The following is a 57,671-nucleotide window of genomic DNA, read 5'->3' on the forward strand; positions in this document are numbered from 1 at the left end:
CTATCGGGCAGAGGTCGTCGCGGGCGTGCGCGAGGACGCCGCATCCGCTCTCCTGCGCAGCTTCTTCGACGCGCGCCGCTGATACGGGGATCCTCGGGGCATCTAGATCTTGCTGCGCGGGCGTGCTCGAGCCCTGGTGATCATCATGGCGCTCCAGCTTCAGTCGGGCGCGTCGTCGTCAGAACGGAGCCTCGGCGGTCAGCCGCTCGACGACATCCGGGCTCGCAGAGGGTCGCACCGTCAAGGTGGGCACCTTGCGTTCGGGTTTCACGACGTAGCGTCGCCCAGTGGGGGATGTCCAGGCCACGGCGCCGCCGGAGCCTTCAAGCTGGCGGACCTGCCAGTCGGTGTTGTCTTTGACGAGGTGGTGTCCTTTGCAGAACGGGAGGGTGTTGTCGAGGCAGGTCTCGCCGTCGTCGGCCCAGCGGATCTGGTGGTCGATCTCGCAGCGGGATGCGGGCATCGAACACCCGGGGCCCATACATCGGTCGGCGCGCCATCTGACGAGTCTCTTCAACGGGGCTGGAGGCGGATAACTGTCGCGGCCGACCGAGAGCACCATTCCGGTCTCGGGGTGGGTGAGCACCCGCATCCACCGGCTGTCGCCGCCGCAGAGTTCGCGGGCCTTCGACAGTGGGATCGGGCCGACGCCCTCCACCAGCGGCGGGTCGCCGGCGCTGGCGTACTCGTCGTCGAGCAGGGCGAGCACCGGGACGGTGACGACGACCTGCGCGCGGATGCCGGACGCCTCCGCAGGCAGGTGGTCGGTAGCGCCGTCGACGAGCAGGTCTGTCGCGACGTCGGCGCGCAGCTGATCGAGGGTGCGGTTCTCGCCGGCGACGCGTGCGATCGCTTTCGCCATCCGGGTGAGACGGCCGTGGATCGCGTGGATCTCGACCTCGGGCGCGAAGATCCACAGCCCGGCCATGCCATCCTGCCCGCGCTCGACGACGATGCGCCGCGCTCGGATCGCGTGCTGGTGCCGTTCCTCCAGGGTCGTCGCCTGGGCGGTCTCGATCAGGGTGCGCAGCGCCCGCCGGAAGGTGCCCACCGGCTCCGATTCGGCCAGCGGAACCGCGCGTTCGAGCAGCCTCTCCCGCAGCTCCGGCGGCGCCTCGTCGAGGAGGTCCGCGATGATCTCGGCGTGCTTCTCGGTGATACGGCCGGCACCGAGCGCATCGAGTGCGGACCAACAGCGCCGCACCAGCGCCTCGGCTTGTGCGATCAGCCGCCCGGCGGCGTACTCGGTGACGCGCATCGCCGCCGCGAGCTCGAGCCGGATCGACCGCTCCACGATGTCGCGCACTCCATCGCCCCGGCCGGTCGCCTCACGCAGCAGTTCACGCCGCATCGCGTCGATCCGGATCAGCCGCTCGGCGGCGAACACCGACATCATCGTCGCGGTCTCCACCACCAGATCCACCGCGTCCGGGATCGGCGGGATGCGGTCCTCCGCAGGCGTTTCGAATGCCCACGCGCCGGCCTCGCTCTCGGGTGGAGGAGGCATCTGCGACATAGACCCAGTATAGAACAAATGTTCGAAACTCGCAATCATCAGATTCGGAGACCGCACGGTGCGAAGGTCGCGTCTCTCAGAAGCCCGCGACCGCACCCGACTACTGCGCGAGGCCGCGGCCCGCCGGTGAAACGGGGGGTCAGCCCCTCATCATCCGGGGGACAGCACCCTGCTGGGCCGCTCGGCTGCGGGCCTAGCGTGACGGCCATGACTCGCCTCATCGAACCCGTCCGGACCGCGCCCGCCGTCGCACGGCCGGGCGGTATCCGCTCCCGCGTCGGCTGGACGTTCGTCCTGCTGACGGCGCTCGCGATCGTCGCATACTCCGCCGTGCCGTACTTCACCGCGTCGCTGGCCGACCTCGCCGGGCAGGACGTGGGGCTCGCCCCGACCTACGCGGCGGTGCACCCGTTCGTCCAGGGAGCCCTCTACGTCCACATCGTCGGCGGAGCGACGGCGCTCGTCACCGGACCGCTGCAGTTCTGGCGCGGCCTGCGCACCCGCGCTCCGCGCGTGCACCGCTGGATCGGTCGCGTCTACCTGGTCGCGGTCGGGATCGGCGCGGTCGGCGGCCTCATCATCGCGCCTTCGAGTCCCGCCGGCTATGTCGGCTTCTTCGGATTCGGCGCGCTCGCGGTGCTGTGGCTCCTCACCGGCTGGCGTGCATACCGTGCGATCCGCCGCCGCGACGTGCCCAGCCACCAGGCCTGGATGATCCGCAACTACGCATTGACGTACTCCGGCGTCATGCTGCGCATCTGGCTGCCGTTGCTGCTGATGGCGCCGCTCCTCCTCGGGCAGCCGTGGGAACTCGACTCCGCCTTCGCGAACGCCTACGCCGCGGTGCCGTTCCTCTGCTGGCTCCCGAATCTCGTCTTCGCCGAGTGGCTCATCCGTCGTCGCGGCCTGCCGTCCTACCGCCTGCCGGTTTAGCTCCGCTCGCCGAGCTGATCGCGCGCGCAGACGCCGACGTCGACGGGCACCCTCTGGCGCGCGCGTCGACCTGGGGCCACAATCAGCGGTTACGGGGCACAACTCACCGGGAAGTGCCGGACCCGACTCCGGGATCCTGCACCCCCACGAGGCAGGGGGCAATCCACGTGACCTATCGCATCAATGTCGGATACCGGCACCCCGCCGATCCGGCGGCCTTCGACGAGTATTACCGGAACACCCACATGCCCATCGCCGCTCGGATCCCCGGGCTGGTCCGACTCAGCGCGGGGCGCACCGACTCGCTCGACGGGACCGCTCCGGAGTTCTACGTGATGGGCGAACTCCTCTTCGAATCCCGGGACTCGGCGTTGGCGGCGCTCGGCTCGCCCGAAGGGCAGGCCGCAGCGGCTGACATCGCCCACTTCGCCGACGGGGGCTTCGTGATGCTCTTCAGCCCCGAGGAATGGGCCCTGCCCTGAGCGTCAGCGGGGGAGGTGGGGGAGCACCTCGCCGAGGTACTCGACGTGTGAGACGTCCTGCAGGTCCATGATCTGGAAGTAGACGCGCTGCGCGCCGATCGCCACCAGCCGCTCGACCTTCGCAACGATCTCGTCGCGGGTGCCGACGATGTTCACGTCGCCGCGCAGTTCGTCGACGGTGCGGCCGAGGTTCTCGGCACGCCGGTCGAGTTCGGACACGGATGCCCCGGCCAGCGTCGGCAGCGCCACCGAGAGTTTGAGCGAATCGGGGTCGCGTCCGATGCGCTCGCATGCGGCGCGCACACCGGCGAACTTCTCGGCCGACTCCGCCTCGGATCTGAAGCCGATGTTGAACTCGGTCGCGAACCGCGCCGCGAGCTCGGGGGTGCGCTTCGGCCCGCCGCCGCCCACGATGACGGGAACCCGGGACTGCACCGGCTTCGGCAGGGCGGGGGCATCCACCAGTCGGTAGTGCTCGCCCGCGAAGCTGTAGGTTTCGCTGACGGGGGTCGACCACAGTCCGGTCACGATCGCGAGCTGCTCCTCGAGGAGCCCGAACCGCTTGGCTGGGAACGGGATGCCGTAGGCCTCGTGCTCGCGACCGAACCACCCCGTGCCGAGGCCGAGCTCGACGCGGCCGCCCGACATCGCATCGACCTGAGCCACCTGGATCGCCAGCAGCCCCGGAACCCGGTACGTCACCGACGACACGAGCGTGCCCAGGCGGATGCGGGAGGTCTCGCGGGCGAGTCCTGCCAGCGTGGTCCACGCGTCGGTGGGACCGGGAAGCCCGTCGCCGTCGCCCATGTGCAGGTAGTGGTCGGAGCGGAAGAAGCCGTCGAAGCCGAGACGCTCGGCCGCCTGCGCGAAAGCGAGCTGGTCGTCGTAGCTCGCGCCCTGCTGGGGCTCGGTGAAGATGCAGTATTCCATGGCGGTCGCTGAGCCTGTCGAGCGGTCAGTCGGCCGACTTGATGACGAACTCCGACGTGGGCGGCGTCGCGTCGTCACCGGGCCGGTAGACGTCGGGCTCGAAGTAGATGATGCGCGCCGCCGGCACCGCCGCGCGCACGCGAGCCTCGACGCGGTCGATGTCGGACGCGACGTGGACGAGCGGCGCATCCGACGCGAAGCCGAGCTTCGCCGCGACGAGGAGCTCGTCGGGGCCGAGGTAGAGCGTCTTGATGTGGATGATCTTCTCGACCTCGGGCCCGTCGTTGATGGCGTCCACGATGCGGTCGTGATCGGCATCGGTCGCACCCTCGCCGACGAGGAGGCTCTTGGTCTCGATGCCGAGCGTGATGGCCACGAGGATCAGCAGCGTGCCGATCATGAGCGTGCCGATCGCGTCGAACACGGAGTTGTGCGTGATCACCGTCAGGCCGACGCCGAACAGTGCGAACACAAGGCCGGTGAGCGCCGCGATGTCTTCGAGCAGCACGACCGGGAGCTCGGGAGCCTTGGCGTGCCGCACGAACGAGACCCACGACTGGCCTTTCGCCCGGATGTGGTTGCTCTCCTTGACGGCCGTGCGCAGCGAGAACGACTCGAGCACGATCGCGACGACGAGCACCGTGATCGGGATCCACGCGTTCTCGAGCTCGTGCGGGTGCGTGAGCTTGTCGATGCCCTCGTAGATCGAGAAGAGGCCGCCGACCGAGAACAGGATGATCGAGACGACGAAGGCGTACACGTACCGCTCACGGCCGTAGCCGAAGGGGTGCTCGCGGTCGGCCTTCTTCTTCGCCTGGCGGCCGCCGAGCATGAGCAGCAGCTGGTTGCCCGAATCGGCGACCGAGTGGATGGCCTCGGCGAGCATCGACGCCGAGCCCGACAGGAACCACGCGATGAACTTCGCCAGGGCGATGCCCATGTTGGCCAGGAACGCCGCGAGGATCGCCTTGCCGCCGCCGGAAGCACTCATGCGGATGAGTCTACGGATGCTGCGACCCGCGCTCCGCACCCCTTGCGCGTCGGTGACCGCCCTGTCTCAGTCGGACGAGCGCAGGATGATCGCCTCGGTCGGCGGGGCGGGATCGTGCGGGTGCCCGACGTACCCGATGACCTCGAGCAGCGCGTGGCGGAACTCGGCCGGCCGCTCCAGGTGCGGCGAGTGCCCGGCGCCGTCGAGGGCGATCTCGGTGACCTCGCCGCCGGCGTCGGAGTAGCGGGCCAGGACGTCGCGCGTCTGCGACACCATCTCCTGCGGCGGCGCGACGTCGTCGCCGGGCCAGCCGGGGACGATGCCGAGCTTTCCGAGGTGGTTGAAGTCGTAGAAGGACGCGTCTGAGACGATCGCGTCGGCGGTGCCGTGGATCCACAGGATCGGCGGCTTCTCGGCGAGATCGACGATGCTCGACACGTCGAAGTGGCCGGGGGTCATGGTGTTGAGCACCCCGAGGTCGCCGGCGCCGAAGCCGGGCCAGTTCTCACTCGACACCATGTCACCGGGGTAGTTGCCGGTCGCCGTCGAGGTCGTGAGCATCGACTCGACCCAGAGGTCCTCGTTGTCGGTCTGATACCCGGGTGCGACGTAGCCGGAGCGGAAGACGTTGCGGGGCGAGGTCGGCGCCTCGTCCGTCTCGTCGTGGTCGATCAGGCGTTGGACGAAGTCCGGGTTCGCACCGCCACCGCCGCACCCCGCATCGTCATCGGTGAGGCGCGAGCCGTCGCGGCGGGTGCCGCCGAAACCGTACGGCGACACGGGCGCCTGGAGGGTGAGGCTGAGCGCGCCGTGGTCGAGCGCGTACTGCATCACGACGCCGCCCCCCATCGACCAGCCGACGAGGTGCGCGCTCGCGATTCCGAGAGCCTCAAGCGTCGCGCGCACGTCGTCGCTGAAGTCGCGAACCCCGCGCGTCGCGTCGATGGGTGCGTGTTCCGTTCCACCGAAACCCCGCAGGTCGATCGCGAGAACCCGCAGGTCGTGGGGCAGGTCCTGCATCATCTCCTGCCAGAACAGCGACGACGACACGTTGCCGTGGATGAACACCACCGTGCGCTCCGGCGGAGTCGCAGGGTCGTCGCCGGTGCGTTCCAGCACGTTCACCGTCAGGCCGGGCGTTTCGACGCTGCGTGCGGCGATGCCGTCGAAGAGGGTCATTCCGGGTGCCTCCCACATCCTGCGGGAGCCTCTGCGCCCCCGCCCACTCATGAGAATAGACCGGCCGTCAGTTCTTGTGAATCGGGTTTCATGTTCCGGATGCCGCGGCCCCGGGCCATCCGGTCACTCCTGTGTGGACGGCGGGGTCTGGCCGGTGTAGAAGGCGTACGTGTGGTCGGCGGCACGCGCGGCGGCGGCGGGGTCGGCGCCATCGGCGGCGTGCGCGGCACCCCACGCGTCGGCGGCGCCGCGATAGAACGCGCGACCCTCGTCCGTGAACGCCCACGCCTCGGCGTCCTCGGGCTTCGGCCCGCCGCCACCGGTGAGGTGCAGGCCGAGTCCGAGCAGGCCGCCGTCCCAGCCGACACCGGTGGCGCCGGGGCCGTAGAGGTCCCAGAACTCGGCGGGGACGTCGTCGGTGCGGGCGATGTGCTCCAGCTCGAAGCGGGTCGCCTCGTCCCCCTCGGCGGTGAGCCGCACCGTGAGCCACGTCACGCCCCCGCCGTACTCCCACGTCGCCTTGTAGTGCGCGGCGCCGCCTGCGGGAGGCGCGCACTCCTGGACCTCGCCGCCGGCATTGCCCTCGATCTGGTAGCGGCCGCCGAGCATGAGGTCTCCGGAGATCGGCTGGAACCATCGGGCGATCCGGTCCGCACTGGTGACGGCATCCCACACGTCGTCGATGGGGGACGGATAGGTCTGCGCGAGCGTCTGCACGCGCGACGGGAAGCCGTCGACCTCTTCGCTGGCGATCTCGCGGCTCACCGCGGCGAGCTGGCTCTGTACGTCGACCATGTCATTCCTCCTGGGGTTCGATCGTGTCGGTGTCGTCGGTGTCTGAGTCTTCGGTGTCGCCGGCGGTGTCCTGTTCGGCGAGACGCCGAGCGCGGCGACCGCGGGCGAGCTCGGTGCCGAGGGCGTCGAGATGCGGCTGCCAGAACCGCCGGAACGGGTCGAACCAGGCCGCGGCGTTCTCGAGCGGCTCCGGCGCGATCGCGTAGAGGCGGCGGGCGCCCTCCGGCCGCACGGTCGCGAAGCCCGACTCGCGCAGCACCCGCAGGTGCTGCGACACCGCGGGCTGCGAGATGCCGAATTCGCGCTGCACCGTCTCGCCGATCTCGCCGGCGCTGCGCTCGCCCTCCGCCAGGAGTTCGAGGATGCGCCGGCGCACCGGGTCTCCGAGGATGTCGAGCGCGTGCACAGACTCATGATTGCGCGGAAACTTATATAAGTCAATACCGATAGATAGCGAGGGCGGAGTTACCGGGCGGCTCGTAGGATCGGACCCATGGCTGCAGACACCCCCGCCCTCCCGCCCATCGCGATCCTCGGCGCCGGCTCGATGGGGGGCGCGATCGCCCGGGGCCTGTCGCGCTCCGGGCTCGCGGCCGGGGGAGTGACGACGACGAACCGCTCCCTCGCCAAGGCTGCCGAGCTCGACGGTCTCGCGGGCGTGACGAGCGTGGCGCTCGAGGCGCATCCGGCGGGGAACACGGATGCCGCGGCCGCCGCGGGCGTCGTGCTCCTGGGCGTCAAGCCGGTCATGGTGCCGGACCTGCTGCGCGAGATCGCGCCGGCGCTGCAGCCGGGCACCATCGTGGTGAGCCTCGCAGCGGGTGTCACGATCGCGACGTTCGAGGAGATCCTGGGTGCTGGCGTCGCCGTGCTGCGCTCGATGCCGAACACCCCCGCCCTCGTCGGTCGCGGCGTCACGGGGCTCGCGGCGGGCTCGCACGCCGACGACACCGCGGTCGCCACAGTCCGCCGGCTGTTCGAGACCGTCGGCACCGTCGTCGAAGTGCCCGAGTCGCAGATCGACGCGCTGTCCACGATCTCGGGCTCGGGTCCGGCATACTTCTTCCTGCTGGTGGAGGAGTTCACGAAGGCCGCGGTCGGCAAGGGCTTCGCCCAGCCCGAGGCGCGGCTCATGGCGGAGCAGACCTTCATCGGCGCCGCGGCGCTGCTCGAGGCATCCGGTGACGATCCCGCGGAGCTGCGCCGGCGCGTGACCAGCCCGAAGGGTACGACCGAGCGGGCCATCGCGGTCCTCCAGGACGCTCGCCTCGACGACGTGTTCGCCGAGGCGACGGACGCGGCCCTCGCCCGCGCCAAGGAGCTCGCCGCCGGAGGCTGAACGCTCACGCGAACGGAGGAGCCCCCCGGCTACGGCCGAGGGGCTCCTCCGTTCGGTGAGTCAGCCGCAGGACTGCACGGCGTACGCGGGATGCACCACGGTGGATGCCTCCTCGCCGGCGACCCTCGCGGTCACCGTCACGCTGCCGACCTCGGCCGAGACGAGCCGCGTCGCGAAGCTCTGCGCCGTGGTCTTGCCCGGCTGCAGGTTCGCCACGGTCTTCGACCCGTACTCCGACACGATCTCCACCGTGATCGGCACGTCGTCGAGGTTGGTCGTCTGCACCGCGAGGTAGACCTTCCCCGCGACGCAGCGCGTACTCGCGACGCCCGACACCTCCGGTCCCTGCGAGGGGACCGTCTGCGCCGGCACGCTCTCGAGGGTCGGCGTGACCGGCTTGATGAGGCCGTCCGCACCGAACTCGAGCTTGTCGATCGTCGTCTCACGGTGTGTGCCGTCGCCACCGGGCATTCCGAACCGGTGGTACGCGATGTACCAGTCGTCGGTGCCCGGGACGTTGATGATCGAGCTGTGACCGGTGCCCTTGATGCCGAGCGCCAGGTTCTTCTGCAGGATCACGCCGCGGTACGTCCACGGACCGTTCATGCTGGTCGCGGTGGCGTAGCCGACGCGGTAGTTCTCCGACCCGGTGTCGTCGATCGCGTAGGTGAGGTGGTACAGCCCGTTGCGGTAGTTGAAGAAGACGCCCTCGCGGAAGTCCGTCAGACCGCTGATCCGCTGGTACGTGCCCGGCTTGATCGACACCATGTCGTCGTTCAGCTCGGCCAGCACCGGACCGCTCGTCGCGCTGCCGTTGCCCCATCCCAGGTACCACTTGCCGGTGACCGGATCGTGGAATGCGGCCGGGTCGATCGCCTGGCCCGACGTGACGGCTTCGTTGTTGAGGATCATCGCCGTCGGCTGGGCGATGAACGGGCCCTCGGGGCTGTCGGCCACCGCGACGCCGATCGTCTTGCGGTTGTACGTCGGGTTGTGGCCGCTGAAGTAGAAGTAGTACTTCCCGTCACGCTCGATGACCGTCGGCGCCCAGGCGTTGCCGGACGCCCACGGCACGTTGCCGTTCACGCCGTCGAGGGTGAGGAACGGCTGCGCCGCCCGCTCCCAGTTGACGAGGTCCTTCGACTTCCACGTGTAGAACGTGTTGCCACCCCAGCCGGCCAGGCCGTCGGTCGTCGCGTAGATGTAGTACGTGTCGCCGAACACCGCGATGTTCGGGTCGGCGTAGAACCCCGGCAGCACCGGGCTGTTCACGATGCGAGCTTCGATCTTCCATGTGGCCGTCGTTCCGTCCGGCTTCGTGAGCGTGTACTCGACGGGCTGGGTGAGGTCGACCGTCGTGCCCGAGGCGGGCGAGACGGTGGCTCCCGGAACCGTCGAGAACGTCGGGGCGAGTGCCGAGACATCCGTCCCCTTCTTCACGGGCAGCACGACCGAGTGGGCCGTGGCGTCGACGATCGGCGCGACCTTGAGCGCATCGGCGTTCGCGAGCGACACGTCGAGGAGCTGGTCGGTGACACCCGCGTTCGCGAGCACCTCGGCCTGAGACAGTGCGCGGTTGTAGACGCTCACGTTGTCGTACCAGCCCTGGAAGTAGCCGTCCGCGGAGTAGAACGACTTGCCGAGGTACGCGGCAAGGCTCGTGCCGAGGTCACTGACCTTGGTGTTCAGCGCGGTGTTCTGCCCCATCCGGATGCCGTCGGAGTACACCGTCATCGTGGTGCCTTCGAACACGACGTCGATGTGGTGCCACTGGCCCGACGTCACCGACCCCGTCACCGCGGACTCCGACGTGTACGTGGCCTGCGTGATGGCGCTGCGCACATCACCTCCGCGAACGCGTAGGAAGTAGTACTTGTTCGAGTCCTTTCCGAGAGCGAACGTGAAGAAGTTCCCGCTGGTCTTCTCCGACTTGACGTCCATCGACACGGTCATGGTGTCGCGCCCGTCGAAGAAGCCGGTCGGGAACGACGCGAACCCGTTCGTCGACCCGTCGAGCTTGAGCGCCTTGCCCTTGACGGCATCCGTCGCCACCGCCGCCGTGCCCGACGCCGTCAGGTTCGCCGTGCCGATCGAGTCCTTCAGCGTGCCGTCGTCGAAGGTGTACTTCGCGATCGGCTCCTGCTGGGGCTCCTCCGGATCCGTCGGGTCGACCGGCTCGTCGCCGTAGGCGGCGAGCAGTCGCTCCTCTTCGGCGGCCGACAGCCGCAGCACCGAGCCGTGGCGGAAGGCCTGATCGAACGAGTACTGGTTCGCGCCCGATCCTGCGCTCAGCTGCGTGAACTGCAGGCTGGCGAGCGTGTCGGCGGTCTGCGCGTAGTAGCCGCTCTGGTCGCCCATGACCGACCACCGCCCGTCGGGGAGCTGATAGACCGTGAGACCCTCCATCGAGGTGCGCAGACCGTGCGCTGCGGCCTCGCCGCGGGCGATGACCGTGGTCCAGGGCCCGTCCAGGCTCGGGGCGGTGTCGACGACCGTGTGCCAGTCCGAGGTCGAGAAGCGGTAGTAGGTGTCACCTTCCTTCGCGATGGTCGTGTCGATGATGTTCGGGCCGGTGACGCCGTCGCCCTTGGCGTTCAGCGAGAGCCAGATCTCCGGCGTCGTGAACGTCGTGAAGTCACGGGTCTTGGTGAGGTAGACGCGCAGCGCCCAGTCGTTCGTGCCGTTGTCGACCTTGTCGCGGGCGGACCAGTACACGTAGTACTCGCCGGTCGCCTCGTTGTAGATCGCCTCGGGCGCCCACACGCAGCCCGCCTTGTCGAACCCGGCGAACACGATGCGCTGGTCGCTCCAGTTCACGAGGTCGGTCGACTCCCACACCACGATGTTCTGACTGGCGTTCAGCTGATCCCAACCCGAACCTCCGGCCCCACCGCCCTCGGCGTGGAGGTCGGTGCCGATGATCCAGTACTTGTCGCCCTCGGGAGAGCGCACGAGATGCGGGTCGCGCACGCCGAGGTCGCCGGCGAGGTTCGCGAGGATCGGCTGGTTGTCGTTGAGCTTGTCCCAGTGCAGGCCGTCTTCGCTGTAGCCGTAGAAGATCTTCTCGTAGCCGCCGTTGGTCGCGAAGTGCGTCCACAGGTAGCCGGCCGAGTAGTCCTTGTCGAGGCCCGCCGGCGCGGCCTTGACGGTCACGGAGATCGCGCGCTGCACGCCCGATCCGGGGACCGTCGCCGTGAGGGTGACGGCGGTGTCGGTGGTGCCGCGGGTGACGACGCCGGCCGCCTTGCCGCCCTGCGCCGTCGTCGTGATGACGCCGGCAGGCGAGGCCGTCCACGTGATGGCGCTGCCGTTCTCGGGGCCCGACGCCGGCAGCGTGATGTTGCCGCGGATATCGGTCGCGTTGGGGATCACGACCGCGTCGAGGTCCGCCTGGGCGAGTGCCTCACTGCCCGGCTGCGGGAGCACGGTCGCAGCGAACTGCCTGGTCTGCGTCGAGCCCGCGCGGGTGACGGTCGCCGTCAGCGTGACGGCGGCGGGCTGTTGGCCGGCGGCCGGACGCGTCACGCCGCCGGTCGCGGAGATGACACCGGCGTTGCTCGTCGCCCAGGTCACGCTCGATCCGTTCGCCGCCGTCGACGGGAGCGTGAGGTTCGCGGTGACAGCGGTGAGGTCTCCGAGCGAGAGGGACGCCGCGTCGCGCTGTACGCGCGTCGCGTCGGTCGGCGCGAGCGCGGCGACCTCGGTCGCCGTCAGCGCGGAGTCGTAGATCCGCACGTTGCGCAGGCTCCCCGCGAGGTACTTGTCGGCGTTGTAGACGGAGCGGCCGAGGTAGTTGGCCGTCGTGACGCCGCCGCCGATGGCGCTCGGCTTGGTCGTGATGCCGGTGCTCTGACCGACCTGGACGCCGTCGAGATACACGCGGGCCGTGTCGGTCGCGTCGTCGAGCGTGTAGGTGATGGTCTTCCAGACGTCGCGCGTCAGATTCGCGTTGCTGTTGACGGTCTGCTCCGTCGTCCAGTTGCCCGTCGCGATCGAGGTCTTGTAGGTGTTGCCGGTGGAGTACAGGTACCCGTTGCCGACTCCCGAGCCGTCGGTGTTGCCGAACCCGTAGATGAAGTACGCGGTGGCCTGGGAGGCGCGCACGAGCACGTCGGCGCTCACGCTGATCGAGTCCAGTCCCGCGAGGAAGTTGTTCGGCAGTCTGATGTGGTCGTCGGTGCCGTCCAGTCGTACGCCTTCGCCACCGGTGAGCGTAGGCCCACCGACGTAGGTGGCGTTCTTCCCCGACCCCGAGGCATCCGTCGCCACGGTGCCGGAGGTCTCGTCCAGCAGATAGTGCGCGACCAGGTGGGGCTCTGCGGCCAGCGCGGGCTGGGTCGCCGCGACGGCGCCCGTGACCCCCAGTGCCAGTGCCGTCAGCCCGGCGACCGCTCTTCGCACGCGTGCGTGCCTCATTGCAGATCCTTTCCGTCCCGGTCGTCGGCGGCCGGGACGCGTCGACCCCCGATGGTCGACCCGCGGGGAATGTTATCGCTCACTGTGAGCGCGAACAAGGATCTGTTTGTAACGATCGAAATGGCGAGCCCGCAGCCCGTCGCGAGTTCAGCTCGCCTTCGACCGGTCCATCCACCACTCGGTGAACGAGTCCGCGCGACCGTCGTCGGCCAGCGTCACCATCCAGAGATTGCTGTAGCGGCGGCCCGACGTGTACGTCGTCTCGCCCTGGATGAACGCGAGGCGCCCGTCGACGCCGACCACACGGCCCTCGAAGCTCCAGGACCCGGGTTCATCCTGCCGGTCGAGCCAGGACGCCACGATCGCGTCCTGGCCGCGCAGCGGCTCGACCCACGGCTCGTACCGATACTCGGCGCCGTCGGTGAAGATGGCGCGGATGTCGTCGGCGTCATTGGACGCCCAGGCCCGGCGATAGCCGTCGAGCCAGCGCCGGGCATCCGCGATGATGCTCTCTCGATCGCTCATGCCGCCAGTCTGCCTCCGCCCGGCGACATCCGCGCGGGGTGCGGCCGATCAGCGCTCGAGGGACGCGAAGCGCTCGATGTCGGAGTTGGTGCCCGACACGATGATGAGGTCGTGGTTGGTGACCACGGTGTTCGCCTCGGCGTAGCGGAACGGCTTGCCCGGGCTCTTCACGCCCACGACCGTCACGTTGTACTTCGTGCGCACGCCCGACTCGTTGAGGCCGACGCCACGGATGAACTTCGGCGGGTAGAGCTTCGCGAGGGCGAAGTCGTCGTCGAACCGGATGAAGTCGAGCATGCGGCCGCTCACGAGGTGCGCGACGCGCTCGCCGGCCTCGCGCTCGGGGTAGATCACATGGTTCGCGCCGACGCGGGCGAGGATCTTGCCGTGCGACTGCGAGACCGCCTTGGCCCAGATCTGCGGCACCTTGAGGTCGACCAGGTTGGCGGTGATGAGGACGGATGCCTCGATCGACGAGCCGACCGCGACGACGGCGACCGAGAAGTCCTGGGCGCCGATCTGCTTCAGCGCATCGATGTTGCGGGCGTCCGCCTGGACGGTGTGAGTGACGCGCTCCGACCACTTCTGCACGAGATCGAGGTTGTCGTCGATGGCGAGCACTTCGCGGTCGAGCCGGTCGAGCTCACCCGCGCAGGCGGCGCCGAAGCGCCCGAGTCCGATCACGAGAACGGGCGCATCGCCCCTCATCCGCTCAACCAACGATCGGCCTTTCCACGGGCAGCGAGTACAGCTGCGATCGGGATGACGCGGCCACCGCCGCGGCGAGTGTCACTGTACCAACGCGGCCCATGACGATCGTGATCGCGAGCACGTAGACCGCGGGATCCGGGAGTTCGGCGGTGAGTCCGGTCGACAAGCCGACGGTGGCGAACCCCGAGATCACGTCGAAGAGCACGTCGCCGAGATCGGCCTTCGTGATCTGCGTGATGATGATCGTCGAGATCGCGACGATCGTCGATCCCCAGGCGACGACCGAGAGGGCGACCCGCAGCACGTCGCTGGGGATGCGCCGGCCGAACACCTGGTTCGACGCGCGCCCCTTCGCCTCCGAGATCACCGCGAGGGCGATGACGGCGAGCGTGGTGACCTTGATGCCACCCGCGGTCGACGCCGAGCCGCCGCCGACGAACATGAGCATGCACGCGACCAGCAGGCTGGACTGGTTCAGCTCGCCGATGTCGAGGATCGCGAAGCCGCCGGATCTGGTCATCGCCGACAGGAAGAACGCCTGGAACGTCGTGTCCCACGCGTCGTTCGTGCCGAGGGTGAGGAGGTTGTCGTACTCGAGAACGAGGAACACGACGCCGCCGAGGAAGAACAGGCCGACCGTGGTGATGACGGTGAGCTTCGCGTGCAGCGACCAGCGTCGCACCCGCCACCGCTGGCGGAGGAGGGTGTAGATCACCGGGAATCCGATGGAGCCGAGGAACACGCCGGCCATGAGCACGGTGAGGAAGAAGTAGTCGTGGCGGAACGGCGCGAGGCCCTCCGCGTTCGGGGTGAACCCCGTGTTCGTGAACGACATCGCCGCATAGAACGGCGCCTCCCAGAGGGCGACGTCCCACGGCACGCCCGCGACGATGAGTCCGGGGTACAGCAGGATCGCGATGATCGTCTCGATCACCAGGGTGGACAGGGCCACCGTCGCGAGCAGGCTGCCGATCTGGCCGAGCTGCACCGTCTGGCCCTCGTTGACCGGTCCGCCGTGCGTGCGGAGGGGATTCGAGTCGCTCGCCGCGATGAGCTTCGCGCGCAGGCCGAGGCGCCGCGAGATCACCAGGCCGAGGATCGAGGCGAGCGTCAGCACGCCGAGCGCACCGATCTGAACGCCGACGAACACGAGCACGTGCCCGAACGGCGACCAGTGCGTCGCCATGTCGACGGTCGCGAGGCCGGTGACGCAGATCGTCGACACGGCCGTGAAGAACGCGTCGGCGAACGGGGTGACCTGCCCGTTCGCGGCGGCGACGGGGAGTGAGAAGAGCCCCGTGAAGACGAGGATCAGCGACAGGAAGATGAGGATCGCGAACCGGGCGGGGGAGCGCTGGGTGAGATCCCGGAAGAACTCCATGAACCCGTGGCCGAGGGCGCGCAACGGGCTCATGCCTGAGACGGGGGCGGCGCGCCTGCCATCCGTCATACGGGGTTCCTCCTGGTGCGAACGGTCCTCGTGCGGGCGGCCCGGCGGTCTCGCTCATGGTACTCCGCTGGGCTCCCGACTAATCTGAGCACATGGCGGACATCTTCGACGTGATCGCAGACGGAACGCGTCGCGACATCCTGCGACTGCTGCTCGATCGATCATCCGCCGGAGAGCGCGGCACCAGCGTGTCGCACATCGTGACCGAACTCGGCGCCAGCCAGCCGACCGTCTCGAAGCACCTCAAGGTCCTGCGTGACGCCCACCTGGTGTCGGTGCGCGAAGAGGGCCAGCACCGTTATTACAGCCTCTCCGCCGCACCCCTCGACGAGGTCGACGACTGGCTCGTGCCTTTCCTCGACGACGACGGCGTGGACGCGGGCGACACCGCCGGAGCAGCCTTGACCGACTCCGCCGCCCACGCGGCCGAGGTCGTCGGCCGTGCCGCCGCGTCAGCCAAGCACGCCCTCGAGAACGCCTTCAAGCGCCTCCCCGGCCGCTGACCTGTGAGAACACGGTCCCCACGCCCCCTCCACTCGCCGCTGACGCGTCGAGCGGAGCCTCCGGGCGCGTGGGCCCAGCTGCGGCCCGCAGCATCCGTCTTCGTCTCGTCACGCGTCAGTGGCGACGACTCTTGCGGCCGAAGAGCCACGCGCCCCACACCGCCGAGATCGCGACGATCGCGAGGCACCAGCCGATGGCCCACCACGGCTCGCTGCCGAGGTCGGTACCCATGAGGAGGCCGCGGAGGGTCTCGATGATCGGGGTGATCGGCTGGTTCTCGGCGACCGACTGCAGCCACTCCGGCATGGTCTCGACCGGCACGAAGGCGCTCGAGAGGTACGGCAGGAACAGGATGATGAACCCGTAGCCGGACGCCGCCTCGGGGCTGCCGGCCGCCAGGCCGATCGAGGCGAACAGATACGTGATCGCGAGGATGTACAGCGCGATGAGTCCGGCCGCGCCGATCCACGCGAGGAGGTCGGCGTGCGGGCGGAACCCGACGAGGAGCCCGACGCCGATGACGACGGCGGTCGCGACGAGGTTGCGGGCGAGGCTCGCCACGACGTGACCCGTGAGCACGGCGCCGCTGCGCAGCGGCATCGTGCGGAAGCGGTCGATGATGCCGCTGGACATGTCGCGCGCGACGTAGGTCGCGGTCGTCGCGGCCCCGAAGCCTGCGCAGAGCAGGATGATGCCGGGCACGACGTAGTCGACGTAGGCCCCGCCGGGCTCGATCGCGCCGCCGAACACGAACGTGAACAGCAGCATGAGCATCACCGGCAGCAGGATCGACATGCTGAGCGATTCGCCGTCGCGCAGCGACTGCGTGAGGCTGCGGCCGACGAACACCGACTCGGCGGTGAAGCCGCGCAGCCGCGGGCGAGGGGCGATGGCGGTCGTGGTCATGCGAGCTCCTTGGCGGCGGGGGCGTGGGATGCGCCGGTGAGGGACAGGAAGACGTCGTCGAGGGTGGGCCGTCGCAGCGTGACCTCGGCGCCGGGCACCCCGTCGCCGAGCTGATCCATCGCCGAGCGGAGGCCGTCGATCGACCCGTCGGTGGGGATCTCGCGCAGCACCTCGCCGTCGGCGCCGGTGAGCACGACGGTGTCGGTGCCCACGAGCGCCTTGAGTTCGCCGGGGGTACCGGTCGCGACGATGCGGCCGCCGTCGAGGACGGCGATGCGGCCGGCGAGCTGATCCGCCTCCTCGAGGTACTGAGTCGTGAGGAACACGGTGGTGCCGGCGCTCGCGAGCGACCGGATGACGTCCCACAGGTCGCGGCGACTGCGCGGGTCGACGCCGGTGGTGGGCTCGTCGAGGAACAGCACCTCGGGCACGACGACGAAGCTGAGGGCGAGGTCGAGACGTCGGCGCATGCCGCCGGAGTAGGTGCTCACGCGGCGGGTGGCAGCATCCGTGAGCGCGAAGCGTTCCAGAAGCTCGGCCGCGCGCAGCTTCGCGGCCCGCGGCGACAGTCCTGACAGGCGCCCCAGCATGACGAGGTTCTCGACGCCGGTGAGCATGTCGTCCACCGCGGCGGACTGCCCGGTGAGCGCGATGCGCCCGCGCACCGCGTCCGGATCCGTCGCGACATCGTGCCCTGCCACGCGCGCGACGCCGGCATCGGGGCTCAGCAGCGTCGTGAGGATCGAGATGGTCGTCGTCTTGCCCGCGCCGTTCGCGCCGAGGAGGGCGAAGATCTCGCCGCGTTCGACGGTGAGATCGAGGCGATCGAGGACGAGGGAGCGCCCGAAGCTCTTGCCGAGCCCGCGGACGTCGATGGCGGGTTCTGGGCCCACGCGCCGAGAGGCTCCGCGCGACGCGCCAGCGGCGTGTGGAGGAGGTGTGGGGATCATCGCGAGCATCCTTCCGTCAAATCGTGTAGGGGAGAAACTGTTTATGCCAGTAACTGTTTATGACGCTAACACACTGTTTACGGAATAAACAGTCTTAGACTGACGCCATGACGGATGCAGTCGAGCCCGAGCTTCCGCGGGGGATCGCCCTCGCGTGGGGCGTGGCCGCCAACCCGCAGCGCGGCCCCAAGCGCGAGATGAGCGTCGAGCGCATCGTGGAGGCGGCGGTGGACATCGCGGATGCCGAGGGCCTCGGCGCGGTGTCGATGGCCGCCGTGGCGGCTCGACTGGGCTTCACGCCGATGTCGCTCTACCGCTACGTCAACGCGAAGGAAGACCTCATCCTGCTGATGCAGGAGGAGGCGACCGGCGCCCCCTCGGAGGCGACGCGGACGGCCGGCGGATGGCGCGAGCGGCTCGAGGCGCTGTACCGCGAGCAGCTGCAGAACTACCTCACGCACCCGTGGGTGCTCGACATCCCGATCTCGGGGGTGCCGGCGACGCCGAACAGCGCCGCGTGGATGGACGCCGGACTGAGCGCGCTCGCCGAGACCGACCTCACCTACACGGAGCGCCTCGCTGTCATGCTGCTGGTCACCGGCACCGCGCACTGGGCCGGCACGATCCTCGCGGGCTACGCGCGAGTCGAGCGCGAGAGGGGTGTCGACGGCCAGGCCATCAGCCGCAGCGAGGACGCGATGTTCCGCACCCTCATCACGGCCGACGCGTACCCCGAGCTTCGCGCCGCGATCGAGGCCGGCGCCTTCCTCGACGAGTCGGATCCCTTCTCGTTCGCCCTCGCCCGCGGCCTCGAAGGGGTCAGCGACTACATCGCCGCGACCGGCGACGGACGCCGGGAGCGCCCGCAGTCGTGGGTCGAGCGGGACGACGCCGACATCGCCGACGACAAGAAGTTCCGCGAGGCGCGCAAGGCGGTGCGCGACGCCGAGAAGGTGCTACGCGACGCCCACAGGCTCGAGCGCCAGGCCGCCCGCGAGGCCCGCGATCGACGCACCCGTCAGCGACCCGAGATGTGATCGCCCCACGGGTATCACTTGTCACAGGATTCACACCAGTCTCTGTGTTTACACGCGGGTCGCGCGCGTTCTAGAGTGACTGCAGCACTTCTGGGGAAGGGGATCGACATGGCTGAACTGCCGGACGTGCGCTTCCTCACGGTGGCCGAGGTCGCCGAGTTGATGCGGGTCTCGAAGATGACGGTCTACCGCCTCGTACACTCGGGCGAGCTGCCCGCGGTGCGGTTCGGCCGCAGCTACCGCGTGCCCGAGTCCGCGGTCACCGAGGCTCTGCAACGGCCGATCGCCGACGTCGGCTAGACTGTTCCGAGGCATTTTTCCTTTTGCCCCGTTCCCGGGCGCGGCCAAACCGCGTCCAGACCCCGATCTAGTGAGGTTTTCCGTGGGTTCTGTCATCAAGAAGCGCCGCAAGCGCATGGCGAAGAAGAAGCACCGCAAGCTGCTTCGCAAGACTCGCCACCAGCGCCGCAACAAGAAGTAAGCGGCATCCGCACCAAGCGCCTGTCTCCGGACGGGCGCTTCGTGTATCCGTGCCCGCAGAGCCCGCGACCCGAGAGGCCGTCATGAAGTCCATCACCGTCCAGCAGCTGCACGAGCGCGTCGAGACCCCGCTCATCGACGTGCGCGAGGTCGACGAGTACGCCGCAGGACACGTGCCCGGCGCGGTCAACATCCCGATGTCGGTCATCGGCGGTCGCCTCGACGAGCTGCCCGACGGCGCGTTCGACGTCATCTGCGCGATCGGCGGCCGTTCGGGTCGCGTGGTCGAGGCTCTCGAGGCGCGCGGCTACGACGTCACCAACGTCGACGGCGGCACCAACGAGTGGATCGCGGCCGGCTTCCCGGTCGAGGCCTGACGGCGCCCGTGAGGACCGTCACCCTCATCGGCAAGCCCGACTGCCACCTGTGCGACGTCGCACGCGAGGTCGTCGAGACCGTCGTGGCGGAGCTGCCCGAGGACGCGGTCGACGTCCAGGAGCTCTCGATCGCCGACGAACCCTCCCTCTACGCGACGTGGTGGGAGAAGATCCCCGTGGTGCTCATCGACGGCGAGCTGCACGGGCACTGGCGCGTGTCGCCCGACCGCCTGCGTGCGGCGCTGACCGCCGCACGCTGACGGACCGGCGTCACTTCTCGATCTCTTCGACCTCCGCGCCGGGCGCGTTCGTCTTGACCGACTCGATGCCGTTCAGTGCGCTCGCCTTCGACGAGTACCCCTGACTGGTCGCGATCACCTGTCCGTTCGACGCCTTCAGGTTGAAGCGCCAGTCTCCGCCCTTGTCGGTCCACAGTTCGAACTTGCCCGCCATCGGAGCCCCCTCGATCGATGTGGGATGCGAACGGATGCTGCGCACCCCGGCGCTGCGCGTCGCGTTCACGCTATCGGCGCCCGGGCTCCACGGGAAGGGGCCGTCGGCGGCGTCCTGGCTCCCCCCTCGGATGACGGATGCTGCGGCTCACGCCGTCAGGCGTGCCCGGAGTGCGTCGAGCTCGTCGTCGGTGAGACCGCCCGACTGCAGGTAGGCGGCGGATCCGCCCTGGGCGTCGATCCACGTGAGCGCCTGCTCGATCGCGGCGGGAGGCGTCTCGGTCACGAGGGTGCGCAGGGAATCCGTGATCGGCACGCCCATCGCCGTCAGGGTGCCGAGCATGCCGTCGGCCCAGGGGCCGGCGAGATTCGTCTGCGAGGACGCGTAGTCGGCGACGATCGCGTCGCGCTCCGCGCCCGCGGCGTCGAGCATCAGGGCGACCGCCACTCCCGTGCGATCCTTGCCCGCGGTGCAGTGCACGAGCACCGCCGTCGGCTCGTCGTCGGTGGATGCGCCGACGAGGCGTGCCACCCCGGCGAAGGTGCCGGCGCCGTGGGCGAGCATCGACAGGTACAGCTCGCCGAGAGTCGGCAGCTGCGCCAGCACCGTCGCGAACGACTCCGGCACCGCCGTGGCATCGGGACCGACGGCGGGCTGAGGCAGGGCGCCCTCGAGGAGGGTGAGCGACTCGACGCGGAACGGGCGTGACACCGGAACCCGGTCGGGGGCCATCTGCTGTTCGACGGGGGTGCGGAAGTCGGCGATCACGCCTACCGCCGTGTCGGCGAGCTGCGCGAGTCCGTCGTCGGTGAGCGCGTTGAGCGCGGCCGAACGGTAGAGGACGCCGCTGCGGATCACGCCGCCCGAGGTCAGCGGCATCCCGCCGGTGTCGCGGAAGTTGAACAGACCCTCGATCGCCATGCGACTCACCCTAGCCGCCAGGCGGTGCGCCGCCGGCGCGTCAGGGGGCGAGGCGCGTGGGTCCTCGGAAGAGGTAGGTGACCTCGCGGATCGAGTCCTGGCCGAGCAGCAGCATGAGCACGCGCGCAAGGCCCATGCCGAACCCGCCGTGGGGCGGGGCCCCGTAGCGGAAGAAGTCGAAGTAGAAGTCGAGGTGCTCGGCCCCGAGACCCTTCTCCTTGGCCTGCTCGATCAGCACGTCGACGCGGTGCTCGCGCTGCGCGCCCGTGGTGATCTCCACGCCCTTGAAGAGGAGGTCGTAGGACTTGGTGAGCCCGGTCTCCTCGTCGCGCATGTGGTAGAACGCGCGGATCTCGGGGTGGTAGTCGGTGACGAAGACGAACTGGTGGCCGTAGGTCTCCTCGACGTACGCGGAGATCTGGCGCTCGCCTTCGGGGTCGAGGTCGCCGTCGGTGCGGGGGATCTCGTAACCGCGGCTCTTCACGATCTCGCGGGCTTCGGCCAGCGGGATGCGGGGGAACGGGATCGCGGGCACCTGCACCTCGAGGCCGAACAGCTCCTCGATCTCGGCGCCGTGCTTGTCCTTCACGGCCTGGAACGCGGTCTGCAGGAGTTCCTCCTGCATGCGCGCGACGTCCTCGTGGGAGTCGATCCAGCTGATCTCGGCGTCGACCGAGGTGAACTCGGTCGCGTGGCGCGACGTGAACGACGGGTCGGCGCGGAAGGCGGGGGCGATCTCGAAGATCTTGCCGAAGCCGGCGACCTGCGCCATCTGCTTGAAGAACTGCGGCGACTGCGCGAGGTACGCGGTCTTGTCCTCGAAGTACGGCACCTCGAACAGCTCGGCGTTGGACTCGGATGCCGAGGCCATGAGCTTGGGGGAGTGCACCTCGATGTAGTCGCGCTCGATCCAGTACGAGCGGAAGGCGTGCTCGAGGGTCGTCTGCACGCGGAAGACGAGGTTGTTGCGGCGCTGGCGCAGGTCGAGGAAGCGCCAGTCCATGCGCTTGTCGAGACCCGAGTCCGCCGCGATGGGCGTCTCGGGGAGGGCGGCCGCCGCGATGTCGAGCGCATCGATCTTGATCTCGACGCCGCCGAGCTTCACGCGCTCGTCGTGCTTGAGCTCGCCGGCCACGGTCAGGAAGGTGCCCGTGGCGAGGTTCGAGATGAGGTCCGTGAGGGCCAGGGCCGCAGCATCCTGTTCCGTGCCGTCTTCTGCCGGGCGCGTCGCGGGGTTCACCAGCTGCACGGCGCCGGACTCATCACGGAGGATGACGAACTGCACCTTCTTCTGATCGCGGACGGTCTCGACCCATCCGGAGACGGAGACGGGGCCGTCGGGGAGACCCTGCAGCTGCTTGACGAGGACGCGTTCACTCACGAGCGACAAGTCTAGGTGACGCGCCGCACTCGCCTTCTCGCCGAAATCCGCACCCACCGCTACCATGCGGGCATGACCACGCCGGAACCCGACCAGCCTGCGCCGGCTGGGACCGCGGCGGCGCCGCCTCCCTATCCGGGCGGCCCCGCCTACACGCCGTCCCCCGAGGGCGCAGCGCCGGCGAAGCCGCCGGTGAAGGTCCTCGACCTCGTGATCACGATCGTGCTGCTGGTCGCCGACGCGGTCCTGGCGACGCTGGCGTCGTTCATGGGGATCTTCCTCGTGATGGCGTCGGATTCGTGCGGCGCCCGCGACTGCAACGTCGATCTCATCACCCTCGGGTGGCTGATGGGCATGATCCTGCCGTGGGTGATGCTCGTCGCGACGGTGGTCGTGGCGATCGTGCTGATGGTCAAGCGACGCCTCGCCTTCTGGGTGCCGCTCGTGGGAGCCGCCTTGATCGTGCTGTCGCTCGTCGCCGCGTTCATGGTGGCCTCGGCCGCGGTTCCCGGTTCGACGCTCTGACTCGAGCGGGCCCCGCGAGGTTCATCGCCTTCCGGGGGTCTGCACCCGGGTTTCGTTCATCCTCGCCCCGTAGCGTGGACGGCGTCGCGTCGAACAGTCGCGGCCGCCGCCACGAAAATGCCACCGACGGACGGGATCCGACGAATGACGACTGCGACGACGACCGACGGCTCCTGGCTCACCGCCCTCGCGGACTGGGCGGTCTCCCTGATGGACGTGATCGGACCCGCCGGGGCGGGTATTGCGATCGCGATGGAGAACCTGTTCCCGCCGCTGCCGAGCGAGGTGATCCTGCCGATGGCGGGCCTCGCGGCCAGCCGCGGGTCGTTCTCGCTGGTCGAGGCGCTGGTGTGGACCACCGTCGGATCGGTCGTCGGCGCCCTCCTCCTCTATGGGCTCGGCGCGTGGCTCGGGATCGCGCGGCTGCGCGCGATCGCGACCAAGGTGCCGCTGCTGCACCCGGAGGACATCGACCGCACGGTCGCATGGTTCGGGCGCCACGGCGGCAAGGCCGTGTTCTTCGGACGCATGATCCCGATCTTCCGGAGCCTCATCTCCATCCCCGCGGGCATCACCCGCATGCCGGTCTGGCGGTTCACGCTGCTCACCGCGGCGGGAAGCCTGGTGTGGAACTCGATCTTCGTGTTCTCGGGCTTCTTCCTCGGGGAGTCGTGGCACATCGTCGAGCGGTACGCCGACATCCTGCAGTACGTCGTCATCGCGGCTGCCGTGATCGGGGTCGCCTGGTTCCTCTATGTGCGGGTCCGCGCCCTCCTCGAGTCCCGCGGCACCTCCGGCGGCCCCGAGCCCGAGCTCGACTGACGCGAGCCCGCCGAAGCTGGGAGAACGCTCAGCCGGTCCACAGAAGACCCCCACGTAGACTGGGCCGGTGCCCGCCGCTCGCCTTCATCTCGTGCGCCACGGGGAGGTCCACAACCCTGCCCGCGTGCTCTACGGGCGACTCCCCGGATACGGGCTGAGCGCCGACGGCCGTCACATGGCCCGGCAGGCCGCCGAGTACATCAGGTCGCTCGAGCGTCCCGTGTCGGCGCTCGTGAGCTCGCCCTTGCAGCGCACCCAGGAGTCGGCCGAGCCGTTCACCGAGCTCTTCGGCCTCGCCCCGGTCATCGACGAGCGGGTCATCGAGCCGACCAACGTCTTCGAGGGCAAGCGCATGGCGCGGGCGCTCGTGAATCCCTGGAACTGGCGGCACCTCCGCAAGCCGGCACTGCCCAGTTGGGGCGAGCCGTATGCGGACGTCGTGGGCCGAATGAACAAGGCCATGACAGAGGCTTGGGATGCTGCGGACTCGGGCGACGTCGTCATCGTGTCGCACCAGCTCCCGATCTGGATCACCCACCTCGCGGTCGCCGGGCTCCCGCTCCGGCACGACCCCCGCGCGCGACGCTGCGCGCTGTCGAGCGTGACGAGCTTCGAGATGGTCGACGGCAAGTGGACCGAGACCGCCTACGCCGAGCCGGCGTCGACGGCCGGTGCGGTGGATGTGGGGGCGGTATGACTGAGCGGTTCCGGAAGGCGCGGGCGGCAGCATCCGCTCTCCTCGTCGTCGGGCTGATCGCCGGTCTCGCCGCGTGCACGAGCGACCCCCTCGCCGAGCAGTACCGCTCGGGCGACAACAAAGGCTTCGTCGCGGCCGACGGCTTCACCGTCAAGGAGACCCCGGCCGCCGATCGCACCGAACCCGTGGAGTTCGAGGGCGTGCTCGACACCGGCGGCACGACCTCGAGCGCGGACTATGCGGGCGACGTGCTCGTCGTGAACTTCTGGTACGCCGGCTGCGCGCCCTGCCGGGTCGAGGCTCCTGAGCTGGCCGCGGTCGACGCGGAGTTCCAGGGCCAGGGCGTCTCGTTCCTCGGGGTGAACCTGTACGACGGCGCCGCGGCATCGCAGGCGTTCGCCGAGAAGTACGGGGTGGAGTATCCCAGCGCGCTGGCGACCGAGGACGGCTCGATCAAGCTCGCCTTCGCGGCCGAGACCCCGCTCAACGCCGTGCCCGTCACGCTCGTGCTCGACAAGCAGGGCCGTGTCGCGGCGCGCCTGGTCGGCCAGATCGCGTCAGCGTCGATCCTCGAGACGATCGTGCGCGACGCCCTGGAGGAGTCGTGAACCTCGGCGCCCTCGTCGCCGACGGCTCGCTCCTGATCGCCATCCCCATCGCGATCCTCGCCGGCGCCATCTCGTTCCTCTCGCCGTGCGTGCTGCCGCTCGTTCCGGGGTACCTCGGGTTCATCGGCGGCGCGGTGAGCGCTCGCCCAGCCGGTTCTGCCGCCCGCGCGTCGAAGCGCCGGGCGGAACCCGCCGTTTCCGGCGCCGGCGCGACGGAAACAGCGATCGAGCCCGGCGCTGTGACGCCGGCGCCGGCCGGCACCGTCACCGCAGACGCCGAACCCGCGCGCGGCCGCCTGGTGCTGGGAGTGCTCCTCTTCATCGCGGGGTTCACCGTCGTCTTCGTCAGCATGGCGATGCTCGGCGGCACCCTCGGCCGCTTCCTGCTCGAATACCAGGACCTCATCACGCGCATCCTCGGCGTCGTCATCATCGCGATGGGGCTCGTCTTCATCGGGTGGTTCGGCATGGCGCAGCGCATCGCGCGGCCGCAGGTGAGGGGCAACCTCGGACTGATCGGCGCGCCGCTCCTGGGCATCGCGCTCGGCATCGGCTGGGCGCCGTGCATCGGCCCGACCCTGGCCGTCATCCTGACGATGGCCTTCGACTCGGGCTCGGCCGCGCGCGCCGCGCTCCTGGGTGTGGCGTACTCGCTGGGGCTCGGCATCCCGTTCCTCCTCCTCACGCTGGGATTCGGGTGGGCGACGCGCTCGGTGTCGTTCCTGCGCCGCCACATCCGCGTCGTCAACCTCATCGGCGGCGCCGTGCTCATCGTTCTCGGCCTCCTCATGGTGACCGGTGTCTGGACGGCCGTGATGGCCCAGCTCCAGGGGGTGTTCGCCAGTGTCCCGGCCCCGCTCTGACGCTCCGGAAGGTTCAGTGACCGACGACGTGACCGACCCGCTCCGGCCCTCCGACCACGCGGACTCCGCGGCGTCCGACATCAACCAGCCTGCTCTGGGCGTCGTCGGGTGGCTGCGCTGGGGCTGGCGCCAGCTCACCTCGATGCGCACCGCGCTCGTGCTCCTGCTGCTGCTCGCGATCGCCGCCGTGCCCGGCTCGCTCGTGCCGCAGCGCAGCGCCGACCCCAACGGCGTGCGCCAGTACTTCGTCGACAACGCCGACCTCGCACCGGTGCTCGACAAGCTGAGCCTGTTCGACGTGTACACCTCGCCGTGGTTCTCGGCGATCTACATCCTGCTGTTCGTCTCGCTCGTCGGCTGCGTCATCCCGCGCACCAAGCACCACTACAAGGCCATGCGCGCGCAGCCGCCGCGCACCCCCGCGCGACTGGCTCGCCTGGACGCGCACCGCTCCGAGATCCTCGAGTACCAGGACGACACGGATGCTGCCGCCGCAGCGACGGCCGCCATCGAGGCCGCCCAGCAGCAACTGAAGAAGGCGGGGTACCGCGTCGCCCGCTACGACGGCGCGAAGTCGCTTTCGGTGTCGGCGGAGCGCGGGTACCTGCGCGAGACGGGCAACCTCGTGTTCCACGCCGCGCTGGTCGGGGTGCTGCTCGCGGTCGGCATCGGCGGCGGGTTCACCTACACCGGGCAGACCGTCATCATCGAGGGCCGCACGTGGGTCAACACGATGCTCGACTACACGTCGTTCAACCCCGGCCGGTTCGTCGACGAGGACGCCCTCCAGCCCTACGCGCTCACGCTCGACGAGTTCTCGCTCTCCTACGTCGCCCCCGGCGCGAAGGGCGCGGGGCAGGCCGGCGACTTCGTCGCGCACCTGACGACGCAGTTCCCGAACGCCGATGCCGAAACAGGCGAGGTGCGCGTCAACCACCCGCTGCAGATCGCGGGCGACAAGGTGTACCTGATGGGCAACGGCTACGCGCCGACCATCACGATCCGAAACAGCGACGGCGACGTGGTCTTCTCGGAGTCCGTGCCGTTCCTGCCGCAGGACAACAACATGACCTCGCAGGGGGTCGTGAAGGTTCCCGACGGCCTCCGTGAGCAGGTGGGCCTGGTCGGCTTCTTCTATCCGACCGCGCAGGAGCTGACCAACGGCGCCTACACCTCGGTGTACGGCGACCTCGAGTACCCGATGCTCACCTTCTGGGTCTACGCCGGCGACCTCGGCATCGACGGGGGTGTGCCGAAGTCGGTGTACACGCTCGACCCGAGCGAGATGACGCAGCTCGCCGGCGGCGATTCGGGCACCGATTCGCTCGAGCTCAAGCCCGGCGACACCGTCGATCTTCCGGACGGCCTCGGCACGATCACGTTCGAGAACGAGACACCGGACGCCGCCGGCTTCCAGGACTCGGTCAAGCGGTACGTGTCGCTCTCGATCCATCGCGACGCCGCCGCGACGTGGGTGCTGGTGTTCGCCGTGCTCGCGCTGGCGGGCCTGATCTCCGCGCTCTTCGTGCCGCGCCGGCGCATGTGGGTCAAGGCGACGCGCCAGGGCCACACCGTGCACCTCGAATACGCCGGCCTCGCGCGCGGCGAGGACCCCGCGCTCGACGGCGCGGTCGAGCAGTTCACCCAGCGCCACCTCGCGTCGCTCGCCGACCGCGCTGCCGCGGGCGAACGTCCCACCAAGCCCGAATCCACCCCCGACGTAGACTGAGAGCCATGCCCGACGCCTCCCCCCTCACCCTCGACTCGGTCTCGGTGCTGCTGGTCTGGACGGCCATCGCGATCTACGCCCTCGCGTTCATCGCGTACGCGGTCGACCTGGCCCGTCGCGGCGCGGTCGCCGTGGACGCGAAGGATGCCGCGGCCAAGACCGCGCGCGAGCGCGAACTCGTCGCAGCCGGTGGCGCCGGCGGAGGCTCGCGCGGCGGCATCGTCGAGCAGCTGCGCGCGCAGGAGACGGCGTCGGAAGCGGCGCTCAACGCCCCCGTCGGACAGCGCGCGCGGCTCGTCTGGGCTCGCATCGGCACCTCGCTGACGGTGCTCGGCTTCCTCTTCCACCTCGGCGGCGACGTCACCCGCGGCATCGCCGCGGGGCGCGTGCCGTGGTCGAACATGTACGAGTTCGCCCTCACCGGCACGCTCCTCATCGTCGCGGTGTACCTCGGCGTGCTTTTCCGCTACGACCTGCGATTCCTCGGCACCTTCATCACGGGCCTCGTGGTGGTGCTGCTCGGCGGGACGGCCATCTGGTTCTACACCGACATCGTGCCCCTCATGGACCCGCTGAAGTCGGTGTGGCTCGTCATCCACGTCTTCGTCGCCTCGCTCGCGACGGCGCTGTTCGCCCTCGCCTTCGGCCTCTCGGTGCTGCAGCTCATGCAGGCCCGGCGCGAGACGAAGATCGCGGCTCTCGCGAAGGCCGAGACCGCGGCATCCGGTGCCGGGAAGACCGGACCGGGCTTCCTCAAGACGCTCCCGAGCGCCGAGGCGCTCGAGTCGCTGGCCTACCGTTTCGCGATCCTCGGCTTCATCTTCTGGACCTTCACGCTCATCGCCGGATCCATCTGGGCCAACGACGCGTGGGGCCGCTACTGGGGCTTCGACACCAAGGAAGTCTGGACCTTCGTGATCTGGGTCCTCTACGCCGGCTACATCCACGCGCGGGCCACGCGCGGTTGGCGCGGATCGCGCTCGGCGTGGCTGTCGATCATCGGCTTCACCGCGGTGATCTTCAACTTCACGATCGTCAACATGTTCTTCAAGGGCCTCCACGCCTACTCCGGATTGAACTGAACCGGCCGGCACCGGCCACCCCGATCCGCCCGGTCGCTGGGACATTCCCTCGATGGAATGTGCCCTCCGAAGAGGAATTCACGACACACCCTTGACGGACCTCGGGGGGCGGGTCTAGCTTTGCCGCTGTTCGGTCCGCCGTGCGCGTTGCCCTCGGGTGGGCAGTTGCGGAGAACCGGACAAGGGGTTTGATGCATTGTCATCGCCGGGGTTCGGGGGAGCCGCGTAGCGGAACGAGTGCACCGGCGCGTTGTTGTCAGTTCGATCGAGCGACAGGCGCGTCATGGTTCGGGGTGAGGGGACGAAGCGCTCTCGGAGCGCGGCGTTCGGAGTGCTCGCGTATGCGACGGCGATCGCCGTCGCCGTGAGCATTGCGATCCCCTTCGGCACGCCCGCGAACGCCGCCGCCGCGACGGTCGCCGCTGTGCGCGAGGCTGCGCCGACGCCGGTATCCGCACCCGCTGCGCCGGAGCTCTCGGTGAGCGGCGGGGCCGCAGCATCCGTGTCCGACGAGATGGTCGGTCAACCGGCCGCGCTCGACGTGCGGCCCTTCGAGGCGACGGACGTCGCCGCACCGACCGAGCCTGCGCCGGCCGAGACGACGACGCCCGCCGAGCCCGCGCCCGCACCGGAGCCGGAGCCTGCTCCGGCGCCCGACCCCGCGCCCGCGCCCGATCCCGCCCCGGCGGTCGATCCCGCGCCGGCCCCCGTCGAGCCCACGGTCGTCGACCCGGCACCTTCTGCTCCCGCCCCTGCGGACCCCGCGCCCGCGGCGCCGGCCGAGCCTGCTCCGGCGGCTCCCGCGGCGCCCGCGCCGTGGGTCATCACGATGTCGGGAACCTCGTCGTCGCTGGTCTTCCACGGAGACGGCACCGTGACGTTCGGGGGTGTGACCCGGTCGCTCTCCGAGATCTCCGTGATTCGCGTCACCGGCACATCCGGCGACGACACCTTCACGATCGACTTCGGCGGGACCGATCCCGGGATCACGATCGGCTTCGACGGCGCAGCCGGATTCGACACGCTCGCCACCCGCGGCGCGGGCGGCTTCACCTCGCAGCCGTCGGACGGCTCGAGCGGCGTGATGCTGTTCGGCTCGACCCGCGTCGAGTACGCGGGCATCGAGCCGATCGTCGCCGACAACGACCCCGGCGCCGGCGTCGACTTCGCCCTCGCCGACGACAAGGACGACGAGGCGATCCTCGAGGCGGGGCCGTCGGCAGGCCAGCTGCAGCTGCGCAGCGCCAACGGCACCTTCGAGACCACGACGTTCACCGCGCCGGTCGGCACCGGCACCGTGCTGAAGATCACCGGCGGCGGAGGACGTGACTCGCTCACCATCGCCGACGTTCTGAACCTCGGGTTCGCTGCATTCCTCGCCGAGTTCGAGACGATCACCGTCACCGGCTCGCTGAGCGCGGGTGACATCACGCTCACCGCGGCCGAGAGCAACACCGACGGCATCCCGGTGAACGTCCCCGACTGCACGGACTTCGACGACTTCAGCCTCACGGAGTGCCTCGACCACGATGCCGACGCGTCGGTCATCGTCGACGGCGGATCGCTCACAGCGACCGGTGACGGCGGGGCTGCCACCGGCGGCATCACGCTGACGGCCACGGCCACCGTTGTGCCCGACGCGACCGCCGGCACCGCGTACCTCGTGCTCGCGAACGCGGACGCGGTGGTCGACGTGCGCGGCGGTGCGACGATCACGGCGTCGGGCGACTTCACCGCGACCGCCACCTCCACGGTCGGGCCGGTCACCTTCATCAAGGACTACGGCGACGCCGCGTTCGTCACCTCGAACGCGTCGGCCACGGTCGGCGGCGATGCGGTCGTCGACGTCGACGGCGCGGCGACGATCTCGGCCACCTCGACGGTCGACGTCGGCGCGACGCCGCAGACCGATCCGTCGAAGGACGAGGACCCGCTGTCGAGCGACTTCGACGCGGCGGTCGCGATCCTGAGCGTCACGGCGAGCGCCCTCGGGAAGGTCACGGGGAACGCGCGCATGATCGTCGGGGGAGCGCTCGGGATCGCGGCCGCCAACAGCGCCACGCTCAACGCCGTCGGCGACGCGCACGAGGCGGGAAGCGGCGCGGGCGTCGCGATCGCGCACCTGTCGCAGACCACCGACGCCGCCATCGACTCGACCAACGCGACGGGTACGACGGCGGCGTCCCTCGCGATCCTCGCATCGCAGACGGCCGACGTCACCGCCACCGCGAAGGCGAGCCCCGGCGGCGCGTCGCAGAACAACAAGAACTCGAACGGCGCGGGACGCGGCAACGGGCAGGCGAGCACCAGCGACGGGGGCATCGGCATCTCGGGCGCGTTCGGCATGGCGCTCACGGATTCGCACACCACCGGCCGGATCGTCGGCGCCAAGGTCGGGACCACCGGCACGCAGAAGGTCACGGCACGGGGGAAGAACACCATCGCGGTCACCGGCGACGGCGGCACCACGACGGGCAGCGGGGGCGCGAGCGGCAACGGCGTCGGAATCGGCATCGCCCTCCTGATCACCGACCTCTCGACCCGGGCCTTCGTCCAGGGCGGTGCGATCGACGCCGCCGGCGGACTCACGATCGCGGCCGAGGGGCCCGACACCGGCGACTCGTCCTTCACCGCGACCGCGGTCTCGGGCAAGAAGACCTCGGGCGGCTCGATCGCGGTGGCAGGTTCGTTCGCCCTCGTGAAGATCGACGCGCTGACGTCGGCGACGATCGACGGAGCCGGCTCGTTCGCCAACCGCGCTGTGGCGATCACGTCACGCGGCGCCCACAAGAGCACGGCGAAGGCGACGGCCAAGCAGGAACTCGGGGGGGACAACGGCAGTGCTGTGGGAGCCGGCGCCTCGGTCGCGCTGAGCCTCATCCGCGACGACATCGTCGCGGCGATCGCAGCGGGCGCTGCACCGACCGGCATCGGGGCGCTGACGATCACCGCGACAGGCGCCGATGACGCGACGACCCAGACGGTCGGTGGTTCCGACGGCGGCACGAGCGCGACACTCACCGGAGTCGCGAGCATCGCCATCCACAACGTCCGCACCTTCGCCGGCGTCCTCGCAGGGCCGGCCCTCGCGCTCGGATCGCTGGCGGCGACCTCGACGCAGACCGCGAAGGCGACGACATCCGCCACCGGTGCGACGAAGGCCGGCAGCGGCTCGTCGCTGGCGCTGACGATCTCCTTCGCCCTGGCGAGTGTCGACCACGAGTCCGAGGCATCCATCGCCCGCTCTGTCGCTGCCACGGGTCCCGTTTCCCTCGCCGCAGACGGCGGGTCGAAGACGACGACGAACGCCGAGGCCAGCGCCGCCGGGGCACCCGGCGAGGGGGCGGGCGGGAACTCGACCAACGACAACGTGAAGACCAAGTCCGACGCGAAGCTGGGCGACGCCGGAGCCAAGACCAAGGGCGGCGCCGGCGGGGGCACCTCGACACCCGATCAGAAGAACGAGGACGGCACCTCGGTGTCGGTTGCGGCCGCGATCGCGATCAACCTCGTCACCTCGGTCACGCGGGCGATGCTGCTCGCCGGATCGTCCCTCACGACGCCGGGGGCCGTGACCCTCACCGCGACGAACAACACGGATGCCTCGGCCAGCGCCAAGGGCACCGCCACAGACTCCACGACCGTAGGCATCGGCGCGGCGGTCGCGGTCAACAAGGTGCGGCTCGTGAACGAGGCAGGGCTCGGGATCGGCGCCTCGCTCAACGCCGCATCGCTCGCCGTCTCGGCGACGGTGAAGACCGACGGCTCCGACGACGCGCACGCGTTCGAGGCCGTCGCCGAAGCCGGCGCGACCGGCACCGGCGGAACGCTCGGCGTCGCGGGCGCGTTCGCGATCAACCTGGTCGACGAAGACACGCGCGCTCTGCTCGACGCGAGCGACGACCCGGCGCCGCAGCCCGCGCCGCCGCTTCCGGGCGTCGTGCTCACGGGTGGCGCGGCGAGCTTCATCGCCGGCTCGAAGAGCACCGACAAGGCCTCGGGCAAGGCCACCCAGTCCGGTGACGGCACGGTCGGCATCGGCGCGGCGTTCGGCCTCAACCTCGTCACGCACGAGGTGTACGCGGGCATCGCCCCCGCGGTCAACGGCACGCGCGGCCCTCCCGTCACCGGCGCAGGCGCACTGACCATCACCGCCGCACACAGCGTCACGCTCACCACCGAGGCAGAAGCGGGCGCGGCAGGCGGCGGGGTCACCATCACCCCCTCGGTCGCCATCGTCATCGCGACCATCCACACCGCAGCATCCATCGGCACCGGCTCCGCTCCGCTCACCGCGTCGAGCATCACCGCCACCGCCACCCAGACCGTCACCGCCGACACCACGGCGAAGGGGTCGACCACCGCCGGCACGACTGCCGGGATCGGCGTCTCGCTGGCCCTCGCGATCCTCGACGACATCACGTCGACCTCGGGCAGCGACCGCAGCCTCACCACGACCGGCGCGGCATCGTTCACCGCCACGCAGCGGGTCGACGCCAAGACCACCGCCAAGGCCTCGGCCCAGGGCGCCAAGCCGTCCGAGGGCAAGGACCAGGGCGGCAAGGACGTCAATGAGAAGGCCGACGCGAACCTCGGCCAGGCGAGTACCACCAAGCAGCAGAACGGCGGCGGGTCGACGTCGACCTCGTCGACGCCGAAGGCCGCGACGAACGACAACAACGGCGCCTCGCTGTCGATCGCCGGAGCGATCGCCATCGCGGTCGTCTCGCCGACGGTGCGGGCACGCTTCGCGAACGGCGTCATCGTCGTCGCGGGCGGACTCGTGACGCTCCGCGCTCTCGCCGACATCGACTCGAAGGCCGACGCGCGCGGCGACACCTCGACCAAGGGCGACGTGGGCATCGGCGCCGGCGTCGCGGTGCAGGCGGTCGAGATCACGGTCACCGCGACCACCGGCGTCTCGACCGTCACCGCCACCGGGCTCGTGGTCGAGGCGGGCATGCTCGACGGCGACACCGACGACGTGGTGCGCCGCTGGGACGACGCCACCAAGACGTGGATCGTCGTCGACTCGGGCGAGCAGCTGCCCGGTCCGTCGAAGAACGACACCGCCTACGTCAAGGAGTCCGGCCAGGAGGGCATCTACACGTTCGACGGGTCGAACTGGTCGAACACGACCCCGGGCGTCATCACCGCGGGTGACGAGCTGCCGGGCTCGCCGTCCAACGGCGACCGGTTCCTGCTCGGCGCCGAGAAGGACGGCCACCCGGGCAACTCGGTGTGGAAGTACAACGGCACGATCTGGGAGTTCCAGACCGCCGCGGTCTACGCCAAGAAGGACGACCTGCCCAAGGACGACATCGAAGAGGGCGACTGGTTCCAGCTCACGAAGCAGGACGGCAGTCACGCCCCCGGCTTCTACAAGCGCAACGGCAGCCACGAGTGGGTGCTGCAGTCGGTGACCGTGGGCTCGGGCGACCGGCTTCCCGCCGCGCCCGCCGACAACGACCTCTTCCGCCTGTTCGAGCACGAGATCACCTCGATCGCCCGTGCCGGGGCCAGCAAGTCCGACAGCGTCGGCGTCGCGGGGGCCATCGCGATCAACATCCTCGGCAACGAGACCGAGGCCGTCGTCCCGGCCGGCGCGACGGTGACGCTCTCGTCGGCGGCATCCACCGTCTCGGCAGAGAGCAATGAGCGGGATGCCGCGAACGCGACCTCGCAGGCCAACCAGGGCAAGGCGACCGGCGTCGGGGCCGTGTTCACGCTGCAGGTCGTGGATGGCAGCGATGTGCGCGCCGAGGTCGAGAACGGGGCGGCGCTGACCGGCGGCACGGGGCTCGCGATCACGGCCTTCGGATTCCGCGAGTTCATCACGAAGGCTGAGGGCGGCAGCACCTCCACCGGCGCCGCGGCCATCGCCCCGGTTGTCGCCCTCGTCATCAGCGTCGACGACGACGTGACCGCCCGCCTGGGGACGGGCGCCGCCACGAACGTCACGGGCGCGCTGAGCGTGACCGCCACCCACCAGCTGCGCATCCGCACCGACGGCAACGCGAAGGCAGCGGGCAAGAGCGCCGCGGTCGGCGCGATCATCGCCGTCAACGCGGTCGTCGGGTGGGACTCGCTCGCCGAGATCGCGAGGGATGCCTCGGCCGCCTCGGTCTCGGTGGTCGCGGACTCGCTCGCCTTCACCGAGGCGAAGGTCGAGGCCTCGGCCGAGGGCGCCGATTCCAACGAGAGCCAGTCCGGCGACCAGAAGTCCGGCGAGGCCGTCAACGGCGACAAGAACCCGAATACGGCCGGCACGCGCGACGACACCGCGGGGATGCCGTCGTCCAACGGTGGCACCAACGGCCAGAACGGCGGCAACGGCGCCAACCAGCAGCAGTCCGCGCAGTCGGGGCAGTCCGGCAGCGGCAGCAGCGACACCACGGCGGTCGCCGCCGCGATCGGCGTCAACTGGCTGGTCGCCACCTCGACCGCCCGCATCGCCGCGAACGTCACCGTCACCGCCACGACCGGCGAACTGGTCGTGCGGTCGCTGCTGGCCCAGCGCGCCTACGTCTTCGCGATCGGCACCGCGATCGACGTCACCCACGGCGGCACTCGCGTGGGCGCCACGATCGGGCTGAACGTCCAGGACGCGACCAACCGTGCGACCATCGGCGCCGGGGCACACGCGACCGGTCAGACCGGCGTCACGGTCGCCGCCGTCGCCCCTGCGGGCACCCACAACGACTTCATCGTCTGGTCGTTCGCCGCGGCCGGCGGCAAGAACACCTCGGTCGCCGGCAGCGCGGCGGTGCAGATCCTGCTGCTCACGTCGGAGGGGTCGGTGGGAGCCGGAGCCGAGCTCGACGCCCCGGCCGGGGGAGTGACCGTGACAGCGACGCAGCCGATGCGGCTGCAGAACCTCGCCATCTCGGGAGCGCTCAGCACGGGTTCGGACGCCGCGGTCGGCGGCGCGTTCCTCGTCAACTACCTGGAGATCAACACGCGCGCCTGGATCGACTCGACCGTCGGGTCCCCCACGCAGGTCGATGCCTCGGGTGCCACCGCGGTCACCGCGTCGACGACCCTCGACCCGATCGTGCCCGACCTGCCGGAGCCTGTGAAGGGCAAGATCGACATCCCGGCCGTGACCAACATCGCCATCGCGGGCGGCGCCACGCAGGGCACTGCCGTGGTGGGTGCGTTCATCGTCAACATCTTCAACCTGCAGACCCGCGCGTGGATGGGCAATGGCGCGCAGCTGAACCAGACGGGCGCCGTGGGCGGTTCCGGGCAGATCGTCACCGTCTCGGCCACCGATGCGATCACGATCGTCGACGCGTCCGGGGCGCTGGCGCTCAGCATGGACTCGTCGAGCGTCGGCATCACCGTCGCCGTCGAGATCTCGAACTCCGACGTCCGCGCCTGGATCGGCGACCAGGCCGCCGTGCGCGCCGGCGGGAACGTGAAGGTCGAGGCGACCTCGGACGAGGACTGGTTCGTGCTCGCGGTATCGGGCGGTGTCACGATCAGCGGCAGCGTGGCCGCGACCGGCGCCGTGCTCGTGATCGTGGCGAACCAGGGCGGCAGCGACCCGCAGACGCTCGCCCGCATCGGCCAGTCCACAGTGCGCGCGGGCGGCGACCTCACCGTGCACGCGAAGAAGACGGTCGTGGCGAAGCTCTCCAGCGGCAACATCGCCGTCTCGGGCAGCGGCTCGGGCGTCGGAGCGTCGGTCTCGGTGAACGTCCGCGACGACGACGTCACGGCGCAGATCCTCGGCGGTGCCGACGTGCAGGCGGCCGGCGACACCCTCGTCAAGGCCGAGCAGTCCGGCGACTTCCTGCTCTTCGCGGTCGGCGGCGCCGGCGGCAACTCGGTCGGCGTCGGCGGTTCGGTCACCGTCAACGTGCTGACCGACACCACCACCGCGAGCATCGGCGGTGGAGCGAAGGTCAACTGCGTCGGCGTCTCGTGCACCAACACGAACCCGAGCCTCACGCAGGACGTCGTGGTCGAGGCATCCGACGAGACCACGGTCCTCTCCCTCGCCGGTGTGCTGGCCGTCGGCGGCACGGCGGGCGTCGGCGTCGGCGTCGACGTGGAGGTCGTGCACAAGACCACGCAGGCGAGCATCGGCGACAGCGCGGTCGTGAACGCGAACGGCGACGTCGTGGTGAGCGCCACCTCGTCCGAGCAGATCGACTCGATCTCGGCCGGCGGGTCGGTCGGCGGCACCGCCGCGGTCACCGTCAACGCCGCCGTGCCGGTCGTCACCGTCACGACGAAGGCCTGGATCGGGGCATCCGCCACCGTCATCGCGGGCGGCAACGTCATCGTCGCCGCAGCCGACGACTTCACGCTCTTCACGATCGCGGGCAACATCTCGGTCTCCGGCACCGCAGCGGTGGGAGCCGGCGTGGCCGTGCCGGTCGTGACCAAGACCACGCAGTCGTGGATCGGCGACGGCGCCCGGGTCACATCGCGGGCGCTCGCCGGACACATGACGCACACGACGGTGTCGTCGGGGTCGTTCAACCCGCAGGGCACCGACACCCGCTTCGACCCGCGCGGCACGCTCGGCGGGCACCCGACGCCGTACCCGCACAGCCCGATCAACGGCAGCGGCCTGCAGGCCGACGGCGCCACGATCAATCTCGGCTACCAGCACGGCTTCAAGTCCGGCCAGCAGGTCGTGTACGACGCCGGCGGCGGCGCGCCCATCACGGGGCTCACCGACGGCGGGACCTACTTCGCCATCCCGGTCTCGAGCACCGCCATCAAGCTGTGCACCCAGCGCGGACCCCCGCTGTCACCGGGCTCCGACGAATATGCCTGCGCCCCCGGCATGCTGCTCACCGGGCTGAGCCTCCCGGGCGGCGTCAAGATGGGCGAGAACCAGCGGTTCGTGCCCACCACCCGGCCCGGCCTCCCCTCCGACGTGTCGCCGCGGTTCACCGCGCAGTACGCCGTCGGAACGAACTACCTCGTGCTCCCGTACGACCTCACCGTCAACGTCGGCGACCCGGTCATCTACAGCGCCGGCGGCGGCAACCCGATCGGCGGCCTGGTGGACGGCGCGACGTACTACGTCGTGAACGCCGACCCGAACCACTTCCAGATCGCCCGCACGCAGTGCGAGGCCACGGGACTCGCCGACGACTGCAACGGCGTCGCCGGTCCGATCGTCCCCATCGTCTTCAGCTCCACCGGCAGCGGCCGCTCTCACAGCATCGTCGCCTCGGGCGACCTTCCGGCGGCGGATGCCTCGGCCCTCGGTCCCCAGTCGACCGGCGCACCCGTCAAGAGCGGGTTCGCGGGCGTCGCCGTCACCGCGACCGACAGCACCTACCTCGCCGGAATCGGCATCTCGGCGGGCGGCTCGGGCACCGCGGCCGTCACGCTCTCGGGCTCGGTGACGGTCGCCACGGTCCACGTCGAATCGTGGATCGGCGCGGGTGCCCGCATCAACTGCGGCGACCTCGCGTGCAGCGTCAACGACCCCGCGTCGGCCGGAACGGCCCAGTCCGTCCTGGTATCGGCATCCAGCTCATTCCGCACCCTCGGACTCGCGGCCGCCCTCGCGATCGGCGGGACCGCCGGAGTCGGCGCTTCGGCAGCGGTCCGCGTCATCGACCTCACGACGACCGCCGAGATCCAGGCCGGCGCCATCGTGAACGCCCGGGACGACATCGTCGTCGTCGCGGACTCGTCGCTCGACATCGTCTCCGTCAACGCCGCCGCCGGCGGCGGCACCGTGGGCGTGGCGGGCACGGTGGGCGTCACCGTCGTCACGACGTCGACGATCGCGCGCACCGGCACGGGCGTCGTGCTGCGCGCCGTCGGCGACATCGGCGTCCTCGCCTCCTCCGACGACAGGCTGATCCTCGTCACCGCATCGGTTGCCGCCGGCTATGTCGGCGTCGGCGTAGGTGTCGGCGTCGCGGTCGTCGACAAGACCACCAAGGCCCTGATCGGGCAGAACAACACCGTCGTCGTCGGCGGCAACGGCGCCGCGGGTCTGCCGGGCGTCAGCAACGGCCTCATCTCGGCGGGTGACTTCACCTTCTTCGGCGAGTTCCACGGCCTGGCGGTGCAGGCGATCTCGCGCGAGAGCCTGTTCGGGCTCGTCGCCGGCATCGGTGCCGGCTTCGTCGGCGTCACCGCGAACGTCGGGGTCAACATCTTCACCGTCGTCACGCAGGCGTACATCGATCTCGGCACGACCGTCAACGCGGCAGGCACCGTGTCGGCGGCATCCAGCCAGCAGGGCGTCTCGGTCACCGCGGGCGACCGCTTCGACTCGGTCACCTTCGCGGGCGGCGCGGCCGGAGGGTTCGTCGGCGCGGCGGGCGGCGTCGACATCGGCGTCGCGAGCATCGGAGTCACCGCCTACCTCGCCACCGGCACGGACGTGTGGGCGAAGGGCGACGTCGCGGTGAACGCCCTGGGCATCAAGCACGTGCAGTCGTACGCGATGAGCGTCGGCGCCGGCTTCGTCGGTGCGGCCGGAGCGGTGTCGGTGTGGTCGATCGGGACGGAGCCGACCGCGTCGTACTCCAGCGACGGAAATGGCCCCGACCGGGGAGTGTGGAACCCGTCGACCTCGTACAACACCGGCGACGTCGTGACCTTCGCGGGACAGCGCTACACCGCCAAGCGCGCGAGCAAGGGCGCGCAGCCGAACACCTCGCCGGCCGACTGGAGCGCGATCGAAGACACCGACCCGACGGACTACGGCAGCGGCCAGAGCTCGCAGGGCGACGCCGACAAGGTGGTCGCCGGCGGCGGGACCAGCGGCTGGAAGTCGATCCTCGGCGATGCGCCGTCGGGTTCGGGCAGCACGCCGTACCAGAGCACCGTCTACGGCACCATGGCGAGCACCGGCACCGCCGTGGGCTCCTCGTCGAACCAGACCTCGCCGACCGCGCAGCGCTTCACCCAGCCGGCACCGCCGTCGGGGACGTCCGCGGGCATCTACGGCAGCGTCCACTCGCAGCTCGCCGACATCGCGGTCATCGCCACCGACGAACTCGTCGTCTTCGCCCTCGCCGGCGCCGTCGCGGGCGGCGTCGGTGCGATCGGCGCCGGCGTCACGGTGCTCACGATCGGGCTCAACACCGACGCCGGAATCTACAGCGGGGCGCACGTCGACGCCGCCGGCCGGGTCGACGTCAAGGCGCTCGCCACCGAGCGCACGACGCAGATCGGCGTCGCGGGATCGGCGGGCTTCATCGCCATCGCCGGACAGGTCGCCGTGCTCAACGACCACGCCGCCCAGACCGCGCACGTCGACACCGGATCGTTCGTCGACGGGGCCGGCGACGGTCTGCACGTGAACGCCCGGGCAGACCGCGAAGTGTCGGTCTACGCGATCGGCGTCACCATCGGCGCGGGCGCCGCGGGAGTGTCGGTCGCGGTCATCACGATCGACGGCGACGCGCGGGCGCGGGTCGGCGCCGTGGCCCTCGACCACATCGGCGGACTCGAGGTGCGGGCGTCCGACCGCTTCGTCCCGACCGTCCTGTCGATCGGCGTCGCCGGCGGCATCGCGGTGGGTCTCAGCGGCGTCGTCGCCGTCATCACCTACTCCGGCGTCACCCGTGCCGAGTCCTCCGCCACCGGCACCGTCGACGGCGACGTGACCGTCGCGGCGTCCGCCGAGCGCTCCACGATCGCCCCCCTCGCCGTCAACGTCTCGACCGGCGCCCTCGCGGTGGGCGTCACGGTCCTGGTCGCCACCAGCGACCGCGACACCGAGGCCGAGCTCGGCGGCAGCCTGAACCTGACCGCGGTGCCGACCGCCGACGTCAGCGTGACGGCATCCGCCACCAACGCGGTGCGCGCCTACACGCCCGGAGTGTCGGTCGGCGGCGCCGCCATCACCGCGATGGTGCCGATCGCCACCGTGTCGGGCCACACCACGGCCCGCCTGAGCGGCTCCGTCGCGGCCAACGACGTCACCGTGAGCGCCACCGGCCGCCAGCAGGCCTCCGCGCAGGTCGACGTGATCGGCGTCGCCGGCGCCGCGTTCAACGCGTCGGTCGCCATCGCCGTCGTGACGGACGGCGCCGAAGTGGCCGCACGCGTCGCGGGACCGGCATCCATCACCGCGACCGGAGCGGTCCTGGTCAGCGCAACGCAGCCCGGTCGCAACGAGGCGATCGCGCTGGTCAACAGCATCCAGGTGAGCATGGCGTTCTCGGGCGCCGTCGTGTACGCCCAGGCGACCCTCGGCAGCGCCCTGATCGCCGCGCTGGACGGCGACGTCGTGTCGTCGACCTCGGTGCTGGTGACCGCGAACGGACAGAACTTCGCGCAGGCGAAGGTCCTGCTCGTGGCCGGCTCGCTCGGCGTCGGCATCGGCGTGAACATCCTGAGCGCGACGATCACGGGCGCCGCCGACGTGGCCGCGACCTCCGCCGACGCGAACAACGACCAGCTGATCTCCAGCTCCGGCACCGTCGCCTTCAGCGCGACGTCCGGCAACACGGCCGAGGTGCACACCGACCTCGCCGGCGGCGGGCTGCTCGGCGGCGCGGCGGTCTCTGTGCCGACCGCCACCGTCTCGGGCGCGACGACGGCATCGGTCGAGGGCGACGTGACCGGCAATGCCGGGGCGAGCGTCCAGGCGACCAGCGCCAACCGGGCCACGAGCGAGGTCGCGCTGGTCGCGATCGGCGGCATCGCCGGTGCCGCGGTCAACGTGTCGACCGCCGAGATCACCGCCGCGGCCACCACCACCGCCGAGGTGAAGGCGGGCTCGGTCGTGAGCGCACCGGGCGACCCGGTCACGGTGCAGGCGACCTCGACGAACCGCGCCACCTCGAGCACGCTCGCCGTCGGCGCCGGCATCGGCGCGGCCGTGGCAGTGCAGATCACGACGGCCGAGGTGGCCGGCGCGACGACCGCCCGATTCGACGGCGACATCCTCTCCACGCCGACCAAGACGGCGAGCCTGTTCGTGCAGGCGCAGGCCGGCAACCAGGCCGTGGCCGACACGAAGGTGCTGACGATCTCGGCGGGACTGAGCGGCACGGGCGTCAGCTCGCAGGCCATCGTCTCGGGCGAGACGCTGGCGGTCCTCGGGTCGACCGCGTCGGTGAACGTCTCGGGCGCGGTCACAGTGAAGGCGCTGCTGTCGTCGTTCGGGGGCGAGCAGAACCTCGCGCGCAGCACGCTGGAGGGCTTCGCCCTCGGCGGCATCGCCGCGGGCATCGTCGTGATCGAGGCGACGGTGTCGGGCTCGGTGCGCGCGCTCCTCAACGGTGCGATCACCGGATCCGGATCGGTCACCATCGAAGCCGACGCGACGATGCACGCCATCGCCGACAGCCTGTTCGTCGCCGTCGGGCTCGGCACGCTCACCGGCATCGCCACGACGGCGACGGTCTCGGCCGACACCGTGGCGGGCGGCGACGACCCGGGCAGCGTCGCGACGGCCAGCGGCCTGTTCAGCGTCACCGCGGACTCGACCTACACGGCGGAGTCCACGTCGAACGCACCGACCATCGGCGGAGTCGCGATCATCGTGCAGCTGCCGCTCGCGCGGGTGAGCGGACGCACCGGCGCCGTCTACGCCGGGCAGGTCGCCGGCGGGTCGTCGGCATCGGCCGTCGCGAACTCGCACAACACGGCGATCGCCGATGCGTCCGAGCTGATCGCGATCGCCCTCATCGGCGTGGTCATCGCCTACGCGCTGGGCGAAGTGACGGCCACGACCGAGGCGGGACTCGGCGGCGCCAACGTGGGCGGCGGCGCGGTGACGGTCACGGCGACCTCGGACGACGACGCGCAGGCGTTCGTCGGCGGCGTGTCGGGCGGCGGCCTGTCGGTCTCGCTGCTGCGGCCCGAGGCGCGCTCCACCGGCATCACGCGGGCCTTCGTCGGCACGAGCAAGACCGTGACCGCGGGCTCGCTGTCGATCGGCGCCATCGCGACGCCGGATGCCACGGCCGAGGCGAAGATGGTGGGCATCAGCCTGCTCGCCAACATCCTGGTGAGCAACCCGATCGCGACCGTCGCCGGGACGACCGAGGCGTACATCGGCTTCGACGAGACCGTCTCGCTCGGCTCGGGTGCCGTGGTCCTCACGGCCATCCGCACCGCCAACGCGAGCGCGACCGGCAGCAGCGTGCAGGTCTCGCCGATCTCGCTGTCGGGCATCACGCTCGAGGCCACGACATCCGGCACCGTCTCGACGCACATCGACGACCGCGCCGACGTCACCGCCGGCTCGGTGTCGATGACCGCCGGCGGCACGAGCACACCCGTCGCCTCGAGCACGACGGTCGGCGTCTCGCTGCTCGGCGGCACCCTCGTCGCCATGAACACCACCGACTCGACCACGGTGGCCAGCTGGGTGGGACCGGCCGACGGCGTCGCCGCCGCGGATGCCGCCGACCCCGCCAGCGTCACCACCTCGGGCGCCGGCGGAATCACGGTGGCCACCGACTACACCTCGCACGTGTACGTCATGGCGGTCGCGGCCGGATTCGGCGTCCTCGCCGCGGGCTCGTTCATCCAGGGCACCGCGACGAACACGGCGACCGCGCTGGCCTACCTCGGCGACCGCGCCGAGCTGCGCGCGAACGGGGGCGGCAGCATCCTGCTCGACGCCGCCGCCGTCACGACGGCCATCGCCGACGCCGTCGGCTTCAACGCCGGGCTCGGCTTCGCCGTCGGCCAGACCACGACGAAGGCCGACCTTCGTCCGACCGTCCGGGCCTACACGGTCTCGGGCGGAGTGCTCAGCGGCGCGAACGTGACCGTCGGAGCGCGCAGCAACACGGATGCCTCGGGTGGAGCCATCCGTCCCACCTACACGTACAACACGGTGATCGGCGACAGTTCGCCCACCGTGGTCGCGCCGGCCTTCGCGCGGGCCTCGCTCGGCGGAGCATCGCTGCTCGGCAGCGTGACGGGCGCCGAAGGCCACGCGATCAACTCGCCCACCGTGCGTGCCGCCGTCGGGTCGGGCACGACGGTGTCGGCCACGGGCGCGCTGTGGGTCGCCGCCCGCTCGCTCGGCGACTCTCAGGTCGACGCGTACTCGCTCGCGGCCGCCGTCGGAATCGGCGTCGGCATGGTCGACGGCTACGCCACGAGCGCCGGAAGCGTGACCGCCGAGTTCAACGGCGTCTCGGGCATCCTGGCTTCGGCGAACGTCCTGACGTTCGTGACCGCGACCGCGCTGACCGAGGGCCGCGCGGTCGGCGGCGGCGTCCTGGCCGGTGCGACGAACGGCACGCAGTCCTCGGACGTCGCGCCCACGGCGCGCGCGCTGGTCGGCGGAACGCTCACGGCCTCCGGTGCCATCCTGATCCGCAGCGACGTGCGGACGGCTGCGACAGCCGTCTACCGGGCCCTGTCGCTCTCGGGCTTCGTCTCGGCGAGCTTCGGGACGATCACGGCCACCGACCAAACCGACGTCCGCACCGCGATCACCGGCACCGGATCGGTCACGAGCAACGGCACGAACGTCACGATCGAGGCCTGGCACAACTTCGACGGCACATCGTTCCTCACCGACAACAAGGCCGACGCGTCGGTGGTGCAGACCACCTTCTCGTTCGGCCTGTCGATCGGGTCCTCCAACCTTCACGCCAGCGCGAAGGCGGTCGTCAAGGCCGAGGTCGAAGCAGGGGCGACCGTCGCCGCACCGAACGGCAACGTGGTGCTGCGGGCATTGTCGGGCAACTACGCGGACTCGTTCTACAAGCGCACCGGCGGCGCGCTGATCAATGTGCAGCCCAACTCCAACCCGACCTCGACGTCTTCGGGCACCACGGCCGCCAACCTGTTCGGACACGTGAACGTGAACGGCGCGAACGGCGCGAAGGGCCTGACGATCCTCGCGCAGGGCAACGACCGCGCCGAGGCCGGCATCCGCAACATCGGCGGCGGCCTCATCCAGATCGGCAGCTCGTCGTCGACGGCGGAGGGGCACCCCACCGTGACGGTCACACTCGGTGGTGCGGCATCCATCATCCGCGTCGAAGGCGCGATCAGCGCGAAGGCGGTCAGCTCGTACGACGCCGACGCGAGCACCTACAGCGCCACCGGCGGCGCGCTCAACGTCTCGAGCTTCGACGCCCACGCCTCCATGACCCCGACCTCGTCGGCCGTCATCACCGGCGGAGCGTCGATCGTCGCGGGCGGCGAGGTGCTGCTGTCGGCCGCGGCCAACCCGCCGTTGCCTCCGGGCTCGGACGGCACGTTCGACGCCGTCGGCGGCGTCGACGGCACGGCGCACAGCATCACGTTCGGCGCGTCGCACAATGCCACGACCGGCGACACCGTCACCTACAACACGCAGGGCCAGCCGACGGTGTCGGGGCTCGTGCCGGGCCGCCAGTACGCGATCATCGTGCTGGACGCCGACGCCGTCCAGCTGGGCGTGGTGTTCTCGAACGACAACGTCAGCACCACCTACGACACGATCGACTTCGGCACCCGCAAGCACGGGCTGAGCACGGGTGACGTGCTGCTGTACCAGCTCGTCAGCGGCACCGCACCGCTCACCGCCATCGGCGGCCTCAGCGCCGACACGCTGTACGAGGTGTACAAGGTCGACGACTACACGATCAAGCTGCGGCCGGTCGGCGCCGCCACCATCACCGACACGGTCAACGCGAGCGCCGTCGACAACGGCACGCACACCGTCGGCGGGTCCAGCGGGTTCCACAACGGCGACTACGTGACCTACCACGCGCCGTCGACGCCGGCGACGTTCAACCCCGGCCAGGTCGGCACGCGGTGGGACTCCGGCACGAACACGTGGGTCGCGACGGCCGGCAGCGACGCGAACAACATCTTCTTCGCCCGCGACGTCAACAACGACCAGTCCTTCGACGACATGGGCTTCGCCACCGGCCAACTGGTGCGCTACTTCACGACCGGCACGCCGCTCAGCGGACTCACGAACGGCGCGTTCTACTGGGTCATCCGCAAGAGCGGGCAGAGCTACCAGCTCGCGACCACCAAGTGCCGCGCGACCGGCCTCGCCATCGACTGCGGCGGCAGCGCCGGCACCGTCACCCCGATCGGCATCTCGGCCGGCGGCACCAACGCGGTCGACGTCCACTCGCTGACCGCCGCCGACAACGCCCCCATCACGGGCCTCGTCGACGGACACGGCTACTACGTGGTCGGCTGCCCGGCGGGCGGCTGCGACGCGAACGGGTACCAGCTCTCCCTCACGCTGGGCGGCTCGGCGATCGCGATCACCCACTCGGCGACCTCGTTCGACGGCGTCGGGTTCACGTTCAACGGCGGGTCGCACGTCTTCCGCACGGAAGGCATCGACTTCACAGGCCAGGGCGCGACGGTGCAGAAGCTGATCTTCGCGATCACGCCCGTCGCGGGCCCCGGACCCAAGAACGAGAAGCTCGCCGGCATCGGCAGTGCCATCCCGTTCAGCGCCATCGGCGGCGACCAGATCGTCTCGGCCTCTGCGACCGGCGGCGGAGGCGGCGTCATCAGCGTCAGCTCGGCCGACTCGTGGGCCGTCTCGGACGCGACGGTCTCTGCGAGTGTGGGCAGCGGCGCGAGCGTCACCGGCGGCTCGATCACGGTCACCACCGATGGACACTCCGACGCCAAGGCGGTCTCGTCCAACGACAGCGGCGGGCTCATCTCGGTCAACTCCGCCAAGGCCGAGGCCGACGTCCACCTGACGAGCACGGTGTCGGTGGCATCCGGTGCGACGCTCACCGCCACGAACGCCCTGGTCGTCGCGGCGAACGGCTCGCTGCACCCGATCGTCATCGCGTCCTCCGACTCGGGCGGCCTGTTCGCCGGGGGCGAGGGCGGCGAGACGGCGCGACTGGACTACACCACCACCGCCGATGTCGCCGGCACGCTGATCTCGCTCAACAACACCGCGACCGTCGAGGCGCGCACCTCCGTCTTCGGCTACGCGCAGGGCACGGCCGACCTCGGCACCTTCGCCGGCAGCGCCGAGACCTACACAGACTTCCACGTCGGCCAGGGCGCGAGCAAGGAGTGGGACGGCACCACCTACAACCTGTGGGGCGCGCAGGCGCTGACCCGCAGCACGATCTCGGGCACCGTCAAGGGCCGCTCGGTCTTCGTGCACGCCATCGTCGACCCGGTGTCGATCGAGGCGCGCTCCGACACCAGCACCGGGGCTTTCGGGGCCGACTCCGACGCCAACACCTACGTGTACGTCCGCGGCACCGCCGAGGTCGTGCTCGCGGACGGCGCCGTCATCGAGGGCCAGGTGGCGACCGAGCTGAACGCCGAGTACAAGACGTGGAGCATCATCTCGCACGCCTTCGCCAACTGCGACTGCTTCGGCGGCGACACCGACGCCGACGCCTCGATCGACGCGCAGACGCTCGCGAAGGTGACCGGACGCACCGGGTCGCTCATCCGCACCGCCGACCTCACCGTCGCCGTGAACCAGCGGGCGACCGGCTCGAACTTCAACCGCGATGCCGACACGTCCGAGGGCTTCCTCGACTTCGGCAACGGCGGCGACACCTCGGGACCGACCTCGCTGTCGAGGCAGACGTTCTGGCAGGTCCGCGTGATCATGCTCGGCGAGCCGAACCCGATCCTCGAGGTGGACTCTGCCGGCAACATCACCAACATCGTCAACGTGCGTGTGTGCGACGACCAGGGCCACTGCTACGAAGACAACCCGTTCACCAACACGCACACCGCCGGCCAGCTCACGGGCACGACGTTCACCGTAGACGACATCGTGTACGACCACGGCGCGCAGGCGCGGTTCCTCACCAACGAGGTGGGCGGCCTCGGCGACCCGGGTCTGATCTGGGGCCGCGGCGGAACGTTCGAGTTCCAGCAGACGTGGGACTTCGTGAAGCTCCTCAACGCGTCGAACCTCAACATGGTGACGAACATCATCGACGTGGTGAACACGCTGAACTCGCCGCTCATCGACATCCGCGTCGACTCGGTGCCGAACGATGCGTCGAGTGCCAACACACCGGGTCTGAACGAAGGCGGTCCCGCGACCACGTTCGACTTCGACATCCTGTACCGGTTCCCGCCGACGCTCGTGCAGCTCGCGAACTCGTGCGCCTACTCGTGCCCGACGCGCAACCCCTTCATCCGGCTCGACGACTACATCGAGAACCCGCTCGGCACGACGCAGATCACCAACGCGTCGGGCGACATCCTCGCCGGTGCACGCGGAGTCCTCGTCCGGCCGGCGGGCGTGGGCGGCGGCATCCGCGGTCAGCTCATCCGCACGAACGTACTCGACCTCGACGCCCCGCACGGCGACATCGGCCACCAGAGCCCGACCCACGCGAACCCCGACACCGAGCGCAACCCGATCGCGGTAGAGCTCGTGAAGTACCTGCACCCGTCCGCCGAGTTCTGCGTCGGCTACGGTCCGGCGCCGTGTCTGCACGACATCGTCGTCACGGTGGATGCCGGCAAGGACGCGGTCCTCGACCTCACGGCGTTCCGCCGCACCGACCAGACGCTGACCGACCCGATCACGGTGCCGATCGCCCGCATCCGCGCCGGCGACGACGTGGACGTCGTGCTCAACGACAGCAAGGCAGGGGACGACACCTCGTCACTGTCCCTCGTCGAGATCGACGTCTACAACCCCGGCACGAGCTACTACGACTACACCTACTTCGGCCAGTACAACCCGGCGCTCAGCGACGGCAGCCCGCTCAACCCGTGCCCGGGCGGTGCGTGCGGCTCGGGATCGGGCAAGTACGAGAAGCACTTCCGCCCCGACGTGTCCGACCCCGACCTCGCCCACATCCTGCGCGCGCTCGGCACCGACGTCGACGGCGAGATCGAGTCCACGTACGACTTCGCCGACCTGCGCGCGGGCGACGACATCGATGTGTGCCACGTCACCACCGGCGGCGAAGAGCCCAAGACGTGCTTCACGACGCAGATCGACAGCGCGACGCACGCCATCACGGCCGACACCTCCGACACGACGGTGCACATCATCGCGCAGGTCGACTCGGCCTGGACCGGCGGGGCCGGCCACACCGGACCGGTCGACGACCCCGGCATGGCGTTCAACGTGTCGCAGATCTTCCTCCGCACGAACGGGAACATCACCGCGACCGAGATCACGGGCGACATGCTCGTCGGCCACATCCACTCGACGAACGGCGACGTGGTGCTGCACTCGCCGGCGCGGATCCTGGATGCCGACGGCCGGGCCACGATCGACGTCACGGGCGTCAACATCTCGATGTACGCGGGTGAGGCCGGCGTGCTCGGCGGCATCGGCACCCCGAACAACTGGCTCGAGATCAACACGGCGGTGAACCAGCCGAACGGCATCAACGGCGGCGTGCTCAAGGCCTATGACACGGCGGCGGCGCTGGGTGGCGGGTCGACCGAGGGCATCTTCCTCGACGAGCTCACCGGCGACATGCCGATCTGGGAGATCTTCACCGGCGGCAGCTCTTCGCTCGCGACCGGCAACGTCGGCCTGCGCACCACGGGCGGCAGCATCCTGAACGCGAAGCTCAACGCCGACGAGGACAACGTCCGCGGCGACTCGGTCGACATGGACGCCAACGGCGGCGGGACCATAGGCCTCGTGTCGAAGGACGTCATGGTCGATTCGAACCGTGCGCCCCCGTTCGAGTGCACGTACGTCAACTGCGGCAACAACCCCGCCTCGCCGTACCTCTCCGACCCGCGCCTGGCCCAGTCGGGCGACGATGTCGGACTCGAGGCCACCGGCGGCATCTACTACACCGAGACGGACGCGTACCTGCGTCTCGTGCTCGCCCACTCGTTCACCGGCAACGTGCGGCTCACGGTGCGTGAGACCCAGGCTCTCGACGAGGATCTCTACCTCGTCGCCTCGGGCAGCGCCCTGTTCGCCGAGTCGCACCTGCGCGCCCCGTCGTCGGATGACGACCACCCGCGCCCGGTCGCGCACGGCACGATCTTCGCCGAGACCGGCAGCGTCGAGCTCCGCGTCGGCGACGACGTCACGCTGCACCAGAACAGCCAGATCCTCGCCAACCTGTCGATCGACATCCGCGGCGACTACGGCAACGCCGACACCGGCTCGGTGCTCACCGAGTACGGCACGTCGATGATCCTGCGCGGCCGTATCATCGCCGACTGCGTCGTCACGCCCGGAGTCAACGGCGCCGACCCGATGGGCACATGCGCTCCGTCGGCCGCGAACCCGGTGCCCGGCCAGCAGACGAACATCTGGGGCGGCAGCGACGTCGACGTCATCCAGTTCGGCGACCGCTCCGGCCTCGACCGCGACAACACCAGGATCACGTGGGGGAGCGCCGGCTACATCTTCCTCGGCTCCAAGACCACGGTGCACGGCAACCTCGACACCGCCTCGAACACCGCCGATGGCGAAGACGTCATCACGGTCTACTACCTGCAGTCGATGAACGTCGTCACGAGCCCCGCCCAGGCGGGTACCGGCGCCGGGCACGTGCTCAACCTCGACGGCCAGGGCGAGAGCGACCACTACGCCGTGTACACCAACGGCAGCCACGGCAGCGTGCGCAACTACAACATCGAGGTGCTCGACTCCGGACCGGCGAACCAGGGCGTCGACGACCTGGCCGTGTACGGCTTCGACGACCTCGACCCGGCGCACAACACCGGCACGCGCGCCGACGACATCTGGCTGCTGCGCGCCCTCACCTGCATCGACAACCAGTCGCCGTTCGGCGTCACGGTGAACCAGGGCCAGGCGGTGTGCGGCTCGGCCAGCGAGACCGCCGACCACCCGGCGTTCATCGCCCTGCTCGCCGGCGACGAGAGCGCGGACGGCGGCATCGGCAAGTACCGCGACCGCGACCCGGCAACGGCGCCGAGCGCCCTCGTGCAGCGCATCACGTACGACCGCGCGCTCAACGGCCGCATCACGGTCTACGGCCTCGGCGGCAACGACGCGTTCTACGTCGACGACACGCAGGCCACGATGACCCTCGACGGCGGCGCCGGCAACGACGCGTTCCAGATCGGGCAGATCTTCGGCACGCAGCGCGACTCCGACCCGGCCCCGAACGGCGGCGCGCTCCTCCCGTCCGACACCTTCCCGGCGCTCGTCGCGACCACGCGCGGCTGGCTCAGTCCCGGAACGCACGCGCCGCTGCTCGCGACGGGCGGCACGGGCAACGACCGGTTCGTCGTCTACTCGAACCAGGCCGAGATCCAGCTCAACGGCGACGATGACAACGATCTGTTTATCGTGCGGGCCTTCGCGATCGCCGCCGTGTGCGATCTCAGCGCCGACAACGACACCGACTGCGATCTCGCGGACGTCGACTTCCGTCCGGCCGGGGGCGTGTTCCCGCAGGTCAACGGCAGCGCGATCCACCCGGTCACCCACCTGTCGGTCGCCACCTGCACCGGCGCCGGCTACGTCCGCTTCGACAACAACGGCGACGGCACCTGCAACAACGCCGACGCGCACGTCACCTACAACCACGACACCGGCTCCAACGTCGACCTCGACAACACGAAGTGGCTCGACGACGTCATCCCGCTCGACGCGAACGGCGTGGCCGTCCCGGTGATCGGCCTCGGGTTCTCGACGAGCCGGCCGCTCGACATCCGCGCCGGCGGCGGCGAGGACGAGGTGCAGTACAACGTCAACGCCCCCGTGAACGTCGACGGCGGCACCGGCTTCGACAAGCTGGTGGTGCTCGGCACCGAGTTCGCGGACGACTTCGCGATCACCGACAAGGCGATCTACGGCGCGGGCCTCAACGTCAAGTACACGACCATCGAGGTGCTCGAGATCGACGGCCTCGAGGGCGACGACCAGTTCTTCGTCCTCTCGACCGCGTACGGCGTGGCCTACCGGGTCATCGGCGGCCTCGGCAGCGATCAGATCTCGGTAGCCGGCGACGTGACGAGCGACATCGTCACCCGTGAGCTCGAGGGCCTCTCAGGTGCCGTCGACCACATCGTGCGGTCGGACGACCCGCGCTACGACGGCCTGGTCGTGGACGGCGTGCCCTACAACCTCGCCACCGGTCCCTCCGGGCTCGTGGTCATCCGCGAGGTGGGCACGTCCACGAGCGTGCGCGAGTCCGCAGCCGGCGCGATCGCGCAGACCGCGTACTACGAGGTCACCCTCAGCCAGGATCCGACCCTGAGCGGCGTCAACAAGCACGTCTATGTGACGGTCTCGGCCGCGGCATCCCCCGACGAGGAAGCGCGCGACACGTTCCACAACCCGACCGGGTTCGGCCTGACCGACGGCCCCGCCGACACGATCTGGCTCTGCGTCGACACCGGACCCGTGTACGGCGACCAGTGCAATGGCGCGGCCGACTTCCAGCGCCACTACATCCGCAACGGACAGATCGTCGACGAGGCCGGACGCGCCGTCGTGCTCACGTTCGACGGGACCAACTGGAGCTCGCCGCAGCGCGTGTACGTCCGCGCTGTGAACGACGAGCGCTCCGAGGGCGACCGCATCGTCGTGGTGCAGCACTCGGTGATCAGTGACAACCCGCTGTTCCACGGCACCGCCGTGCGGCAGGTGAACGTGCACCTCTACGACGACGACACGCCGGGCGTGTACGTCACGCACGTCGAGCCGGGAACGAACGTGCTCGACGACCGCGGCATCGTGATCGAAGGGGATGCCGGCACGCAGCGCACCGACGACGTGCTGGTGCAGCTGGCCAAGGACCCGTGCCCGGCGTCCAACCCGGCCTGCGGCCTCGTGGTCACCGTCAAGATCACGATGGATGCCGACAGCCAGCGGATCCTGCAGATCGACGACCTGGCGGCCGAGGCGGCGCTGGGCAGCCGCTGGACGCGATTCCTCGACGCCGACGGTGGCACGCACTACGAGCTGACCTTCGACCACTCGAACTGGAACATCGCGGTGCGGCTCACGCTCATGGCCCGCAACAACCCCGACGCCGGCGACCCGACCACGGCCGTCATCACGTGGGGCCAGGCGAACGCGACGAACGCGTACCGCTTCCCGAACCTGCGCAGCGGCAGCCAGCGCACCGACGTGCTCGTGTACGACGACGAATCCGCCCAGGTGGTCACGATCCCGACCGGCACCGACACCGTCGTCGTGCAGGGCGGCGCGAACGACGACTACCTCATCCGGCTGACCACGCCGCCGACGGCGACGGTCAACGTCGCCATCACGCCCGACGGGCTCGTCGACGTGGTGAAGATCGCGGGCGTCGCGGTCACGCCGCTGGACTACGCCGAGATCGGCGGCGACATCCCGTCGCGGCTGTTCCTCGGCTTCCTCACCTTCGCCGGCAGCACTGTCAGCCGGGCCAACGGCAGCGACACCGGCAGCTTCATCGACGACGGCGTCGTCGCCGGCATGCGCCTCACGTTCGGCGCCTGCACCGGCGTCTACACCGTCAACGCCGGATCGGTGACGGCGGGCTCGTTCACGGTCACGCCGGCGCTCAACTGCGGCGCGGTCCCCGTCGGCGGCACCACGATCAACGTCCTGACGTACCGCGGCAAGTGGAGCGGCGCCCTCGCCGCGACGCCGACGCAGACCCCCGGCGACGACAGCGTGCTGCGCTGGCGGATCACCCGCACCGGCGGCGGCTGGCTCGCCGACGGCTTCCTCGAGGGCCAGTGGGTCAAGGTGTGCGACGGCTTCGGGCACTGCGCGATCGGCAAGATCCAGAACATCCGCGGCACCAACACCGCGCACGACGAGCAGATCGAGTTCGGCCTGTCGCTGTGGGGCGACTCGTTGGGCAGCCTCGTGGGCCCGGTCACCGTCACCCGGATCGCCGCGCAGGCGGTGTTCACGACGTCGAACTGGATGACCGACCAGCGCATCGAGCTGCAGGGCGACACCGGCTACTACCAGCCGCTGATCCGGCAGGGCGTCAAGACCTTCCCGGCGTCGCAGCACCTGCTGACGCGGCTGCGCGGCCCGCTCGCCGTCGAAGGCGGCGTCACCGGCGCCGACCGCTCGCTCGAGCTCGGGCTGAAGCTGCCGGGCGAGCAGGACGGCCCGCTGTTCGCGATCGCCACGCAGGCGCCCGAGTCCAAGCAGATCGACGTGCTGAACATCTACGGCGATTCCAGCGTGGCAGGCAACTGGGGCGTGATGACGTCGACGACGCTCCGCGGCCTCGGCATGGCGAAGGATCTCGACTTCGGCGCCTCGTACGGCGGCACGCAGGGTGAGACGTTCGGCGAGCCGCGGATCTTCCCCGGCGGCATCAGCTTCGGCTCGGTCTCGTTCGACGGCACGAACTACTCGACGGATGCCGGCAAGTCCTCGATCGAGGTCATCAACCTGTTCCTCGGCTCCGGCAACGACCGCCTCGACGTGCAGGGCACGCTCCAGCCGGATGTGCCGGTGAAGGCCGTCGGCGCGGTCATCGTGTCGACGCAGGGCGCCGGGCTCGGCATCCCGAGCGGAACGACGCACCGGCTCTCGCGTGCCGTGCCGTTCGACTTCAAGGCGCAGGGCTTCCTGGTCGGCCAGACCATCACCGTCAGCCAGGGCGGCCACGTGACCCGCTACCTCGTGAAGGGCTTCGGCGACGACAACCTCGGCGACACCACCGACAACACGGTGATGTACCTGGCGTTCATCGACGACACCGTCACGCCCACGCCGGTGGCGATGGTGACCGCGTCCGACGTGCCCGTCACGGTCACCGTTCCGGTCACGATCACCGGCGGCGCGGCGGGCGGCACCGTGACACGGGCGACGGGGAGCTTCGCCGCCGACGGGTTCGTCGTCGGCCAGCTGGTGCGCATCGCCGGCATCGACGGGCAGTGGCGCCTCATCGGCATCTCGGTCGACGGGCGCACCCTCACGCTCGACCGCGGCGACGTGCTTCCCAGCAGGACGCTCGCGTCGCAGAACGTGTTCGTGCCCGGCCCGCACGGCGGCCTCACCACGATCCACGGCGGCGGCAACTCGGCCATGCAGACCGTGTTCGCCATGACGCGCACCGCGGTCGGGGGCGGCGGTCTGCGCCTCACGCGCCTCGACGGCGGCAGCTGGACCTTCAACGGCCGGTTCGCCGGCAGCGGATACTACGCGGGCGACCCGTACCTGCACGCGTTCCAGCACATCCAGCTCGCGGGCGAGACCTTCACCCGCATGGTCCTCGGCTTCGAGAACGCCGACTGCCTGGCCCTCGGCATCACCGACCCGTACCCCGGCTGCGGCCTCGGCGCGATCATGATCCTGAGCGCCCCGCTCGTGCCGGCCGGGGAGCCGGCGGGAACCGTGGTGCCGACCGGCACCGCGAACACCGACGTCAGCGTCGTCGCTCCGCTCAAGGTAGAGACCACCACCTCCGTCGAGGTGCACACGTCGAGCCTCGTGCGTGCGGCGGGCAGCTGGAAGACCGACGGATTCCGCACGGGCATGCAGGTGCGCATCAGCGGGTTCGCCGGGCCGTTCACGATCGCCGGCATCAGCGTCGACGGGCGCACGCTCACTCTTGCGAACACGGCGTTCGCGCCGAGTGTGCACCTGAACGCGGCGGGCATCGCGATCTGGGATGCCGTCCTCCTGACCGTCACCGGCTACGACGCCTCGCGCTCGGGCGGCCTGCTCATCGGCGGCGACGTCATCACCGTCTGCAACCGTGCCGCCGACCCGCTGCTGTTCAAGATCGCGAAGGACTCCGACGGCGTCGAGGACGACGCGGTGCGCTGCGACGCGACCCACACCGCGGGTCCGGGCTCACCGCTCGTGGTCTACGGCGACACGACGCAGGACGGCGTCTGGTATTCGGGCAACCCCGGCGACACGCTCGGCATGGAGTTCGGTCCGAAGCCGTTCGACCCGTTCACCCACATCCCGGATGCCCAGAACGAGGATGACGAGTGGGTCTTCGGCCTCGCCAACCCGTACGACCACGCCGGCAACGACATCATCGACGCCTCCGGCCTGTTCGCCGACGTCGCGCCGGCGAACCTCCCGACGGTCGGCCTGACGATCTACGGCGGCCTGGGCGACGACCTCATCATCGGCAGCCAGGCCGGCGACCACCTCGCGGGCGGCTCGGGAGACGACGAGATCCGCGGCCAGCGCGGCGTCGACCACATCTACGGCGACTCGGGCGTCAATGTGGACGTGCTGACGCGGGCGCTGCAGATCGCGACGGTCAATGCCAGCCCGCGCCCGTCGGTGACCGGCGCCGGCGTCATCTCCAACGGCACCACGATCATCCCCGCACCCGGCGGAATCGCCGGCATCGTCGACGACCTGCAGGTGCCCGGACGCGACCTGCTGTACGGCGAGGGCGCCCCCGGCCTCGGCCTCGGCACGTACACGGTGAACGCCGGCGGCTCGCCGGAGTACGCCTACGCCGACATCATCTTCGGCGACCACGGCGCGATCGACCAGAACGTCGCCGACCCGAACGAGCCCGACGCCCGCCTGCAGAAGATCCAGACGACGACGCTGGCCTCCGTCCTGCGGATCCGCAGCGTCCGCCTCGACAAGGGCGACGACGACACGATCTTCGGTGGCCTCGGCCAGGACGTCATCGTCGGCGGCGCCGGCGACGACATGGCCGACGGCGACGAGGCCGACGATCTGGTGTTCGGCGACGCGGTCGACCTCCTCCGCACCATCGGGGACTGGACGAGCCTGCGGTTCCAGGCGCTGTGCGGCACGCTGCTCTACGGCCGCAGCGACATCACCGATGCCGCCAACCTCTGTGGCGGCCTGTACCCGGTGCCCACTGAGAACAACTCGGGCACGCTGCTCGTCGACGGCACGCCGCGCGCCTACCGCGACCCCGACGGCGCACCGTGGTGGACCGAGTACGACGTGAAGAACCTGTACCACGACGTCGCGTCCGACAGGGGCGACAAGTGGGCGGGTACGTGGGGCAACGACTACCTCGCGGGCGGACAGGCGCACGACATGCTGTTCGGCGGCCTGGGCGACGACGTGATGCAGGGCGACGGCGGCATCGACGACGCCTACCGCCGCATGATCGACGACGACCGTGTGTCCTGGCACGTCGGCGCGAGCCGCACTCCGCTCGGCTGCGTCGGTCCGGCAGCGGCCCTGGTGTGCGACTTCACCGGCGTGCTCACCGTCGTCCCGTCGTTCGAGGCGGCCACCGACGGCGAGGACTACCTCGAGGGCAACGCGGGCAACGACGTGATCTTCGGCGGCCTCGGCCAGGACGACATCGTCGGCGGTTCGAGCGACTTCTTCAGCCTCGTAACGCCCGACCTGCGCCCCGACGGCCTGCAGAACCCGGCGCTCAACTACCAGCCGGGCCACGACCGCGGCGCCGACATCCTGTTCGGCGGATCCGGCCAGCGCATCGGCATCAACGACGAGACGTCCGGCGGCACGAACGCCAGCACGCCGACCACCGGCGGCACCCTCGCCGGTGGCACGGTGCCCGCCGACATGGACGCGCGCGACGCCGACACGATCGTCGGCGACAACGGGCGCATCATCCGCATCGTCGGCATCAAGGGCCAGGACGGCATCCCCGGCATCGGCACGGGCCAGACGACCGGCGCGCAGGCCGCGAACAACTACGTGAAGTTCCAGTACGACGCGAACTCGGGCACGCAGCGCCTCGTGGTCCGCGGCGTCACGCTCCTGGACTACACGCTGGGCGGACCAGACTTCCAGCCCGAGAACTTCGGGCTCGGCGTCGGCAGCGACTGCACCAACGGCTCGCCGACGCAGCCGATCTGCTCGAACGTCCTGAACACCGACCTCGGCGCCTGGCGCAACACATCCTTCGGTGGCACGCCGTGGCAGACCGGCGGCCGCGACGAGGTGCACAGCGAGACCGGCGACGACACCGTCTACGGCGGCGCCGACCACGACGTCATCTACGGCGACGCGCAGAGCGACGACCTCATCGGCGGCTGGGGCAACGACTGGATCTCGGGCGGCACCGGACAGGACGGCATCCTGGGCGACGACGGCCGCATCTTCACCAGCCGCAACGGCTCGACGGGGATCCTCGTCAGCGGCGCCGCGTGCAACGGCAACGCCCTCGTGCCCGGAGCGGCAGGCGCCTGCTACAGCGAGCGCCTCTTCGGCATCACGGCACTCCTGGCGACCGACCCCGACACCAAGTACTCCAACGGCAACGTGCTCAACGAGTTCATCTACACGCCGGGCCAGGGCCAGA

33 protein-coding genes (2 of these 33 only partly in view) are annotated in these 57,671 nt (G+C 70.3%); 18 read left to right on the plus strand and 15 right to left on the minus strand.

Annotated features, from left to right (window positions below):
- Positions 1–82: the end of a nucleoside deaminase gene (locus ACFC1K_RS06325; protein ID WP_375871158.1), read on the plus strand. It extends 350 nt beyond the left edge of the window; 82 of the gene's 432 nt are visible here — the last part of the coding sequence; its start codon lies beyond the left edge, outside the window; its stop codon occupies positions 80–82.
- A gap of 96 nt (positions 83–178) precedes the next feature.
- On the opposite strand, the gene ACFC1K_RS06330 is transcribed toward ACFC1K_RS06325, so the two are convergent.
- Positions 179–1,393: a DUF222 domain-containing protein gene (locus tag ACFC1K_RS06330; RefSeq protein WP_375871159.1), complete on the minus strand. Its 1,215-nt coding sequence runs from the start codon at positions 1,391–1,393 to the stop codon at positions 179–181.
- A 330-nt stretch (positions 1,394–1,723) separates the two neighbouring features.
- Between ACFC1K_RS06330 and ACFC1K_RS06335 the strand changes: the two genes are divergently transcribed.
- Both ACFC1K_RS06335 and ACFC1K_RS06340 read left to right on the plus strand, forming a co-directional pair.
- Positions 1,724–2,449, plus strand: a complete 726-nt coding sequence (locus ACFC1K_RS06335; RefSeq protein ID WP_375870910.1) for a DUF2306 domain-containing protein — start codon at positions 1,724–1,726, stop codon at positions 2,447–2,449.
- A 167-nt stretch (positions 2,450–2,616) separates the two neighbouring features.
- Positions 2,617–2,931 carry an EthD family reductase gene (locus ACFC1K_RS06340; RefSeq protein ID WP_375870911.1) on the plus strand — a complete coding sequence of 105 codons (315 nt, stop codon included), beginning with the start codon at positions 2,617–2,619 and terminating at the stop codon, positions 2,929–2,931.
- A gap of 3 nt (positions 2,932–2,934) precedes the next feature.
- Here ACFC1K_RS06340 and ACFC1K_RS06345 read toward each other — a convergent pair whose 3' ends face one another.
- The 5 genes from ACFC1K_RS06345 to ACFC1K_RS06365 all read right to left on the minus strand — a co-directional run bounded on the left by ACFC1K_RS06345 (position 2,935) and on the right by ACFC1K_RS06365 (position 7,232).
- Complete coding sequence (locus ACFC1K_RS06345) at positions 2,935–3,861, minus strand: LLM class F420-dependent oxidoreductase (RefSeq protein WP_375870912.1); 927 nt, start codon at positions 3,859–3,861, stop codon at positions 2,935–2,937.
- Positions 3,862–3,886: 25 nt separating this feature from the next.
- A complete protein-coding gene (locus ACFC1K_RS06350) occupies positions 3,887–4,852 on the minus strand; it encodes a cation diffusion facilitator family transporter (protein WP_375870913.1) in 966 nt (321 codons plus the stop codon).
- Between the two features lie 66 nt (positions 4,853–4,918).
- Positions 4,919–6,031 (minus strand): alpha/beta fold hydrolase, encoded by a 1,113-nt coding sequence (locus tag ACFC1K_RS06355; RefSeq protein WP_375870914.1) that lies wholly within the window; start codon positions 6,029–6,031, stop codon positions 4,919–4,921.
- Between the two features lie 123 nt (positions 6,032–6,154).
- Positions 6,155–6,826: an SRPBCC domain-containing protein gene (locus tag ACFC1K_RS06360; RefSeq protein WP_375870915.1), complete on the minus strand. Its 672-nt coding sequence runs from the start codon at positions 6,824–6,826 to the stop codon at positions 6,155–6,157.
- Between the two features lies 1 nt (position 6,827).
- Complete coding sequence (locus ACFC1K_RS06365; RefSeq protein WP_375870916.1) at positions 6,828–7,232, minus strand: ArsR/SmtB family transcription factor; 405 nt, start codon at positions 7,230–7,232, stop codon at positions 6,828–6,830.
- Positions 7,233–7,319: 87 nt separating this feature from the next.
- Here ACFC1K_RS06365 and proC point away from each other — a divergent pair, with 87 nt between their 5' ends.
- Entirely contained in the window at positions 7,320–8,165 is an 846-nt protein-coding gene (gene proC, locus ACFC1K_RS06370) for a pyrroline-5-carboxylate reductase (protein WP_375870917.1), read from the plus strand.
- Positions 8,166–8,225: 60 nt separating this feature from the next.
- Here proC and ACFC1K_RS06375 read toward each other — a convergent pair whose 3' ends face one another.
- From ACFC1K_RS06375 to ACFC1K_RS06390, 4 genes are all read right to left on the minus strand, one after another.
- Positions 8,226–12,581, minus strand: a complete 4,356-nt coding sequence (locus tag ACFC1K_RS06375; protein ID WP_375870918.1) for a family 43 glycosylhydrolase — start codon at positions 12,579–12,581, stop codon at positions 8,226–8,228.
- Between the two features lie 147 nt (positions 12,582–12,728).
- On the minus strand, positions 12,729–13,106 hold the full coding sequence (locus tag ACFC1K_RS06380) for a YybH family protein (protein WP_375870919.1): 378 nt from the start codon (positions 13,104–13,106) through the stop codon (positions 12,729–12,731).
- 48 nt (positions 13,107–13,154) lie between these two features.
- Positions 13,155–13,814, minus strand: a complete 660-nt coding sequence (locus ACFC1K_RS06385; protein ID WP_374226639.1) for a TrkA family potassium uptake protein — start codon at positions 13,812–13,814, stop codon at positions 13,155–13,157.
- A 4-nt stretch (positions 13,815–13,818) separates the two neighbouring features.
- A complete protein-coding gene (locus tag ACFC1K_RS06390; RefSeq protein ID WP_375871160.1) occupies positions 13,819–15,231 on the minus strand; it encodes a TrkH family potassium uptake protein in 1,413 nt (470 codons plus the stop codon).
- 128 nt (positions 15,232–15,359) lie between these two features.
- Between ACFC1K_RS06390 and ACFC1K_RS06395 the strand changes: the two genes are divergently transcribed.
- Positions 15,360–15,770, plus strand: coding sequence for a metalloregulator ArsR/SmtB family transcription factor (locus tag ACFC1K_RS06395; protein WP_310285352.1), 411 nt, complete (start codon positions 15,360–15,362; stop codon positions 15,768–15,770).
- Positions 15,771–15,885: 115 nt separating this feature from the next.
- Here ACFC1K_RS06395 and ACFC1K_RS06400 read toward each other — a convergent pair whose 3' ends face one another.
- Entirely contained in the window at positions 15,886–16,677 is a 792-nt protein-coding gene (locus ACFC1K_RS06400; RefSeq protein WP_375870920.1) for an ABC transporter permease, read from the minus strand.
- Positions 16,674–17,570, minus strand: coding sequence for an ATP-binding cassette domain-containing protein (locus ACFC1K_RS06405; RefSeq protein ID WP_375870921.1), 897 nt, complete (start codon positions 17,568–17,570; stop codon positions 16,674–16,676). Before ACFC1K_RS06405 ends, ACFC1K_RS06400 begins: the two co-directional genes overlap by 4 nt.
- Before the next feature lie 164 nt (positions 17,571–17,734).
- Here ACFC1K_RS06405 and ACFC1K_RS06410 point away from each other — a divergent pair, with 164 nt between their 5' ends.
- From ACFC1K_RS06410 to ACFC1K_RS06430, 5 genes are all read left to right on the plus strand, one after another.
- Positions 17,735–18,664 (plus strand): TetR/AcrR family transcriptional regulator, encoded by a 930-nt coding sequence (locus ACFC1K_RS06410; protein WP_375870922.1) that lies wholly within the window; start codon positions 17,735–17,737, stop codon positions 18,662–18,664.
- Positions 18,665–18,772: 108 nt separating this feature from the next.
- Positions 18,773–18,964, plus strand: coding sequence for a helix-turn-helix domain-containing protein (locus tag ACFC1K_RS06415; RefSeq protein WP_019182077.1), 192 nt, complete (start codon positions 18,773–18,775; stop codon positions 18,962–18,964).
- A gap of 82 nt (positions 18,965–19,046) precedes the next feature.
- A complete protein-coding gene (locus ACFC1K_RS06420) occupies positions 19,047–19,145 on the plus strand; it encodes a 30S ribosomal protein bS22 (RefSeq protein WP_003792170.1) in 99 nt (32 codons plus the stop codon).
- Positions 19,146–19,227: 82 nt separating this feature from the next.
- Positions 19,228–19,521 carry a rhodanese-like domain-containing protein gene (locus tag ACFC1K_RS06425; RefSeq protein WP_310285344.1) on the plus strand — a complete coding sequence of 98 codons (294 nt, stop codon included), beginning with the start codon at positions 19,228–19,230 and terminating at the stop codon, positions 19,519–19,521.
- A gap of 8 nt (positions 19,522–19,529) precedes the next feature.
- On the plus strand, positions 19,530–19,781 hold the full coding sequence (locus ACFC1K_RS06430; protein ID WP_375870923.1) for a glutaredoxin family protein: 252 nt from the start codon (positions 19,530–19,532) through the stop codon (positions 19,779–19,781).
- A 10-nt stretch (positions 19,782–19,791) separates the two neighbouring features.
- Here the strand turns inward: ACFC1K_RS06430 and ACFC1K_RS06435 are convergent, their stop codons facing one another.
- The 3 genes from ACFC1K_RS06435 to aspS all read right to left on the minus strand — a co-directional run bounded on the left by ACFC1K_RS06435 (position 19,792) and on the right by aspS (position 22,276).
- Entirely contained in the window at positions 19,792–19,974 is a 183-nt protein-coding gene (locus ACFC1K_RS06435; protein WP_310285340.1) for a YegP family protein, read from the minus strand.
- Between the two features lie 147 nt (positions 19,975–20,121).
- Positions 20,122–20,895, minus strand: coding sequence for a tyrosine-protein phosphatase (locus tag ACFC1K_RS06440; RefSeq protein WP_375870924.1), 774 nt, complete (start codon positions 20,893–20,895; stop codon positions 20,122–20,124).
- Between the two features lie 40 nt (positions 20,896–20,935).
- Positions 20,936–22,276, minus strand: a complete 1,341-nt coding sequence (aspS, locus tag ACFC1K_RS06445; RefSeq protein ID WP_375870925.1) for an aspartate--tRNA(Asn) ligase — start codon at positions 22,274–22,276, stop codon at positions 20,936–20,938.
- Between the two features lie 72 nt (positions 22,277–22,348).
- On the opposite strand from aspS, the gene ACFC1K_RS06450 reads away from it, so the two are divergent.
- From ACFC1K_RS06450 to ACFC1K_RS06485, 8 genes are all read left to right on the plus strand, one after another.
- The gene (locus ACFC1K_RS06450; protein ID WP_375870926.1) at positions 22,349–22,801 is read left to right on the plus strand and encodes a DUF6264 family protein; all 453 of its coding nucleotides are present in this window, start codon (positions 22,349–22,351) and stop codon (positions 22,799–22,801) included.
- Between the two features lie 144 nt (positions 22,802–22,945).
- On the plus strand, positions 22,946–23,623 hold the full coding sequence (locus ACFC1K_RS06455; protein WP_310249969.1) for a DedA family protein: 678 nt from the start codon (positions 22,946–22,948) through the stop codon (positions 23,621–23,623).
- A gap of 67 nt (positions 23,624–23,690) precedes the next feature.
- Positions 23,691–24,320, plus strand: a complete 630-nt coding sequence (locus tag ACFC1K_RS06460) for a histidine phosphatase family protein (protein WP_375870927.1) — start codon at positions 23,691–23,693, stop codon at positions 24,318–24,320.
- On the plus strand, positions 24,317–24,928 hold the full coding sequence (locus ACFC1K_RS06465) for a TlpA family protein disulfide reductase (RefSeq protein ID WP_375870928.1): 612 nt from the start codon (positions 24,317–24,319) through the stop codon (positions 24,926–24,928). The genes ACFC1K_RS06460 and ACFC1K_RS06465 overlap by 4 nt, the downstream gene beginning before the upstream one ends.
- Positions 24,925–25,791 (plus strand): cytochrome c biogenesis CcdA family protein, encoded by an 867-nt coding sequence (locus tag ACFC1K_RS06470; protein ID WP_375870929.1) that lies wholly within the window; start codon positions 24,925–24,927, stop codon positions 25,789–25,791. Before ACFC1K_RS06465 ends, ACFC1K_RS06470 begins: the two co-directional genes overlap by 4 nt.
- Before the next feature lie 16 nt (positions 25,792–25,807).
- Positions 25,808–27,520, plus strand: a complete 1,713-nt coding sequence (locus ACFC1K_RS06475) for a cytochrome c biogenesis protein ResB (RefSeq protein WP_375870930.1) — start codon at positions 25,808–25,810, stop codon at positions 27,518–27,520.
- Positions 27,521–27,525: 5 nt separating this feature from the next.
- Positions 27,526–28,602, plus strand: coding sequence for a c-type cytochrome biogenesis protein CcsB (ccsB, locus tag ACFC1K_RS06480; protein WP_375870931.1), 1,077 nt, complete (start codon positions 27,526–27,528; stop codon positions 28,600–28,602).
- Between the two features lie 283 nt (positions 28,603–28,885).
- Positions 28,886–57,671: the 5' portion of a hypothetical protein gene (locus ACFC1K_RS06485; protein ID WP_375870932.1), read on the plus strand. Its footprint extends 2,744 nt past the window's final position; 28,786 of the gene's 31,530 nt are visible here — the first part of the coding sequence; the start codon lies at positions 28,886–28,888; its stop codon lies off the right edge, out of view.

The sequence above is a fragment of the Microbacterium sp. NPDC056057 genome, from assembly GCF_042266945.1.
Lineage (GTDB): Bacteria > Actinomycetota > Actinomycetes > Actinomycetales > Microbacteriaceae > Microbacterium > Microbacterium trichothecenolyticum_C.

Coding starts and splice junctions, on each gene's coding strand:
- ACFC1K_RS06355 (WP_375870914.1), bottom strand. CDS start 6,031: ATGACCCTCTTCGACGGCATCGCCGCACGCAGCGTCGAAACGCCCGGC.
- proC (WP_375870917.1), top strand. CDS start 7,320: ATGGCTGCAGACACCCCCGCCCTCCCGCCCATCGCGATCCTCGGCGCC.
- ACFC1K_RS06440 (WP_375870924.1), bottom strand. CDS start 20,895: ATGGCGATCGAGGGTCTGTTCAACTTCCGCGACACCGGCGGGATGCCG.
- ACFC1K_RS06390 (WP_375871160.1), bottom strand. CDS start 15,231: ATGAGCCCGTTGCGCGCCCTCGGCCACGGGTTCATGGAGTTCTTCCGG.
- ACFC1K_RS06335 (WP_375870910.1), top strand. CDS start 1,724: ATGACTCGCCTCATCGAACCCGTCCGGACCGCGCCCGCCGTCGCACGG.
- ACFC1K_RS06380 (WP_375870919.1), bottom strand. CDS start 13,106: ATGAGCGATCGAGAGAGCATCATCGCGGATGCCCGGCGCTGGCTCGAC.
- ACFC1K_RS06360 (WP_375870915.1), bottom strand. CDS start 6,826: ATGGTCGACGTACAGAGCCAGCTCGCCGCGGTGAGCCGCGAGATCGCC.
- ACFC1K_RS06410 (WP_375870922.1), top strand. CDS start 17,735: ATGACGGATGCAGTCGAGCCCGAGCTTCCGCGGGGGATCGCCCTCGCG.
- ACFC1K_RS06435 (WP_310285340.1), bottom strand. CDS start 19,974: ATGGCGGGCAAGTTCGAACTGTGGACCGACAAGGGCGGAGACTGGCGC.
- ACFC1K_RS06425 (WP_310285344.1), top strand. CDS start 19,228: ATGAAGTCCATCACCGTCCAGCAGCTGCACGAGCGCGTCGAGACCCCG.
- ccsB (WP_375870931.1), top strand. CDS start 27,526: ATGCCCGACGCCTCCCCCCTCACCCTCGACTCGGTCTCGGTGCTGCTG.
- ACFC1K_RS06330 (WP_375871159.1), bottom strand. CDS start 1,393: ATGTCGGTGTTCGCCGCCGAGCGGCTGATCCGGATCGACGCGATGCGG.
- ACFC1K_RS06395 (WP_310285352.1), top strand. CDS start 15,360: ATGGCGGACATCTTCGACGTGATCGCAGACGGAACGCGTCGCGACATC.
- ACFC1K_RS06400 (WP_375870920.1), bottom strand. CDS start 16,677: ATGACCACGACCGCCATCGCCCCTCGCCCGCGGCTGCGCGGCTTCACC.
- ACFC1K_RS06415 (WP_019182077.1), top strand. CDS start 18,773: ATGGCTGAACTGCCGGACGTGCGCTTCCTCACGGTGGCCGAGGTCGCC.
- ACFC1K_RS06455 (WP_310249969.1), top strand. CDS start 22,946: ATGACGACTGCGACGACGACCGACGGCTCCTGGCTCACCGCCCTCGCG.
- ACFC1K_RS06385 (WP_374226639.1), bottom strand. CDS start 13,814: ATGAGGGGCGATGCGCCCGTTCTCGTGATCGGACTCGGGCGCTTCGGC.
- ACFC1K_RS06345 (WP_375870912.1), bottom strand. CDS start 3,861: ATGGAATACTGCATCTTCACCGAGCCCCAGCAGGGCGCGAGCTACGAC.
- ACFC1K_RS06450 (WP_375870926.1), top strand. CDS start 22,349: ATGACCACGCCGGAACCCGACCAGCCTGCGCCGGCTGGGACCGCGGCG.
- ACFC1K_RS06465 (WP_375870928.1), top strand. CDS start 24,317: ATGACTGAGCGGTTCCGGAAGGCGCGGGCGGCAGCATCCGCTCTCCTC.
- ACFC1K_RS06350 (WP_375870913.1), bottom strand. CDS start 4,852: ATGAGTGCTTCCGGCGGCGGCAAGGCGATCCTCGCGGCGTTCCTGGCC.
- ACFC1K_RS06375 (WP_375870918.1), bottom strand. CDS start 12,581: ATGAGGCACGCACGCGTGCGAAGAGCGGTCGCCGGGCTGACGGCACTG.